52 protein-coding genes and 1 pseudogene (2 of these 53 running past the window's edge) are annotated in these 57,671 nt (G+C 30.8%); 35 read left to right on the top strand and 18 right to left on the bottom strand.

The annotated features are described in order from the left end of the window. The 5 genes from ACWJKE_RS06230 to ACWJKE_RS06210 form a co-directional block, all read left to right on the top strand. Positions 1–448, top strand: partial view of a sigma-70 family RNA polymerase sigma factor gene (locus ACWJKE_RS06230; RefSeq protein WP_220287519.1) — the 3' portion only. It extends 125 nt beyond the left edge of the window; the window shows 448 of its 573 coding nt (coding positions 126–573); the start codon falls outside the window, past its left edge; it ends in the stop codon at positions 446–448. Next, positions 438–1,415, top strand: a complete 978-nt coding sequence (locus ACWJKE_RS06225) for a DUF4367 domain-containing protein (protein WP_220287521.1) — start codon at positions 438–440, stop codon at positions 1,413–1,415. Before ACWJKE_RS06230 ends, ACWJKE_RS06225 begins: the two co-directional genes overlap by 11 nt. 406 nt (positions 1,416–1,821) lie before the next feature. Then, positions 1,822–2,082, top strand: coding sequence for an isochorismatase family protein (locus tag ACWJKE_RS06220; protein WP_220287523.1), 261 nt, complete (start codon positions 1,822–1,824; stop codon positions 2,080–2,082). Further along, the gene (locus tag ACWJKE_RS06215; protein ID WP_220287555.1) at positions 2,069–2,365 is read left to right on the top strand and encodes an isochorismatase family protein; all 297 of its coding nucleotides are present in this window, start codon (positions 2,069–2,071) and stop codon (positions 2,363–2,365) included. The genes ACWJKE_RS06220 and ACWJKE_RS06215 overlap by 14 nt, the downstream gene beginning before the upstream one ends. Positions 2,366–2,531: 166 nt before the next feature. Next, positions 2,532–3,185: a CatB-related O-acetyltransferase gene (locus tag ACWJKE_RS06210; RefSeq protein WP_220287526.1), complete on the top strand. Its 654-nt coding sequence runs from the start codon at positions 2,532–2,534 to the stop codon at positions 3,183–3,185. Between the two features lie 184 nt (positions 3,186–3,369). Here ACWJKE_RS06210 and ACWJKE_RS06205 read toward each other — a convergent pair whose 3' ends face one another. Next, the gene (locus tag ACWJKE_RS06205; protein ID WP_220287528.1) at positions 3,370–3,909 is read right to left on the bottom strand and encodes a nitroreductase family protein; all 540 of its coding nucleotides are present in this window, start codon (positions 3,907–3,909) and stop codon (positions 3,370–3,372) included. Between the two features lie 391 nt (positions 3,910–4,300). On the opposite strand from ACWJKE_RS06205, the gene ACWJKE_RS06200 reads away from it, so the two are divergent. From ACWJKE_RS06200 to ACWJKE_RS06180, 5 genes are all read left to right on the top strand, one after another. Continuing rightward, positions 4,301–5,035 carry a Fic family protein gene (locus ACWJKE_RS06200; protein WP_220287531.1) on the top strand — a complete coding sequence of 245 codons (735 nt, stop codon included), beginning with the start codon at positions 4,301–4,303 and terminating at the stop codon, positions 5,033–5,035. A 150-nt stretch (positions 5,036–5,185) separates the two neighbouring features. Further along, entirely contained in the window at positions 5,186–5,860 is a 675-nt protein-coding gene (locus ACWJKE_RS06195; RefSeq protein WP_220287533.1) for a response regulator transcription factor, read from the top strand. After that, positions 5,857–6,876 carry a sensor histidine kinase gene (locus ACWJKE_RS06190; protein ID WP_462959270.1) on the top strand — a complete coding sequence of 340 codons (1,020 nt, stop codon included), beginning with the start codon at positions 5,857–5,859 and terminating at the stop codon, positions 6,874–6,876. Before ACWJKE_RS06195 ends, ACWJKE_RS06190 begins: the two co-directional genes overlap by 4 nt. 242 nt (positions 6,877–7,118) lie before the next feature. Beyond that, on the top strand, positions 7,119–7,892 hold the full coding sequence (locus ACWJKE_RS06185; RefSeq protein WP_462959269.1) for an ABC transporter ATP-binding protein: 774 nt from the start codon (positions 7,119–7,121) through the stop codon (positions 7,890–7,892). Beyond that, entirely contained in the window at positions 7,879–9,786 is a 1,908-nt protein-coding gene (locus tag ACWJKE_RS06180) for an FtsX-like permease family protein (RefSeq protein WP_462959268.1), read from the top strand. The genes ACWJKE_RS06185 and ACWJKE_RS06180 overlap by 14 nt, the downstream gene beginning before the upstream one ends. Positions 9,787–9,975: 189 nt before the next feature. On the opposite strand, the gene ACWJKE_RS06175 is transcribed toward ACWJKE_RS06180, so the two are convergent. Beyond that, the gene (locus ACWJKE_RS06175) at positions 9,976–10,749 is read right to left on the bottom strand and encodes a DUF2178 domain-containing protein (RefSeq protein WP_462959267.1); all 774 of its coding nucleotides are present in this window, start codon (positions 10,747–10,749) and stop codon (positions 9,976–9,978) included. A gap of 3 nt (positions 10,750–10,752) precedes the next feature. Further along, positions 10,753–10,950, bottom strand: a complete 198-nt coding sequence (locus ACWJKE_RS06170) for a helix-turn-helix transcriptional regulator (RefSeq protein WP_220320057.1) — start codon at positions 10,948–10,950, stop codon at positions 10,753–10,755. Positions 10,951–11,242: 292 nt separating this feature from the next. On the opposite strand from ACWJKE_RS06170, the gene ACWJKE_RS06165 reads away from it, so the two are divergent. Continuing rightward, complete coding sequence (locus tag ACWJKE_RS06165; protein ID WP_462959266.1) at positions 11,243–11,896, top strand: hypothetical protein; 654 nt, start codon at positions 11,243–11,245, stop codon at positions 11,894–11,896. Positions 11,897–12,014: 118 nt separating this feature from the next. Here ACWJKE_RS06165 and ACWJKE_RS06160 read toward each other — a convergent pair. After that, a pseudogene (locus ACWJKE_RS06160) lies at positions 12,015–13,105 on the bottom strand (glycerol dehydrogenase). A 511-nt stretch (positions 13,106–13,616) separates the two neighbouring features. Here ACWJKE_RS06160 and ACWJKE_RS06155 point away from each other — a divergent pair. From ACWJKE_RS06155 to ACWJKE_RS06140, 4 genes are all read left to right on the top strand, one after another. Beyond that, positions 13,617–13,997: a hypothetical protein gene (locus ACWJKE_RS06155; protein WP_462959265.1), complete on the top strand. Its 381-nt coding sequence runs from the start codon at positions 13,617–13,619 to the stop codon at positions 13,995–13,997. 233 nt (positions 13,998–14,230) lie between these two features. Then, positions 14,231–14,851, top strand: a complete 621-nt coding sequence (locus ACWJKE_RS06150) for a YhbD family protein (RefSeq protein ID WP_220287547.1) — start codon at positions 14,231–14,233, stop codon at positions 14,849–14,851. Positions 14,852–14,907: 56 nt separating this feature from the next. Next, positions 14,908–15,642: a polymer-forming cytoskeletal protein gene (locus ACWJKE_RS06145; RefSeq protein ID WP_220287549.1), complete on the top strand. Its 735-nt coding sequence runs from the start codon at positions 14,908–14,910 to the stop codon at positions 15,640–15,642. 357 nt (positions 15,643–15,999) lie between these two features. Next, a complete protein-coding gene (locus ACWJKE_RS06140) occupies positions 16,000–16,653 on the top strand; it encodes a (Fe-S)-binding protein (protein ID WP_220287551.1) in 654 nt (217 codons plus the stop codon). A gap of 224 nt (positions 16,654–16,877) precedes the next feature. Here the strand turns inward: ACWJKE_RS06140 and ACWJKE_RS06135 are convergent, their stop codons facing one another. The 5 genes from ACWJKE_RS06135 to ACWJKE_RS06115 all read right to left on the bottom strand — a co-directional run bounded on the left by ACWJKE_RS06135 (position 16,878) and on the right by ACWJKE_RS06115 (position 24,232). Continuing rightward, on the bottom strand, positions 16,878–17,492 hold the full coding sequence (locus ACWJKE_RS06135; protein WP_220287553.1) for a manganese efflux pump: 615 nt from the start codon (positions 17,490–17,492) through the stop codon (positions 16,878–16,880). Positions 17,493–17,684: 192 nt separating this feature from the next. Beyond that, a complete protein-coding gene (locus ACWJKE_RS06130) occupies positions 17,685–19,751 on the bottom strand; it encodes an ABC transporter ATP-binding protein/permease (RefSeq protein ID WP_462959264.1) in 2,067 nt (688 codons plus the stop codon). A gap of 12 nt (positions 19,752–19,763) precedes the next feature. After that, on the bottom strand, positions 19,764–21,851 hold the full coding sequence (locus tag ACWJKE_RS06125) for an ABC transporter ATP-binding protein/permease (protein WP_462959263.1): 2,088 nt from the start codon (positions 21,849–21,851) through the stop codon (positions 19,764–19,766). A gap of 258 nt (positions 21,852–22,109) precedes the next feature. Further along, entirely contained in the window at positions 22,110–23,513 is a 1,404-nt protein-coding gene (locus ACWJKE_RS06120; RefSeq protein ID WP_216302998.1) for a sensor histidine kinase, read from the bottom strand. Then, on the bottom strand, positions 23,510–24,232 hold the full coding sequence (locus ACWJKE_RS06115; protein ID WP_462954318.1) for a response regulator transcription factor: 723 nt from the start codon (positions 24,230–24,232) through the stop codon (positions 23,510–23,512). Before ACWJKE_RS06115 ends, ACWJKE_RS06120 begins: the two co-directional genes overlap by 4 nt. 353 nt (positions 24,233–24,585) lie before the next feature. Between ACWJKE_RS06115 and ACWJKE_RS06110 the strand changes: the two genes are divergently transcribed. Then, positions 24,586–25,713 (top strand): aminopeptidase, encoded by a 1,128-nt coding sequence (locus tag ACWJKE_RS06110; protein ID WP_462959262.1) that lies wholly within the window; start codon positions 24,586–24,588, stop codon positions 25,711–25,713. A gap of 52 nt (positions 25,714–25,765) precedes the next feature. Here ACWJKE_RS06110 and ACWJKE_RS06105 read toward each other — a convergent pair whose 3' ends face one another. From ACWJKE_RS06105 to ACWJKE_RS06095, 3 genes are read right to left on the bottom strand one after another with little or no spacing between them, the layout of a single operon-like run. Continuing rightward, positions 25,766–26,755, bottom strand: coding sequence for a stage II sporulation protein P (locus ACWJKE_RS06105; protein ID WP_462953983.1), 990 nt, complete (start codon positions 26,753–26,755; stop codon positions 25,766–25,768). 28 nt (positions 26,756–26,783) lie between these two features. Next, the gene (locus ACWJKE_RS06100; RefSeq protein ID WP_462959261.1) at positions 26,784–28,553 is read right to left on the bottom strand and encodes a M56 family metallopeptidase; all 1,770 of its coding nucleotides are present in this window, start codon (positions 28,551–28,553) and stop codon (positions 26,784–26,786) included. Next, positions 28,553–28,936, bottom strand: coding sequence for a BlaI/MecI/CopY family transcriptional regulator (locus ACWJKE_RS06095; protein WP_462959260.1), 384 nt, complete (start codon positions 28,934–28,936; stop codon positions 28,553–28,555). The genes ACWJKE_RS06100 and ACWJKE_RS06095 overlap by 1 nt, the downstream gene beginning before the upstream one ends. Positions 28,937–29,129: 193 nt before the next feature. On the opposite strand from ACWJKE_RS06095, the gene ACWJKE_RS06090 reads away from it, so the two are divergent. Continuing rightward, positions 29,130–29,624 (top strand): GNAT family N-acetyltransferase, encoded by a 495-nt coding sequence (locus ACWJKE_RS06090; protein ID WP_462959259.1) that lies wholly within the window; start codon positions 29,130–29,132, stop codon positions 29,622–29,624. A gap of 198 nt (positions 29,625–29,822) precedes the next feature. Beyond that, positions 29,823–31,427: a S41 family peptidase gene (locus ACWJKE_RS06085; RefSeq protein ID WP_462959258.1), complete on the top strand. Its 1,605-nt coding sequence runs from the start codon at positions 29,823–29,825 to the stop codon at positions 31,425–31,427. 36 nt (positions 31,428–31,463) lie between these two features. On the opposite strand, the gene ACWJKE_RS06080 is transcribed toward ACWJKE_RS06085, so the two are convergent. After that, the gene (locus tag ACWJKE_RS06080; protein ID WP_216303005.1) at positions 31,464–32,225 is read right to left on the bottom strand and encodes a DeoR/GlpR family DNA-binding transcription regulator; all 762 of its coding nucleotides are present in this window, start codon (positions 32,223–32,225) and stop codon (positions 31,464–31,466) included. A 390-nt stretch (positions 32,226–32,615) separates the two neighbouring features. Here ACWJKE_RS06080 and ACWJKE_RS06075 point away from each other — a divergent pair, with 390 nt between their 5' ends. Beyond that, positions 32,616–34,076 (top strand): IS1182 family transposase, encoded by a 1,461-nt coding sequence (locus tag ACWJKE_RS06075; RefSeq protein WP_220287894.1) that lies wholly within the window; start codon positions 32,616–32,618, stop codon positions 34,074–34,076. A 277-nt stretch (positions 34,077–34,353) separates the two neighbouring features. On the opposite strand, the gene ACWJKE_RS06070 is transcribed toward ACWJKE_RS06075, so the two are convergent. From ACWJKE_RS06070 to ACWJKE_RS06060, 3 genes are read right to left on the bottom strand one after another with little or no spacing between them, the layout of a single operon-like run. Continuing rightward, on the bottom strand, positions 34,354–35,310 hold the full coding sequence (locus ACWJKE_RS06070) for an acyl-CoA dehydratase activase (RefSeq protein ID WP_216303006.1): 957 nt from the start codon (positions 35,308–35,310) through the stop codon (positions 34,354–34,356). After that, positions 35,291–36,388: an acyl-CoA dehydratase activase-related protein gene (locus ACWJKE_RS06065; RefSeq protein ID WP_462959257.1), complete on the bottom strand. Its 1,098-nt coding sequence runs from the start codon at positions 36,386–36,388 to the stop codon at positions 35,291–35,293. Before ACWJKE_RS06065 ends, ACWJKE_RS06070 begins: the two co-directional genes overlap by 20 nt. Beyond that, positions 36,342–37,280, bottom strand: coding sequence for an acyl-CoA dehydratase activase-related protein (locus ACWJKE_RS06060; RefSeq protein WP_220286956.1), 939 nt, complete (start codon positions 37,278–37,280; stop codon positions 36,342–36,344). The genes ACWJKE_RS06065 and ACWJKE_RS06060 overlap by 47 nt, the downstream gene beginning before the upstream one ends. A gap of 325 nt (positions 37,281–37,605) precedes the next feature. Between ACWJKE_RS06060 and ACWJKE_RS06055 the strand changes: the two genes are divergently transcribed. Continuing rightward, the gene (locus ACWJKE_RS06055) at positions 37,606–38,469 is read left to right on the top strand and encodes a LysM peptidoglycan-binding domain-containing protein (RefSeq protein WP_220286971.1); all 864 of its coding nucleotides are present in this window, start codon (positions 37,606–37,608) and stop codon (positions 38,467–38,469) included. A gap of 212 nt (positions 38,470–38,681) precedes the next feature. Here the strand turns inward: ACWJKE_RS06055 and ACWJKE_RS06050 are convergent, their stop codons facing one another. After that, positions 38,682–39,740: an AI-2E family transporter gene (locus ACWJKE_RS06050; RefSeq protein WP_462953040.1), complete on the bottom strand. Its 1,059-nt coding sequence runs from the start codon at positions 39,738–39,740 to the stop codon at positions 38,682–38,684. Positions 39,741–39,942: 202 nt separating this feature from the next. Here ACWJKE_RS06050 and tlp point away from each other — a divergent pair, with 202 nt between their 5' ends. The 15 genes from tlp to ACWJKE_RS05975 all read left to right on the top strand — a co-directional run bounded on the left by tlp (position 39,943) and on the right by ACWJKE_RS05975 (position 56,510). Further along, entirely contained in the window at positions 39,943–40,170 is a 228-nt protein-coding gene (tlp, locus tag ACWJKE_RS06045; protein ID WP_216303011.1) for a small acid-soluble spore protein Tlp, read from the top strand. Between the two features lie 233 nt (positions 40,171–40,403). After that, on the top strand, positions 40,404–41,573 hold the full coding sequence (locus tag ACWJKE_RS06040; protein ID WP_220320069.1) for an amidohydrolase: 1,170 nt from the start codon (positions 40,404–40,406) through the stop codon (positions 41,571–41,573). A gap of 210 nt (positions 41,574–41,783) precedes the next feature. Further along, a complete protein-coding gene (locus ACWJKE_RS06035) occupies positions 41,784–43,010 on the top strand; it encodes a D-alanyl-D-alanine carboxypeptidase family protein (protein ID WP_462959354.1) in 1,227 nt (408 codons plus the stop codon). Positions 43,011–43,221: 211 nt separating this feature from the next. After that, positions 43,222–43,929 carry a lantibiotic protection ABC transporter ATP-binding protein gene (locus tag ACWJKE_RS06030; RefSeq protein ID WP_462959256.1) on the top strand — a complete coding sequence of 236 codons (708 nt, stop codon included), beginning with the start codon at positions 43,222–43,224 and terminating at the stop codon, positions 43,927–43,929. Then, positions 43,929–44,654, top strand: coding sequence for a lantibiotic immunity ABC transporter MutE/EpiE family permease subunit (locus ACWJKE_RS06025; RefSeq protein WP_462959255.1), 726 nt, complete (start codon positions 43,929–43,931; stop codon positions 44,652–44,654). Before ACWJKE_RS06030 ends, ACWJKE_RS06025 begins: the two co-directional genes overlap by 1 nt. Position 44,655: 1 nt before the next feature. Next, entirely contained in the window at positions 44,656–45,399 is a 744-nt protein-coding gene (locus ACWJKE_RS06020) for a lantibiotic immunity ABC transporter MutG family permease subunit (protein WP_462959254.1), read from the top strand. Positions 45,400–45,411: 12 nt separating this feature from the next. Continuing rightward, the gene (locus tag ACWJKE_RS06015; protein ID WP_462959253.1) at positions 45,412–45,915 is read left to right on the top strand and encodes a NisI/SpaI family lantibiotic immunity lipoprotein; all 504 of its coding nucleotides are present in this window, start codon (positions 45,412–45,414) and stop codon (positions 45,913–45,915) included. A 117-nt stretch (positions 45,916–46,032) separates the two neighbouring features. Continuing rightward, positions 46,033–46,692: a response regulator transcription factor gene (locus ACWJKE_RS06010; protein WP_216303017.1), complete on the top strand. Its 660-nt coding sequence runs from the start codon at positions 46,033–46,035 to the stop codon at positions 46,690–46,692. Continuing rightward, positions 46,683–48,056, top strand: a complete 1,374-nt coding sequence (locus ACWJKE_RS06005) for a sensor histidine kinase (protein ID WP_462959252.1) — start codon at positions 46,683–46,685, stop codon at positions 48,054–48,056. Before ACWJKE_RS06010 ends, ACWJKE_RS06005 begins: the two co-directional genes overlap by 10 nt. A 740-nt stretch (positions 48,057–48,796) precedes the next feature. Then, on the top strand, positions 48,797–50,272 hold the full coding sequence (dltA, locus tag ACWJKE_RS06000) for a D-alanine--poly(phosphoribitol) ligase subunit DltA (protein WP_462959251.1): 1,476 nt from the start codon (positions 48,797–48,799) through the stop codon (positions 50,270–50,272). Next, positions 50,273–51,418, top strand: coding sequence for a D-alanyl-lipoteichoic acid biosynthesis protein DltB (dltB, locus tag ACWJKE_RS05995; protein ID WP_462959250.1), 1,146 nt, complete (start codon positions 50,273–50,275; stop codon positions 51,416–51,418). A gap of 14 nt (positions 51,419–51,432) precedes the next feature. After that, positions 51,433–51,672: a phosphopantetheine-binding protein gene (locus ACWJKE_RS05990; protein ID WP_220286951.1), complete on the top strand. Its 240-nt coding sequence runs from the start codon at positions 51,433–51,435 to the stop codon at positions 51,670–51,672. Further along, a complete protein-coding gene (gene dltD / locus ACWJKE_RS05985) occupies positions 51,672–52,865 on the top strand; it encodes a D-alanyl-lipoteichoic acid biosynthesis protein DltD (protein ID WP_216303022.1) in 1,194 nt (397 codons plus the stop codon). Before ACWJKE_RS05990 ends, dltD begins: the two co-directional genes overlap by 1 nt. A 322-nt stretch (positions 52,866–53,187) precedes the next feature. After that, a complete protein-coding gene (locus ACWJKE_RS05980; RefSeq protein ID WP_462952569.1) occupies positions 53,188–54,648 on the top strand; it encodes an IS1182 family transposase in 1,461 nt (486 codons plus the stop codon). Positions 54,649–55,097: 449 nt separating this feature from the next. Continuing rightward, on the top strand, positions 55,098–56,510 hold the full coding sequence (locus ACWJKE_RS05975) for an alanine/glycine:cation symporter family protein (protein ID WP_462959353.1): 1,413 nt from the start codon (positions 55,098–55,100) through the stop codon (positions 56,508–56,510). Between the two features lie 162 nt (positions 56,511–56,672). Here the strand turns inward: ACWJKE_RS05975 and ACWJKE_RS05970 are convergent, their stop codons facing one another. Continuing rightward, a protein-coding gene (locus ACWJKE_RS05970; RefSeq protein WP_462959249.1) for a L,D-transpeptidase family protein crosses the window boundary here: on the bottom strand, positions 56,673–57,671 show its 3' portion. It continues 381 nt past the right edge of the window; 999 of the gene's 1,380 nt are visible here — the last part of the coding sequence; its start codon lies beyond the right edge, outside the window; it ends in the stop codon at positions 56,673–56,675.

Genomic DNA, 57,671 nt, shown 5'->3' with positions numbered 1-57,671 from the left:
CGTTAATAGCATTGAAACGTCAGAAGACCTTACAAGTCAGGTTTTTGAAAAAATAATGTTTAAAATAGACATGTATTCTAAACATAAGTCACCTTTTGAGGTGTGGATGTTTGCTATAGCTAGAAACATAGTAAATGATTATTTTAGAAGCTTAAAAAAGCATAAATTATTCTCTATTGACACAATTAAGGACTTGGTATCAAAAGGAAAAACTCCAGAAGAGATAATATTATCAGCAGAAAGTAACAGTGAACTTTCAAAGGCTTTGAAGATGTTGAATGAAAGGGATCGAAATATTGTTTCTCTTAAGTTCGGTGCAAATCTTAAAAATCAGGAGATAGCACAAATATTAGATATTACAGAAGGCAATGTTGGAGTAATACTTTATAGAACAATGAAAAAGCTAAAAAAGAAAATTGAGGAAGAGAGGGAACAATATGAGCAATAAGAAAATTGAAGATAAGTTTTCTAGAGAAATAGATGCTTATTTTAATGGGATAGAGGATAAGAAAAAAATAGAACAAAGTGAATATAGCGAACTTTTAGAATTTAGCAAGAGTATGTCAAAAGAAGATTTCAGTAAAGATAGCGATAAAAAAGGGGTATTTAATAAAATTTTGAAAAGTATAAATGAAAATAAAGGAGAGAATATTATGAAGAAATCAAATAAATTTAAAAAAACTGCTATTGCAGTGGCAGCAATATGTATAATAAGCGTTTCTGTAATGCAAACATCCTTTGCTCAAGATATTGCTGAGAAAGTAATAAAAACTATATCTTTAGGACATATAAGTGTTATACAAACGGAACCATCAAAAATAAAAGAGATGAGACTTACGGATGAGTATAAAGGTAAAGTTTTTGATAAACAAGGAAAGCAAGTACAAGTAGTTACGAAGGACAATTGCAATGAATTATTCACAGCAAAAGGTGAAAAAATTGCTCATATGCAGAATGGAAAAATAATAACTGTAGCTGAGCAAGAAAAAATGGACAAAGAAAGGGAAGAAGGTGTAGTTGTTGAAGTAAAAGATTCTAGTAAATTAAATGAATATACTTGCTTTGATGTTAAGCTTCCAACGTTTTTGCCAGAAGGATATAAATTTGATAGAGCAGAATTTTATAAGGAGAAGAATGAAACAAAAGTTAAAAATAGTAAATATATTAGTTTATATTTTACTAATAAGGAGACTGGAAAGTTTATATTTATGCAACAAAGGTTTCCTGATGAAACCACTAAATCTGCATCTGGAACAGATGGTAAAATTGAAGAAACAAAAATTAATGGTGTAAATGCTGTAATAAGTGATGATAGATATATTGATTGGGAAACTAAAAATTGTATTTATAGTTTATCGGGTAGAGGAGAAATTACAAAGAATGAACTAATAAAGATTGCAGAATCTATTAAATAATCATTAAGGCATATGAAAATAAATCGCAAGTAAGGGATATTACCATACTTGTGATTTATTTATTTTTTTTAATATATGATCTTTATTTATGAAAAAAAATGTTCCAATGTGTGGTAAAAAATAATAATATTACATAAAGGGTTGCGAAACAGTTGTATTTTGTGACGAAGGTGTCATAAACAAATATAAAATAGATTGAAATATATAAAGGAAGCGTCTGTGTGAAAAAGTATGAATATAAATGCGTCTTTATAGCAGGGGCTGGTGAAAGAACAACAGGGATAATGAATGAATATGGAGAATAAGGGTGGGGGTTTGTTAGGCCTTCGTAGTGTTGGCATTATTATAAAAGATTAATTGAAAATCACTTTAGGGTCAAAATATGAATCAATTGAGGGAGACGGAATTGAATAATCAAAATGATAATATTAATAAAGCATTACTTGTGATAGATATACAGGAGGATGCTACAGGAAAAACAGCAAAACGACCATATAAAAATTCACAAGAACTTATTAGTAATGTGAATTTAGTTATTGAAAGTAGTGAAAAGAAAGGAATTACTGTTATATATATAAAGCATGAAATAAATAGTAATTTTTTAAATAAAATTGTAATGAGAAACAGATTTATGAAAGGAACGCAGGGAAGGAATAAAGATTGTTAATAATTATATTTATTCAAAAGATAAAGGAAATGCTTTTTCAAATCCTAAATTAGATAGTTTCCTTAAACAAAATCATATCAATGAAGTCTTTATTGTTGGATTAGATGCAACTGCATGTGTATACAGGACATCAATAGGAGCAATAGATAAAGGATATAAATCAATAGTTTTAGAGGATGCAATAGTAACCTCAAATATGAGGAAGATGCCAAAAATATTAGAAAAGTATGAGAACGAAGGGATACTCTTAACTACAATTCAAAAGTTTAAACAAAATAAATAATGAGTTCCTTAGAGTACAATTTTCTTTGAAGGGTACAAGTATAAAATTTATACTTAATAAGACTCATTTTTCATAAAGAGTAGATTAATCCTAAATATACGATTGATGAACAATCGGAAAAAAATGTGTCGTAAGAGTAAGACAATATAAATGAAGGGAGTTAAATATGGTTATTCCAAATTCAGGTAAAGTATATCCAAGAAGTAATGATTACCAAACAATATATCTTAAAAATGTAATTACAAGAGATAATATAAGAGTTGGAGATTATACAATATATAATGATTATTATAGTGATCCAAGGGATTTTGAAAAAAATAATGTATTATATCAGTATCCTGTTAACAATGATAAGTTAATAATTGGGAAGTTTTGTTCAATTGCATGTAAAGCGAAGTTTCTCATGACAAGTGGAAATCACACAATGAAATCAATATCTACTTATACATTTCCAATATTTTATGAGGAATGGGGTTTAGACGTCAGTAATGTAACAGATGCTTGGGATAATAAAGGAGATATTGTAATTGGCAATGATGTGTGGATAGGTTATGACGCTATAATTATGGCAGGTGTGAAAATTGGAGATGGTGCAATTATTGGAACTAGAGCAGTAGTTACTAAAGATGTTCCACCCTATACTATTGTTGGAGGCATACCTGCAAAAGTTATAAAGAAAAGGTTTAGTGATGATATAATTTTAAAATTATTGAAAATTAAGTGGTGGGATTGGACAGATGAAAAAATTCAAGCAAATATTAAATATATTCAATCAGGAAACATTGATAAGTTAAATAGAAGGAAACTTAAGGGAATGTAGAAAAATAAATGAACAATACTGGTCATTGCTTAACTTGAGCATCCTTGAGGCTGAATATAGAAATAGTACAATTTATGGGATGGTATACTTAATTTTAAGTTTATAATAGATAATAAGTCTCCATTTCTTTAAATTATTTTAAATCGTGGAGACTTATTATGTTGAATGATGTTCATATGTATTTTTACCAATTTTCATAATGTATTAGTTCTTTAAGTTTTTTTCGCGTACGAGCTTTTGGTGTTTCATTTGCATAACCAAGAGTAATAATGCCAACTACATATTTATCATCAGGTATATTTAAAATTGGTCTTATTTCTTCTTGGATAAACCATGCAACACAACAAGTACCTAATCCTAAGTTATCAGCTTCAAGCAGCATATGTCCTATACAAATTGAGGTATCTCTGATTATCTGCTTAAGTTCTTCTTGTGAACTATCTTCATTTAATAATACATTTACATCGTCTTTTATTCTGCAACGTATATCTGCTACACATACAATAAAAACTGGAGAAGAAATCATCCATTTTTGGTTATGAGAAACTTTAGCTAATTTTTGTCTACTTAATTCGGATTTTACTACAATGAAATGCCAAGGCTGCGTGTTACTACCAGATGGAGCGAGTCTTGCACTCTCAAGTAGCTGTATTATTTTTTCATTTTCAACTGGTTTATCAATATATTTCCTTATACTTCTACGCGCTGTAATTTCTTTTATCATAGTTTTAGATGCCTCCTTAATATATATAGTGTAGCACAGGCTACACTATAGCCCTGTTAATATAATATTTAAAATTGATACGTAATATTAGGCCTTTACGAGCACTTTTGTAATTAACTTATGCATTATCTAACCATATTAACATATACAAACATGCAGACCAACTCTTAAAACTTTTATTATACAATTTATACATAATTATGTTAACTGCTTGAATAACTATAGGGATATATCATATAATTGAATAAAGATATAATGTAAGGTTTTATTTGAATTGAAAGCGTACATTCATTTTTGTTTAAAGCATTGGCATCATCAATCGCAAATCAGTAATAATTGAACAAGTGGTGAAGGCGGTAAGTAATATACTATACGAATAGGAGTGGAAATTATGTTTGAAATCATAGATAATAAAAAGGAATCACTAGATGGCAAGAGACCCTTGAGTAGAATTGCTGTAGAAAATTTAAAAAAATATTTTGATGTGGAACTAACATATAATTCTAATGCGATAGAAGGAAATACTCTGACAATAACTGAAACTAAAGTAATCTTGGAGGATGGCTTAACTATAGGAAAAGGTAAGAGCTTAAAAGAACATTTAGAAGTAATTAACCACAAGGAAGCAATTGATTATGTAGAAGACATTGTAAGTGAAGATACGGATATATCAGAAAGAGTTATTAAAGACTTACATTACTTAATATTGAAAAGTATAGATAATAAGTATGCTGGAGAATATAGACAAAATAATGTAATTATCAGTGGTAGCAAGCATATACCTGTAGAACATTTTTTAGTGAAAGAAAAAATGACAGAACTAATAGAGTGGTATAATTGCAGCAAGAATAAAAAACATCCAATAGAATTGGCAGCAGAGTTTCACTTTAGGTATGTGTATATTCATCCTTTTACTGATGGAAATGGAAGAACTGCAAGGCTTCTTATGAATCTTATATTAATGAGAAATGGATACCCTATAACAGTGATAAGGACTGAAAATAGAGAGGAATATATGAAAGCATTAGAATTGGTTAGTTTTGAGGGGAAGTTAGAGGGATTTATAAAAATCATTTCAGGAGCTGTAGATAGAAGCTTAGATACGTATCTATATTTAACAAAATAATTTAGAAATAAAAAGCCATGGTTACTTCTGTTTTATGAAGTATTCATGGTTATTTTAATTTAGATTTAATTTCATCTATAGAATATGGTATATTATAGGTAGATTATAGGAGTATGAACGATAATTCGTAAAATCATTAAGGGGGATGCTATGTATAAAATATTGATAATTGAAGACGAAGAGAAAATTAGAGATATAATAAAAGAATCCCTTTGTAAATGGGGTTTTGAAGCCTATGCAGTTAATAACTTCAATAATGTATTTGAAGAATTTGTGAAGGTAAAGCCGCAACTTGTTCTAATGGATGTAAATCTGCCTGCTTTTGATGGATTTTATTGGTGTAATAAAATTAGAAATGTTTCTAAGGTGCCAGTAATATTTTTATCTTCAAGAAGTACAAATATGGATGTTATTATGGCAGTGAATACGGGTGCGGATGATTACATTACAAAACCTTTTTCTCTGGATATACTTATGGCAAAAATAAATGCAATTTTACGTAGGACCTATTCTTATGGAGATACAAGTTTGGATACTATTGATTATAAAGGCGCTGTGCTATCATTAAGGGATAACACCCTTTACGTAGGCGAAAAATCAATTGAACTAACCAAAAATGAATTTAAAATATTATATGTATTAATGAAAAAGCATGAAACCATAGTAAGCCGAGAGGATATAATGCAAGAACTTTGGCAAGATGAAAACTTCATCGATGACAATACACTAACAGTTAATATAAACAGACTAAGAAAAAAGCTAAAAGAAATTGGTCTTATAGATTTTATTAAGACCATTATAAATCAAGGATATGTTATTAAATGAGCTTTATTAAATATTTAAAGGAGAACCTTAAGCTTTTAGTATTTTACTTTCTTCTCATGGCTTTTATTTCATTAACTATATATTTTGACAGAAAAAATCGCGTACTTACTTCTAATTTACTTTACATAATATTTGTTTCTTTTTTCATGTTAATAATTTATATTAGTATAGATTATTATGAAAAATCCCAGCATATTAAAAAGCTTTTATTCGTTAAAAATTCAGAAGATAAAACTCCTATTTTACCGGGTCCAATAGATTATAAAGATGAAATATATGCTCAAATAATTCAGATGATTTATGAAGATTTCCTGAAAATTACAAGAAGCACGGGAACAGATTTCAAAGAAAATGCAGAGTTTATGACTGCGTGGGTTCATGAAATTAAAACTCCAATTACTACATCAAAGTTATTGATTGAGAGCACAGGCGCTACATCTTCATCCTTAAAAGAAGAACTTGAAAAGATTGAGGATTATGTTGAAAAGGTACTTTATTATTCAAGAAGTAATAATTTTTCTGAAGATTATATCCTTTCAGAAGTGAGTATCAACAAAGTAATTAAAGAAAGTATTAAAAAACATTCAATTATATTTATAAAAAAACATATTAAATTAATAAATAATGTACCTGAAACTCTTATTATAGATACCGATAAAAAGTGGTTGCTTTTCATAATTGATCAACTTGTTTCAAATTCATTAAAATATACCATCAATGGTGGAAGCATAATATTTAAACATATTAAAGCCACAAAAGAGGTTTTATTAATAGTAGAAGATACGGGAATAGGCATTAAAAGTGAAGATATAAATAGATTATTTAAAAAGTCTTTTACAGGTTTTAACGGAAGAAACGAAAACTTAAAAGCTAGTGGAATGGGTTTGTACCTTTCTCAAAAAATTGCTAAAAAACTTGGCCATTATATTACCCTAGAATCAGAATATGGTAAAGGCACCAAAGTAATTATTCATTTTCTAAAATGGGATAATTACTATGATGTTACAAAAATGTAAGGTGAAAGAGCAAAATGTAAGCCGAAGCAATGGCGGTATATTTTGCTTTTTTGTATACTAAGAGTGTAAAACATATTCAAAATAATTAACATTAACGACATTTCAGAAGGGAAGTCACCCACTTCTATAAGTGGGTGTTACATACTATAACAAAGAAAAAACTTCAGTGAAAGTATAAAACTCCTTCTGAAGTCGTTGATGCTATAGCTTCGCAGAAGATAATTTAACGGGGGGTATTTATAATGACAGAAGTATTAAAGATAGAAAATCTAAGAAAAGTTTACGGATCAAAATTTGGTGGTGTAAAATATACAGCACTTGATGATATAAATTTGAAAGTAGAAAATGGTGAATTTGTAGCAATAATGGGACCATCTGGTTCAGGAAAAACAACCTTTTTAAATGTAATATCAACTATTGATAAACCAACCTCAGGAAGTGTAATAATTCATGGTGATGACATAACCAAACTAAAGGAGCCCAATTTGTCTAAATTTAGAAGAGAAAAACTTGGATTTATATTCCAAGACTTTAATTTGCTTGATACTATGACTCTAAAGGAAAATATCGTACTACCTTTAGCTCTTGCAAAAACTCCTTATAAGATTATAAAGACAAAGTTACAAGACATAAGTATTAAGCTTGGCATTAGGGACATATTAAGCAAATATCCTTATGAGGTATCAGGAGGACAAAAGCAAAGAGCAGCGGCCGCAAGAGCAATGATTACTGAGCCTTCTATGGTGCTCGCTGATGAACCTACAGGTGCTTTAGATTCCAAATCTTCCAAAGAATTGCTCGGATGCCTTGAGAATTTAAATGAAAAAAATAAAGCTACAATTCTTATGGTTACTCATGATGCCTTTGTAGCATCTTATTGCACGCGAATTGTATTTATTAAAGATGGTAAACTATTTAATGAAATTTATAAAGGGGATAAAACAAGGAAGGATTTCTATCAAAATATATTAAAGATTCTTTCAGTCATAGGAGGTTCTACAGATGACCTTAATTAGTATGGCTGTAAACAATATAAGAAAAAACTTTAAAAATTACTGGACATTTTTTCTAAGTTCTACCTTCAGTGTTTTTGCATTATATCTTTTTATGTCTATTGTAAATAATGCAGATGTGAAAGTCCAACTAGGAAATATGAAAAGCTTTATGGTTTTATTTATCGTAGGTGCCTATATGATTGCAGGCTTTTCTGCATTTTTTATGTGGTATTCTAATACTTTCATTATAAAGTCAAGGAAGAAAGAATTTGCAACATATATGTTACTAGGTATGTCTAAAAAACAGACCGCAACATTGAACTTTATAGAAAATTTGATAACTATAGCTGGCGCCTTTTGCAGCGGAATTGCTTTAGGTCTGATTTTCAGTAAATTTTTTATAATGTTATTATATGCAATGATAGGAGCTACAGCTGATGTGTCATTTCAAATTAGTTTAGAAGCTTTAAAAGTTTGTTCTATAGTATTTGGAGCTATGTTTATAATAATTAGTATTCACAGTTCTTTGCTTATATACAGGGATAACCTTATAGATCTTTTCAATTCATCAAAAAAAGCTGAAAAAGGGTTAAAAGTATCCTTTTTAACCATGATAATTAGCATCCTTTCTATAGTTTTCTTAGGCTACGGATATTATATGGCTATTAGAAAGACTGCTGCTAATATTCTTCTGGCTCCTATAGTAGTATTGCTAGTGGTTATAGGCACTATATTATTTTTTACAAGCTTTACTTCTTTAATTATATATATTAGTAAAAAGAATGAAAAAAGTCTATTTAAAGGAACAAAGATTATATACATTTCACAGCTTTACTATAGATATAAAGGTAATGTAGGTACCCTAAGTGTAATAGCAGTTACAACTACTGTAGCACTTTGTGCCATGATTACTTGCTTTGGACTTTTTAATCAAGTCGAAGAAAACTCAAGAAACATGAGACCATTTTCTATAGAATACACAAATGGTACTAATAATACAGATACAATTTTTGAGGATACTATTAAGAATTACAAAGAGATTTCAGTTGTATATAAGGACAATATGGAGTTTCTTAAGGTGAAAACTAAAGATATCTTGCTTGGAAATGATACATTTTTAGTTTTAAACCAAAGTAAATTTAATAAGGTTAATAGTCATGAAAAATCTGATACAAGAGTAAATTTAAAAAATGATATGGATTGTGATTTTGTTCAAGTAGCCAACGCTGTTTCTGATAAAAGTGTAATTGGTAAAGAGGTTAAGTTAGCCGGCGGAGATAAAGAATATAAACTAAAAGTAACCGATACTTATACAAAATTCTTTATAGCACTCGATGGTGCTAGACCAACGTTTATTGTTAAGGATAGCGTCTATTCTCAAATTAAAAGTACAATCTCTAAAGAGAATACCTATAAAGTAACGGGATATATGCTTAATAATGATTTCCTTTCACAAAATTTTATTGTAGATTTGAAAAGTAAAATACCGCCAGAAAATAAGCTTTTAACCTTTTATGAACATTTTATGGATGGCATAAAGTTAATGGGTATGATGGGCTTCATTGGGGTATTTATTGGATTACTATTTCTTACAGCTACAGGAGGTATTATATATTTTAAAATGTCTATGGAAGCTGCGGAGGATAAAAACAAATTTATAATTCTTGAAAAAATAGGGGTTAGTAAAGTTGAAATAAGAAAGGCTGTTTCAAAGGAACTCATGATTTTATTTGGAGTACCCTTCGTTGTGGCAACACTAAATACTTTTGTCGCATCAATTACACTTGGAAAATTCCTGCGATTTAATATTACTAAAGAATTTATTATTGTAATTTTAGTTTATGCAGTGCTTTATAGTATATATTATTTAATAACCTTAAAATCCTATATTAAAACCGTAAGTAGCTCATATTAAAATAGAAGGGTAAATTATCTTCTGCGAAGCTATATTGACGACTTCAGAAGAAGAGTTAGACTCCTACTGAAGTTATCTCTTTATGATTAAATAATCATTTCATATAATAAATGGTATCCTGAGCCAAATCCTTATTATATGAAATGATTTTTCTTTTATTTATAAAAGAAATTATACAAGCATTACTGATTATTTAAACAATCCCATTCTTGTTAGAAAGGGGTTTATTAACAGTAGTATAATTAATAATAATGCCATTTTACCGAAAACACTTCTTAAAATTTTATTTAATTTAGGATAATTTGTTTTACTGCTATAATTTCCTACTGTAAGAAAAGCTAATGTAATAATGCTATCTGTAATTTTAAAATATAATGTATTTGTTATTCCAATTTGTTTCATAAAAAAGGAACCTAAATAAACATCTCCTATGGTTAATGCAAGTAATGTTCCAACAAATACAATACCGATACTAAATACAGATAAAAATTTCTTGATTGTAAAATTATTGCCAATATTAACAATAGACTGTTCTGAAGTTCCTTCTATATCCTCATACTTATGATTATAATAGGTGTAGCAAGAATGATTAGTAATAAACATTAGTAATATTATTATAGTACATAGTTTATACGCCTCTATTGGATATATATACGTAATTAATGCTAAGACTCCAATCAAAACAAAGAGGATATTAATTGCAAGTTCGGATGATTTTTGACTTATCTCAAAGAACCTTTCATCATAAGTTTGTTCAAAATGTTTTTTACCATTATTATTTTTATGGGTATTCCTATTTGGCAAATATGTTATTATCCCCGCTATAATAGATCCTGACCCTATAACAAACATTAAGTTATTATTAAAATAATATTTGCTTGAAAAAACAAAAGTTAAGCCTATAATAATCTCAAATATAGACAGATAATATCGTAGTGCATAGTTTTTTGCGAATTTTTCCACGACTCATTCCTCCTCAAAGATAAATACTTCTTCAATTACTGTACCAAAAAATTTAGCAATTTTATGAGCAAGTAATATTGACGGATTATATTTTCCATTCTCTAACGAATTTATTGTTTGTCTTGATACCACCATAATATTTGCTAATTCTTGTTGGGTTAATTGATTTTCTTCTCTTAACTTTTTAATTATATTCTTCAAAATTTTTCTCCTTTTATCAAGCTAGCTTTACATATATTATATAATTGCTTTTTTTACTTGTCAAGTTAGCTTGACAATAGATTTTAATAGGCCATTAAAGTCGAGGCACTTAATCATGTTCCTGTTTCACTAAATCCTGCTCAAAAAAATGTTATGTTATATTCGTTTATGTAAATTATATTAGAAAAAAATATTGACAACAGTATGATATTTACAGATAATATGGTTAGTGTACATGGAGCGTATGGTGTGTATTAAACACATTAACAGTTAGTTAGGAGATGTAATATTCATGCAAGATTTAAAAGCAAGATTAATTGAATCAATTATGCATTCTATTATTATAATGATAATCTCATTGTTCATAACATATCTAATCATTATAAATTTATCTAATATATTTTGGATGTCAATGATCTCTATAATTGGAGCTATATTTTTAATAATTTATATTAAAAAGCCATACGACAAAGAATGTTTAATCATTAATAGTTGGTTATGTATGATACTTGCAATTTTTATTGGAATCTTAATTGGAAAGATTGTTCCATTATCAAATTTAATTGGAGTAAGTATCGGAATACCAGTATTCGATATAATCAGTTTTATGAAAATCGGTTCAAAAACTACAAATGCTAAAGTTATGTCAAATAAAAATTTAATGTCAAAATTAATAGTATATGGGAAGTCATTTAAAAATAATAATCCAATACCAACAAAAGGGTTAGGGGATTTTTTATTTTATACAATACTACTTTCAGGCATATATAAAGTAAGTAATGATTCTAATTTTGTATTTTATGGGGCATGTTTAATATTTTTAGGATGTGCAATAAATTGGATTATAGTTTGTTTTATATATAATAAGAAATGGTATAAGGGGTTCCCAGCAACATTTATCCCTCTTATGTCACTATTACCATTATTTTTGAAGCTTGTAAATTGAATGTTTAGTTCATAAATATTGTTAACATAGCTTTATAATAATCAATAAAAAGTGCCTGTTTCATTGCCAACTATTGATATGGGACATATTATATATATAATATGCCCCATATCAATAGTTAATTATAAAGTCTTCCTAATGCGTCTGCTCCAAGTATAGCTGCATATACATCATCTGCAGTAACCGCAAATGGCATATTATGAATAGTTTCTCCCACTGCGCAGGAAGTTTCAGCGACCCTTCTTATATCTTCTTCTTTTATTTCTTTGATTCCCATTTCTTCTAAAGTAACAGGCAATCCTAAATCAATACAAATGCCTATAACATCATCGAGTTCTTCTTGTGGGCTATTTTCTAAAACTAATTGAGCTAGTAATCCAAAGGCTACTTTTTCTCCATGATATAAGTGATGACATTCCTCAAGAACTGTGAAACCATTATGAATTGCATGAGCAGCTGCTAGCCCACCACTCTCAAAGCCTATACCACTTAAGTATGTGTTAGCCTCTATTATATTTTCAACTGCTGGAGTACAAACTCCTATTTCTACCGCTACTTTGGCTTTAATACTATCTTCTAATAAAGTATTATAACAAAGCTCTGCTAAGGCATAAGCAGCTTTGGTAATTTTACCGCCACTCATATTTGATGCATTAGATTGCTTGCAAGCTCTTGCTTCAAAATATGTCGCTAATGCATCTCCTATGCCTGCTACTAATAATCGAGCTGGGGCCTTAGCTACTATTCCTGTATCAACTAAAACTACATTTGGACTATTTGGTAAAAATAAATATTTGCTGAAACTGCCTTCTTCTGTATATATAACGGAGAGTGAACTGCAAGGAGCATCTGTTGAAGCAATAGTTGGTACTATTACCACGGGTAAATTTTCATAGTAAGCTACAGCCTTAGCAGTATCAAATATTTTACCTCGCCTATTCCTATAACGACATCGCAGTTATTAGTTTTTACGTCTTCTCTTAATCTATCTATTTCGCTGTTGCAACATTCTCCATTAAATTTTTGAAATGTAAGTTTAACGTCTGTCCCTTTAAAGCTTTTATCTATAATTGGTTGGTTTCTCTTGATGCCATTAGAACTTGCAATTATATAAAATGATTTTCCTAAGTTTTTTGTATGTTCGTTTAAGTTTCTTAATTCTCCATTTCCTTGAATATATTTTCCAGGTGATATTATTGTCTTTAGCATTTTTCCAACTCCTATTGTTTAGTGGCATTATTGTTCATATATATTTTAACATCAAAATGCGGGCCTTTCTATGAAGTTGGTTAAAAAATTAACATAATGATGTAAAGAATTAGTATAAACTACCGATTTTTTAATGCAATATAGTATTGTTCATAAATTATTATCATATTTGTCATGTTACTGTCACATAATAGGACTAGTATTAATGAATAGGATCCCCCTATAAAATAGATATTTACAAATAACACCGGATAGATACCGGTGTTATTTTTTTGCATTAAATTTCAGGTTTATTGCTATAAAAATTAATGTAATTGCTGATTGTAATAAATAGCTAAAAATCTTATAATGATGAAAGGCGATTAGATATGAATATAAAAGCAAGAGAAAAGTTTTTGGAATTCCATTAGTTCATATTAATATTGGACTAGGAATTTATGAAGCAAAAGGAATTATTGCAATAGGAAATATTTCAAGGGGATTAATATCATTAGGAATACTTTCGCTAGGCGTGTTAAGTTTTGGGGTTGTAGCGATAGGGCTGATAAGTATAGCAAGTATAGCTATAGGTATTTTAGTCGCTCTAGGGGGAATTGCCATTGGCACTATTGCCATAGGGGGAGTAGCAATGGGAGTAATTACCCTTGGAGGGTTATCCATTGGAATGTATTCAGTAGGTGGTTGTTCAATTGCGTCAGAAATAGCAATAGGTAATTATGCAATGGGACATATAGCAATAGGAAGTAGTGCCAATGGGGTGAGAACTATTATTGATACATCATCTAATGGTAATTTTGCCAATATTACAGCTGCGCAGATAGAAAATTTAATCAAAGAAGAGTATCCAAAATTATGGGATCCTATTGTACATTTTATGACAATGTTTTTATAGGGAGGATACTCAGGAAGAAAATTTGTCTAACATAATGATAAGTAGATCTTTTCAACAATATTAATTAGCCTGTATTTGCAATATATATGTGAATACAGGTTAATTTTTTGAGTATCTGGAAACAAATAATTACTTCAATTATTATTTACAACGTAACAATGTTATGTTACACTAAATGTATAATAAAAAAACAATATTGTTAAATAACCTCAAAGCATAAAAGGAGTGGCAATATGGATAAAGAGTTAATAACGAAAAAAGAGTTGCTAGAAGTCACGAATGTTTCCTATGGGCAGTTGTATAGATGGAAAAGGAAAAATCTTATACCAGAAGAATGGTTTATAAAAAAATCTAGCTATACTGGTCAAGAAACCTATTTCCCAAGGGAGGAAATATTAGATAGAATAGAAAAAATTATTAATATGAAAGGGGATGCATCATTAGATGACCTGGCACAAATGTTTTCACCACAGTTAGCGGATGTGTTTTTAAATGAGAGCGAGTTATTAAAAAAGAAGATTGTTACGAAGCAGACATTAACAATGTATAAAAACATCTATGGAGAAATAAAAACATTTTCTTTTAAAAAAATCTTATATATTTCACTATTAGAAAAGAGCTTAGTATCTGGTAATGTATCTTTAGAAGAAAGTAAACTTATAATAGAGACTTTAGAAGGAAATTATAAGTCGTTAGAAGGTAAAAATTGCGAGATGATTTTTTTAAGAAAATTTGGGATGGCGCTATGTTTTTTAATAACTGTTCCTAATGAGGTTTATATAGAAAAAGATGCAAAAATAGTATTAAGGCTTAATATTTCACAGTGCATCGAGGATCTTAAAATTAAAATTTAACGACATTTAAGCTCCGCAGGAGATGATTTAATATAGAAAAATATGGGAGGTTTAATATGGAAAAGATGAATAATAATGATATAAAAATAAACGGCTCAGGAAGTTCAGGTGGTGGAAAATATAATAGTGTAATTATAAGTGGGTCAGGAAAAATTAACGGTGATTTAGAGTGCATAGACTTTAAAACTAGTGGTTCATCAAAAGTTGCAGGTAATTTAAAAGCAGAAAGTATAAAAATCAGCGGGTCTGCAAAAATTGAAGGTGATGTAGAAGTAGGAGATATAAAGATAAGTGGATCCTCTCATATCGTAGGAAATGTAAAAAGCAAAAGCATAAAAATAAGTGGATCAACTCATATAGAAGGAAGCCTATACGGAGAAGAAGTTAGTGTAGCGGGCTCAGTGAATATAGGGAAAAATTGTGAAACGGAATGTTTTAAGGCTAGTGGTGGTTTTAAAATACAAGGATCATTAAATGCAGGACAAGTAAATGTTAAACTAGGTGGGAAATGCATTGTAAAAGAAATTGGTGGCGAGCATATTGAAATAAAAATTAATTTTTTTGATAATTCTTTGGTTAGAAAAGTAATTGATAAAATGTTTAATTCAAGAAGTGAGTTAACCACAGAGCTAATAGAAGGGGATGATATATATATCCAAAACACCAATGTAAAAATAGTAAGAGGAGATAATATTACGGTAGGTGAAGGTTGTAATATAGGGCTTTTAGAATATAAGGGAGAGATTAATATTTCCGATGCGTCCATAGTCAAAGAGGTAAAGAAGCTATAAATGTAATTAAAGTAAAACTTAATTATCTATTGAAGGTGTTTAAAAGTATGTATTTATTGTATAATCATAGGATATTATCATAAAGTATAAAAGGAGAAATTATGAGTTTAGCTTTTCTAAATATGATTATATATATCATCAGAAATATATTATTAATTAAACAAAATATTTTTTGGTCGAGATTTCTTATAGTGAGGCTTTAAAATCTATTCCCAAAATAGTTATTATAAACCATAGATTAGAAAAATTATTAGTTGAACAATCTATTATTAGTAAGAAACAGTAGTAGGGTTAATCAATAGACGAGGATTAGAAAATTAGTTTTGAAAAAATTTAGAAGATTGGTAGGCGAGTGTTATGAAAAGAGTATTTGCACCGGGATGTGCATTAATGATTTATAAACCAGAGTTAGGGAGAAAAGTACTGGATTTTTTAAATAGTGAGTTAGGAGATATAGATGAATATTTAATTTGTTGTAATCATAAACCTAATTTGGAAAATGGAACACAAATAATAAATGTCTGTGCTGGTTGTGATAGACGGTATAGGGAACTTTATGAAGAAGTAACGACAATTTCACTTTGGGAGATATTAGCTGAGGTAAAAACATTCCCATTCCCAGATTATAAAGGAATGGAAATGACTATACTTGATCCATGTCCTACTCGAGATCAGGAAAGAGTGCATAATGCAGTAAGAGTGCTATTGAAAAAAATGAATATCAATTTGGTAGAACCAGAAAAGACGAGAACAATTGGTACTTGTTGTGGAGATAGCTTTTATGGTGTTCTTTCTGTGGAGCAGGTTAAGGAGCAAATGAAAAAACGTGCTCACGAGATGCCTGCTAGCGATGTTGTTGTTTATTGTGTTTCTTGTTCTAAATCAATGTATATAGGTGGTAAGAAACCGAGGTACTTAGTAGACCTTTTATTTGGAGAGGATACAATACCGGGGACATTTGAACCAGATGATTGGCACGGGCAACTTAATAATTTTATAAATGAACATTAAAAATTTTTTAGTTTCAACAGGTACTATTTTTAAAGTATACTCACGAGGGCAATTATATGCCTTCTTTTTTTATCTCCAATAAGTCCCAAAACAAGCCAAATGGAATATCTGCACGTTTTCTGAATTCGCTTTTATCAAAATTTTATTATACTAAACATATAAGTCATTTAAGCTTGATTGAAGTTAGTTTATTTGACAAAGTCATATTTGTAAATTTGTTAATGCTAATTAACGAATTCAATAATACCAAGTATTATTAGCAATATACCTGAAAATAAGGGTGCGTATTTGCCCAAAATTTCACCTAATACATGATTACCTACGGCCTCACCAAATATAATTGTAAGAATACTTAATATAAATGTAGATATGACTGTAAGTTGAATATTAACTCCGGTTATACTTGCAGCTACTCCGGTTCCTAAATTGTTAAAGGTTAATCCGAATGCTACAATGAGAGCTTCTTTCATATTTATATCGCCAGAGTTATCTAAATCTGATTCTTCAGCATAATCAATCATTTCACTAATGTTTTTCAAGGCAAGTGCCTTTGAATTAGTCTTATTTAAAAGATTTACTATACTTTGGATTATAAAATATACTCCCAATATAATAATAACTATAGCACCTAAACCATTAGCTATTGAGTGAGGTAAAAATTTTGATATATATGCTCCAACTAACATAGATAAAAGTGTTCCTACGGATGTTACAATGGCTATTATAAGATTTGCAATTATACCTATTTTTACTTTCTTTATTCCGTAAGCTATTCCTACAACAGCGTTATCTAGGTTAGAGGATAAGCTAAATGATAATGCTGATATAATTAATGACATATAGGTTCTCCCTTTTCATTATTTACATTTTAATATATGGGTTATAACCTTATAAGGTGAAGAATTATCTTCAATGGAAAAAGCGTATAACATCAAAAAGGGATATCTGATGAGAAAAACTAATGAGAGTAGTATTAATATATAAAAAAATTAGGATACTATTTATAGTATCCTAATCAATGAGTTTTTGTGTTATCTACTACGTAATGCGTCTATCGGATCCATTTTTGAAGCCTTTAAGGATGGATAAAAGCCTGAAATCATACTTAAAACTACGCAGAATAGTAAAATTAAACCAGCATCTGCAAGTGGCAATTTAGCTACTTCCATATAAGGAGCATTTGCAGAGATATTCTTTAAGAAACCATAAACTGCTGAATTGATGAGTTTAGATGCACCTAAAGTAAATAGTAATCCTATGCCTGCTGATAAGACGCCAATAATAAATGATTCTGCAACGAAAATATTCAAGATATCTTTTTTTCGTGCACCCACGGCGCGGAGAATACCTATTTCCTTAATTCTTTCAAGTACAGAAATATAAACAACTATTGATATCATTAGAGCTGCTACAAGAATTGATATTCCGGAAAATCCCATAAGTGCATAACGCACTTGTTTCATTGCTCCATCAACTTGCGAAGATATAGTTTTACCGGTTAATTCAAATTTGTATTTATCTTGTGAATCATTTAATTTTTGGAGGCTTGCATCTAAGTCTTTAGTATTACTAGAATATAAAACTAAGGAAGGGCTTTCCAAAGTTGTTTTATCTATTTTAAACTCTATTTCATAAAAATTAATTGCCCAATCACTCGTTGCGTAATAGGTATCAATTAAAGTTGTAGTATTGGCAATTCCGGCGATCTTCCAAGCTTTCACAATGGGTACTTCAGGAATACCACTTTGCTCACTATGTGGATTAGAACCTTGTTTTAAATAGCGAACGTACATATTTTTACCAATTAAGTCCTTGAGATCACCACCATTTTTTTCTAAATCCTTCGCGGTGGAAAGTGAGATAACAATTTCATTTGTGGAACCTGCTTCTGGAAGGCTGCCATATTGAATGTCATTTTTAACATCTTCTAGCACCCCTGGAGCCATCATCATAACCAATTTTTCTCTAGTGGATTGGTCGGACAGTTTAGTCATCAATTTTTCATCTTTAATTATGCTTTGATCTAAAGAATAAAATTGTGCAACAGGAATTCCTTTGCCTCCAATTTGAAAGTAATAGGCATATATATTTTTATCTAAGGACATAACTGAGTTTATATCACTATATTTTAGAGGCTTAATATTTTTTAGAGACTTATCAGTATTTTCTTTTAACCCTACAGTTATTGCATTTGTTGGAAATATGCCTTTAACTTGAGTATCAACTGCATTAGTTGTACCTGAAGTAATAGCTATAGCTAAGGCAATTCCACAAATACCTATAGAAGTACCAATGGCTGTTGCTAGGGTTCTACCTTTTTTAAGCCATGCGTTACGAAGTGATATTTTTAAGGATGATAAAAAGGACATTTTTGATTTTGTTTCTATTTTATCTATAATAGGCGCAGCGGTTGACACCGAGGCCATATTTTCTTCAATAGAAATTAACTTACCATCTTCCATTTTAACAATTAAATCTGCATAAGCCTTAGCAAGGTCCGGTGCATGGGTAACCATGAGTACTAGCTTATCTTTTGAAATTTCTTTTAATAATTCCATAACTTGCTCACCTGTTTTAACATCTAAGGCGCCAGTTGGTTCATCGGCTAAAATTATTTCTGGATCATTAGCAAGAGCACGGGCAATAGCAACACGTTGGCGCTGTCCACCTGACAGAAGGTTTACTTTCTTCTTCATTTGATTTGATAGTCCAACTTGCTCTAAGAGGCTACATGCTTTTTTCGTTTTATTTTGCTTAGATATTCCTGATAAATCTAAAGCGAGTTCCACATTTTGGATTGATGTTAGTGAATTAAGCAAGTTAAACTGTTGAAAAATAAAACCCACTGTATTTTTTCTATAAGTGTCTAAATCTTTTTCTCCGGCCTCTTTTAAAGATTTTCCGTTAACAATAACATCACCTTCAAAATCCTTATCCAAAGCTCCTATTAAGTTCATCATTGTTGTTTTTCCGCAACCAGAAGGTCCAACAATTGCCACGAGTTTTCCATTAGGTAAATCAAAAGAAACATCATCTAATGCTATAACCTGGTGCTTACCGATTTTATATGTTTTTCTTAAATTTTTAATTTGTAACATTTACTATTCCTCCTATTCATCACGCAATGCGTCGATAACTTGAATTTTAGTTGCTCTTTTAGATGGAAAGTGTCCCGCTAAAACTGCGACTAATATACTGATAACAATTAGTCCGGCAATAGTTACAAAGGGAATTTTAATATCTGTAAATGGGATACCGGTTAATGGGATATTTACGATATTATCGGAATGTATATTTAATACATTATTGATTATTCTATTTGCAATTGGTTGTATTATAAAAGCTACTAGAACTCCAGTGACCCCTGCAAAAAGACCAATTAAGGCAGACTCAGCTTGGAAAATACGAGCAATATCTTTATTTCTTGCTCCCACAGCTTTTAAAATACCTATTTCCTTTTTACGCTCAAGTACACTTGAGAAAATTACAATCCCTATTAAAATTGTTGAAACTACGAGTGCTAGTGATATAAATACAATCATAACCGCCTCGGCCAAATTAATTAAAGTTTTGATAGCAGTTTTAACCATAACAATTTGTGAGGTTGCGGAAAAGCCTTTTGTTTCCGTCATTTTATTTCCGCCAATACCGCCATTTTCCTTAGCATTAATGTAATTTAATACAGCTTCATTGTTATGAACGTCTTTTATAACCACTTCTGCATTTACTATGCGGTTTTCTTTTCCTATAAAATAGCCATCATTTTTTAGCCATGTATTAACTGCATCATAAGAATAATATGCAGAGGCTGAGCTTAAGGCTATTTCATCCACAACACCGACAACTTTAAAATCCTGTGTATATTTTTTACCTAGAATTTCATCTCCTGTGATTGGATTTGTGGTTTTCTCCTGAATTATTACCTTGAGTTTCTTACCAATGGCTTTTGTATAATCATCTTTATCTGGGTTCATGCCATACATTTCAATTACATTTTTAGCCATATCCTTATTTACTAATAATTCATTCTTATTGTCCTTTGGTACACTACCTTTTAGTGCATGCTCAATGTTTGTAAGATAATTTTCACCAGCTAAGGAGTTAAAGGGAATATCCTTTAATTCTTTATTATTTGCTTCAAAAGAAGTAATATCTTTAACATTTAGGTCTTCTCTAACATTTAATACGTCGGGATTTTTCTTAATGCTGTCATAGACATTTATATTCTTTGGGTAATCAGTTTTTTCAATCGCCGCATCTTTAAACTTCATAGATGCTTGTATTATGTTAGCACTAGCAAAAGAATTTGTTTGAATATCTATGTAATTAGTTGCCCCATTGCTAAGCCCGATAACTAATAAAATACCTGCTATTCCAATTGAACCAGCAATAGTGGTTACGACTATTCGTCCCATTTTCTCTTTAATATTTCTAAGGGATAGTTTTATGGCATTTCCAAAAGACATGCTACCATCTTTCTTTTTTAGCTCTGATTTTAAACTATTTTTTTCAGATTCATTAATTTTCTCGTCTTTTTGAATTTTACCATCTAGAATAGCTACAACGCGGGTAGAGTATTCATATGCCAGTTCTCGGTTGTGAGTAACCATAATAATTAACTTATCACGAGCAACATCTTTAATAAGCTGCATAATTTGAATCCCTGTTTTTTTATCAAGGGCTCCTGTTGGCTCATCTGCTAGTATTATGTCTGGATCATTTGCAAGGGCTCTTGCTATAGCTACACGTTGTTTTTGGCCTCCAGATAATTCACCTGGCTTATGATCCATATGTTTTTCCAGGCCTACCTGTTTAAGTAAGCTTTCTGCACGCTTTATACGATCCTTTTTTGATAGACCGATTAAATTCATAACAATTTCAACATTTTCAAGTGCTGATAAATGTTCAATTAAATTAAAGGATTGAAAAATAAAGCCTATATTGTTTTTACGATATAAATCCCAATTCTTTTTTTTGTATTTTTTAGTTGATTTTCCCTCAATAATTAAATCACCTGAAGTTGGCCTATCGAGGCCAGCGATTATATTTAAAAGTGTGGATTTTCCACAGCCTGACGGTCCGAGAATTGAAACCAATTCCCCTTTTTCAAAATTAAGATTTACAGAGCTAAGAGCGTTGAAACTCTTCTTTTTTTCAATAGTATATTCCTTTGAAAGATTGTTTAATGATAAAAGCATAAATAACTCCTTTCGAATCCATTAGTGTATTTCCAGTTTTGAGCTTATACATTTATAATAGCAATTGAATCTTAAATAAGCCCTGTGTTAATCTTAAATCTACCTTAAATCATCCCCTGGGTCGCTGCATTAACAACTTCTGACGGAGCTTTTGATTACCACTTATAGATGTGGAAGACTTCCTTCTGAAATGTCGTTAAATAACAAAGGAACTCCCTCAAGATAGAAACAAATTCTAAAGTGAGATAGTTCCTTTAGTTATTCTAATTTGATGATAAATTTACAGCCTTTTCCTATAGCAGTTTCAAGGCTTATTCGTCCATTATGTTTCTCGATTATAGTCTTAGTAATTGCAAGTCCGAGGCCCGTACCTCCAGTTTGGGAGTTCCTTGCGCTATCCACTCTTTTAAAGGGCTCAAATATTTCAGCGGATAGGTCCAGAGGAATTCCAATTCCATTATCCAGAATTTCTAGTACTACTTTGTTAAAAGAATTCTTTAATAAAATTTTTATTTCTGTACCTCGCTTATTATATTTTAAAGCGTTATTAAGAATGTTAATGAGGGCTCTATCCATTTGTTTCACATCAATAAGAACAACTTTTTTATCGAATGGTATCTCAAAAGAATATTTAAAACCAGCCTCTTCGATTTGAGGTATTAATGAGGCTATAAGCTCTCTTAAATATTCACAAATATCTACGCTTTTAAGATTAAGCTTAAAATCTGAGCTCCCCATTTTAGATAATTCAAATAAATCTCCTATTAAACTATTGGCTCTTGAACTATTATTTATTATAATGCCCAAAAACTTTTCTCTGTCACAGTCCGATATATCCTTGTTATTCATTAGTAAATCAGAGTATCCCATTATATTAGAGAGGGGAGTTTTTAAATCATGAGATATATCTAGTATTAGCTTTCTCCTATTATCTTGAGATTTTTCTTTTAGATTTTTCTCGCTTTCAATTTTTTCTGCCATTATGTTGAAAGCATCTTTAAGCTCCCCAAATTCGTTTGTCGATCTCAAATCAACCCTGGCAGAATAATCACCGCCTGCAATTGTTGTAACTCCACTTAATAATTTTTTTAAAGGTTTTACAAAATTATTAGAGGTTAACCGTGAGTAAATAATAAGCCCAAGGATAAAAGAAGTAATATTAATTAAACCACCTAAAATTAGAATAAATATAAAATTATCTATGGCTCTAGGAATTCCATTTTTATCGAAAAAAATGCCATTAACGAATTGAGTTTTAATAGGAATAACTATTTTTAACCAAAAATCACCGTTGTTATTATAGCGTACATTATAATAATATTCTTCTTGATGCTTGCCGCTATTAATTAAGAATTCACTAAACTCGCTCTTAGTATATTGTTCTATATTCTTCGGATTTATTCCCCTTGAAAAAACAACCTTATAATTTTTGTCAATTACCTGAACCCCACCTTTATATTTTAAAACCTGAGAAAAATCTATATTCTCATAGTCATCTCTCATAATTTGAGAAGCTGATAGTTCTGGTATTTCATCATGTTTTATTAATCCCTTAAAGCTTACTGAAATGATTAAGGACACTATAATGAAGATTATTGTAGAAAAAATAAATAGTAATAAATAATTTAACAAAAGCATGTTTGCAACTTTCTTTTTTTTCATACGTTATTCCTTAGCCCTAAGTTGTTTTCCAGCTTATAACCAATTCCTCTTATAGTTTTTAAATACTGAGGATACTTTGGGTTATCTTCAATCTTGTCTCTTAAATGGCTAATATGCACCATGATTGTATTATCATCGCCATCGCAAAAGTAAGCATCTTCCCATACCGCTTCATAAAGTTGCTTTTTTGTATATACTCTTCCTACGTTTTCCATAAAAATTTGAAGTAATTTTAGCTCCTTTGCATTACATTCTAATTGTTTATTATCTTTATATACACTGTAACTATTTTTATCAAAAGTTAAATCTCCTATTTGAATAATTAACTTATCGGGTATTTTTAGCGCCATTTTGTACTTGTAGGATCTTCTTAGTTGCGCATGGACCCTTGCGATTAGTTCAATGGGATTAAAGGGTTTGACCATATAGTCATCGGCACCTAGTCCCAGTCCTAATATTTTATCTGAATCTTCACCTCTTGCAGTTAAAAAAATTACAGGGATTTCACTTGTTTCTCTTATCTTTCTCAGTAAATTGAAACCATCAAGCCCCGGCATCATTACGTCAAGAATAGCTAAATTGATTTCGTTATTCTTAAATATCTCCAAAGCTTTTAACCCGTTTTCTGCATCATATACCGTAAAGGATTCTTTTATAAGGTGTAATTCCAATAGTTGCCTTAAATCCTGATTATCCTCTGCTATTAAAATATTTAAGATGTCCACCTCCATGTCTAAAATTTACTCTTTAACGACAGTCCAGAAGGAAAGTCACCCACTTCTATAAGCGAGAGTACCTACTATAAGTAGGAGTTACTTACCCTAACAAATAGAAAACTTCAGTGGGGGTATAAATCTCCTTCTGAAGTCGTTAATATTGCAGCACCGCAGGTGATGATTTAATTATGCCCTAGGGTGTAGAAATTATCAATTAATATTATTAAAATTAATTGTCTCAATCAGAAAGTCGTTGTGCAAACAATTTTAAATTATTAGTATAACAGTTTTAAATAACAATATATATGATAAAATAATAGGTATATATAATTTAGAAAGTTAAGGGGGAAGTATAAATGGCTGATCAAAGACTTAACAAACTTGCAAAGCTACTTGTGAATTATTCTACTAAGGTTAAACCAGGTGATTTTGTATTTGTATCTTGTGATGAGGTTGCAAGACCTTGGATGGTAGAGGTAGTAAAGGAAGCTGTGAAGGCAGGTGCTCATGTGGAAACTGTATTAACTTCACAGGAGGTATCAGAAATAAAACTTAAATATAGCAGTGAAGAACAGCTTCTTCAAGAAAATCTGATTTTTAAAACTATGCTTGAAAAAGCAGATGTGTGGATTTCCGCTTGGGGAAGTAGAAATACAAAGACAAATTCAAGAATTGATGCAAATAAATTTAAAATGTATTCCCAAGGGGAAGCGAGTTGGAGAAAAATATATTCTGAGAAGATGGGCAATGGGTCGTTAAGATGGTGTGGCACACAATTTCCTACTTATGCAGATGCTCAGGAAGCTTCAATGAGCTTTAGCGATTACGAGGACTTTGTTTATGGTGCAGGATTACTTGATGCGAAAGATCCAGTAGCAGAATGGAAAAGGATAAGTTCAGAGCAAGAAAGATGGGTTAGATACCTTGATACTAAAAAAGGATTACAGTTTATTTCTGAGGGAACAGATATCAAAGTAAATATATCGGGAAGAAAGTGGATAAACTGCGATGGAAAAGAAAATTTTCCAGACGGAGAGATATTTACTTCACCTGTTGAGGACGGAGTGGATGGAGTAATTACCTTTAGCTTTCCAGGAATATATATGGGTAAAGAAATTGAAGGGATAGTTCTAGAGGTTGAAAAAGGAAAGGTGGTTAAAGGATCAGCCACGAAAGGAGAGGACCTACTTAAGGCACTTCTTGAAACTGATGAAGGAGCGCGCAGCTTTGGTGAGGTAGCTATAGGCACAAACTATGGCATTGTGGATTTTACAAGAAACATGCTTTTTGATGAAAAAATTGGCGGAACGGTGCATATGGCTATTGGAGATTCAATGCCAGAAGCTGGTGGACTAAATAGATCTACTATTCACTGGGATATGCTTTGTAATATGAGAAATAGTGGGGAAATTTATGCGGACGGTGAATTATTCTATGAAAATGGAAAGTTTATTGAAGGCATACTAGAAAAGTATGGCTTATAAGATAAAAGATAGGATTTCCTATCTTTTTTAACTTGAAAATTGTAAAAATTATTTACTTTTTTCTATTTAATTGCTCTGCAATAATTATTGATAAATACTTACCAGTATTTTTTGCTTCCGAAGTAGTATTAGTATAGGAGCCTAGTTCAATTAATACTGCATTACCACTTCTATTTTGGTTATAAAAACCAATTCCGCGATTAACAACAGTAATTTCTAGCCCTCTTAAAAGATTAGGATATAATTTATTTGATATTCCTATCATGGAATCTATCAATTTTTTCTGTTGAGCATATTTGGGGTTTTGCTGTGCGATTACAAACATAAATTGGGCAACATTTTCCCCGTCTATTTTCGTCGTTACTGTATTCTTATCGTTTACACTATCTCTATGTAAATCAATAATTAAATCAAAATTTTCATATACTTTTAAATAATTATCTAGAGTAACACCAGATTTCTTGTAGGCTTTAGGATAATATGGCTTATCATTTACCGTTTTATCATGTATAACGGCGATTCCATATTTTTTTTCTAATTTCTCCTTTATTACATCCCCTACAGCACATACATTTCTTGTTTGATCTGTACTACTGTTAGTTTTAGAGGTATCATTATCCGAGGTCCGATAAGCTTCTGAGGTATGAGTATGATATATTAGGACTCGAGGCTTTTTTCTATTTAAGGGTTGTTTCAAATCTGGACCAGGGAGATTTGAAACAACATTTGGGTCTTCAGACTTATTTACCTGATTTTCAATTAATTTAAAGGGTATAACTGTTTTTATATTTTCGCCTTCATTGTTAGTGCTATTTTCATTTTTAATTTCATTATTAACATCCTGTTTTCCAGTGTTTGGGGAATTAATTGAAGCTAATGTAAGGTTAACAACCTTAATATAAAAGTGATTTTGAAATTTTCGTTCATTGCTTGCATTAACACTTTTAGTTAAAATTAAGCCTAATAAAATAATAATGAGAAACGTGGAAACACTTAAAAACATTCTTCCACTATCATCTTTTTTAACAACTTTACGCCTCATCTTGATCCCCCCACTACATTTTTATCTTTTATTTAGATGAAGTCTTTTGAGTATTTTTTAATGCTGAAACGAGTGCATTTACACAAACTTCAATATCGCTGTCGCTGGATATATTATTTCCAAGCTCAATAACTGTTGAATTGTTAGATAAATCTTCATTGAAATAAGATATTCCAAATTGATAAAAGTACATTTCGGATTTAACTTCTTTTGAATTTTTAATATTTCCTAATAGACTGTCAACAAATTTTTTATTTGCTTTATAACGCGGGTTTCTTTTAGTAAATTGAAATACCATTTTTCTCGCATTAGATTTTTCATTTTCTAATATATTGGAGTGTATGTCTATTAAAATAGTATTTGAATATTGCTTGACATTTTTTGTTATTAAAGCACGTGCAGCTTGATATGATTTATTATAGTCTGCCGGTGGGTCACACTTTATAAAATGGCTATTAAAACCTTCTTTTACAAGTTTATTGCTCAATAAAGCACCCACATCAGATACTTTCATTCCAGAGGGATAAGCTTCATCAGCGTGACTATTGTAAATTACTATGTCAGCTGAAAATGGTACTATAGAATCAGTATTATCACTTGTTGATTTTTTTATAATAGCTGCTGAGGCTGTATTTGGTGTGTTTTTAACTGTACTTTTAGAAGTTATTACTGGTGTTTTTACTTGCAATGTTGTAGCTTTAACAATATTTTTATCAGAGATTATGTTTGAAGTGTTTATGGCAATACCGAGTCCTCCTATAATAACGAAAACGACCGTCCCAAGTAATATACCTTTGAAATTTATCTTCCTATACTTTGAAATCATAATAATCCTCCGTTTTATTTCAAAACTATTTAAAACCATTGAAGTAGTTCCTATAAGTCTATTGCTTTTGCCAGCCAGCTCCAATACTTTTATTATTGTATTTCCATATTGCAGGTTTTCGCTAGCTCCTAAATAAGAAATAACCTGACCATCGCAGGAAATTTCACAGTCTTGTCTCATTTTATGAAAAGCATAGAGCAAGAGAGGATTAAACCAGTAAATTATGGACAATAAAGTAATAGCATAATTTATAAATATATCCTTGTTTTTCAAATGGGTTAATTCATGCATTATAATATATTTAAACTCTTCATCACCAATATTGGCGGCTACACTGACTGGAATTAATATCTTTGGTTTAATCAATCCACACAAAGAAGGGCTATTTATTTTTTGCGAATATGATAATTCTACCTCAGTTCTTATATTCATAGCTTTCTTGCATTTATTTAGAATTTCTCTATGTGTGCTGTTTATATTTTTTATAGACGTTCCAACAATATCCTTTAATTTTTTATATCCTGTAACTAATATCGCTATTGATAATGAGGTGCCCAATATCCATATAAAACAAAACACTTTTTCAATATTAACTTTGTGGTTTAAAGGAATACGGTTAGCCTTACTAATTACACTTTTATTTGAAGGGTGCATCGCATTTATTGATATTGGATCGCTTAAGGTTACATTTGTAAGTTCTTTTGAAGAATTACTTTGTGTTATTTGTGTAGCTTTATTTGTAGTACCCTGTACATGAAAATTTTCATATAAATTAGAAATGTTTAAAGGGTTTTGTGGCCCAAATGGAATTATTAATTTTATAATTAATATTAACCATATATAATAGTGGAAAGTAAAATTTAGTTTATTTCTAAATATTCCTTTGAAAATTAATATCATTAGTACAATTACGCTACCAATTAAAGATGAAAGTACAATCATCTCAAAAATATTTAAAAAATCCACACGCATCAACCTTCCCTTTTACTTGATTGGTTTAGTATATCTTTTAATTCCTCTATATCTGTTTCAGATATTTCTTCTGATTGGGCGAAAGTTAAGATCATAGATTTAATAGAGCCATTGAATACCCTATTAATAAAGGAGTGACTTTCAGATTTTATACATTCATCTTCTGATATCAAAGAAAAATATAAATATTCATAACCTAATTTATTAAATCCAATTGCATTTTTATTTAATAATCTGTTTATCAGACTTTTAACTGTAGCCGGTTTCCAATCGGATTTATCCTTTAATTCTTGTATAATATTGATTGATGAAATTTCGGAATTAATCCATATTATTTTCATTATTTCCCATTCAGCATTTGATATCTTGGGGATTTTATACATTACCAAATCACCTCATTTCAATTACAACTGTAATTTGTATTATTCTATACTATATTCCTTTAAGTGGTAATTATTACATTTCTATTTAAATAGAACTAAGGAGTAAACCAATAAAGAGTTATGATATTATTAATTATGCTTGAATGGAATTTTCTAAAAGTAATAATAAATTTAAAATGAGGAGAAATTTAAGATGAAGTTACGGATGTACCAATCAGAAGATTGCAAAGAAATTATTGAACTGTTTTACAACACCGTTCATTCTGTAAATGCAAGAGATTATAACGAAGCACAACTTGATGTGTGGGCGCCTAAAGACATTGATATTTCTGCATGGGATCAATCTCTTTCAGAACATTATTCTGTTGTAATTGAAGAAGATAGTATGATAATTGGATTTGGTGATTTAGATGATTCTGGGTATTTTGATAGACTATTTGTTCATAAGGATTATCAAGAAATGGGTGTTGCAACTATAATAGCAGATGAATTAGAGAAATATGCACAGAAAAACGATATGAAAATTGTTATAACCTACGCGTCTATAACTGCAAAACCTTTCTTTCAAAAGCGAGGGTATAAAGTGGTAAAAGAACAAGCAGTTGAACGAAAAGGACAAATTTTAACGAATTTTGTTATGGAGAAAAAGTGTTTGTTGGAAAATCTGCAAAATAACTATGAATTTTGAGCTGATAAGCATCTGTATAATTAGGTGCTTTTTTTATGTCTATTTTCATAACAAAGGGATTTAAGATAATATGTGGAATATTCTTAATAAGATAACAAATTAAAACTTACCAATTTTTTTTGCATACTATGATTGGAATATTGGTGGTTATGGAATACTATTTCATTGGTGGGATAGATAGTAAGGGGAGTGAATGTAATGCATAAAATGAAAAAAGTTTTTGTAAGCGCTAGTATACTAGTAATTATTATTGCTATAATTTTTAAATTGGATATACCCAATAAGGTATATGCAAAAAAAATCTTACACATTGATATTGGAAAAGCTAAGAACATAAAAAATAATATTCCGAAAGATATTTTGGTTAGTATTAATGAAAGTAGGGATGCAACGAATAAAAGAGATCAAAATATGAGGAAGGTTAATGACTTCAAAAAAGAGTTTCTTTATAAATATGAAAACTTAAAAAATGTACCGGATTATATAGAAGTAGATGAATCAAAAAGAGCGATTTCAGTGGAGGGAAAAAAGGCTGTAGAAGATGTAGAATATATCTTTAAAGAATTAAAATATGGATATGCTGGTTATAAATATTTTGGAGGAGATGAAAAGTTTCTAAAAGCAAAAGAAAATATCTTAATAGAATTTAAGAAGTTGCAGAAAAAGAATGGCAGAATTGAATGTAACGAATTAGAAAAAGTTATGTGTGAGAATTTAGATTTTATTCAAGATGGGCATTTTTCTATAGGGGGTGGCAGAACATGTAAGGAGTCTATTATGTACACTACTGAAAAATACGAAGTTATAAAAAAGGATAACTCTTATTTTTTGAAATTGAATAACGATATGAAAGGTATTGTTACTATAAATAAAGAGGAGCCTGAAAAATACATTAAGCCTTCTATAGATGAAAATGGAAATATTGTATATAGATTATGTAGATTATATAAGAGTAATGAAGATATGTTACCAATTGACCTAAAATTTAAAGATGGTAATAAGGACAATAATATAAGCATTAACTTAGAGAATACATCAAAAAATTACGTGCATAAAGGAAGTAATAATAGTTATAAATATGAAGAAGTTTATAAAATACCAGTAATTGATTTAAATTCTTTTGAACCATCTGAAAAACTTGAAAAATTTGTGGAAGATGGTAAAAAGATATCTAAGAAAGATTTAGTTATAATTGATTTAAGAGGGAATTACGGTGGGAATGAAATATATGCTTTCGATTGGATTAAAAATTTTACAAATCAAGAGTACAAATCACCGGGCTTTAGTTCAACGCTACTTACTAAAAATTCAAAAGATGCATTGCTTTACAACGGTAAAAAAATGGTGGGACCAAAGGATTATCCTAAATTTGAACAGCAACTTAATGATATGTATAAAAATAAGAAAAGTGATCTTAAATATATCGGTTGGTCAGAAGTAGGACATGATGATTCAACTCATATTAATAATGAAAAGATAATTTTTGTTTTAATGGATAAGAATACAGCTTCAGCAGGTGAAGGCTTTGTAAAGGCATTAAAAAGTTGTAGTAACACATTTTTTATAGGTACAAACACAAGTGGGATGTCAAATATAGGGAATGTGGGATATTATGTTCTACCAAATTCTAAGATCGATATTTTTTTTGGAAATACTCTTTTTGTAGATAATGATTTAGAATGGAGAGATGGATTAGGAGTTTTACCTGACTTCTGGGTTAATTCTAAAGATGAGGAATATAGATTACTTAAATTCATAAAGAATTACTCAGAAGGCAGTATCAAAAAGAATGTGCAGAAATAAGCGGAAATCAGGATAATGATATTAATATAAAACTGTCTAAATTAATTTTATAGTTGATTTAGACAGTTTTTCTCTAATCTCATCAGTAAGGTCCGAACTCGTAATTATAACATCTATATCATCTAAAGTAGCAAATTTATAGGTGCCATCAACATTAAATTTTTCTTTTTCTACAAGTAAAAATACTTCTTTACTATTAGAGACTATAATTTCTTTAACATTACCATCTTCTAATGTAACAGTACCTACGCTATTTGTAATTAAGTTTATTCCAGAACTCCCCACAAAACCTTTATTAAAGGTATATTTAGATATACTCTTAGTTGCCTCTGAACCAAAAACCCCACCAGATTTATTATTATATACTCCACCTATACATATTAGCTTAACGGTTTCATTATCATTAAAAAGGGGTGGTATTAGTGACATATTGGTTATTAAAGTTAAATTTTTAGTACTATTAGATATTAATTTAGCTAACAAAAAGTTGATACTTGAGGTATCTAAAAAAATCACATCTCCATTCTCTATAAGGGAAAAAGCTTTTTGAGATATTAACTCTTTGCTATTTAAGTTTACGTTCATTCTAGTAGTTATAGAGCTGTTTTTAGAAATCTTTCTATTTAGGATAGCTCCACCATAGGTCCTTTGAAGGGCCTCAGATTTTTCTAGTCTTTGTAGATCCTTTCTTATCATACCTTCTGAAACATTAAATCGTTCACTTAGTTCTTTAACTTTTATTCTACCGGTTTCATTAAGTATACTTAAGATTTGTTCTAGTCTTTCTTCAGTAAACATTTAAGCACCTCATCAATTATTATCATTTAGTGTTGTTGCTGATTAATATTATAACATTATTATCTAAACTTACAAAATATATTGAATAAAAACTTTAAATAGTATACAATGATAACAAACAATAGAAAACAACTTAAATTAATTAACAGAAATATTTAAAAGATGTTATAATTTAGCGTGATAAGGTAATGCTTAGCGTGATATTTTATATATTAAGACATTTGAAAAAAAGCTAGCCATGTTAATGAGGCCACTGAAAAACTATATAAAAAAATCGTCATCTAATTAAAGATGGCGATTTTTTTATATAAAAGACTAAAAAACAAAAAGGAATTTTAAAAGATATGTCGAATTAGTATAGTAGAATAAAATAAAAGGGGCTAAACTATTATGCTAAAAGGACAATTGGAAATAAAAATAAATACATACCATAGCTTATATTCGTTAATTATTCCGAAAGATAACATTTTAAAGCAAATTAATGACCTTGTTGACTTTTCATTTGTTTATGACGAATTGATGATTAACTATAGTTCATCTATGGGTAGAGGTGCTATTAACCCCATAATGCTATTTAAATATTTACTTTTGAAAGTAATATATGAATTGTCTGATGAAGATGTTGTTGAAAGAACTCTTTATGACATGTCCTTTAAATATTTTCTAAATTTAGCCCCAGAAGAAACAAATTTAATAAACTCAAGTACACTAACTAAATTTAGAAAGCTTCGCCTTAAAGACATGAATTTATTGGATTTATTAATAAACAAGACTGTAGAACTTGCTATAAAAGAGGGAGTTTTAAAAAGTAAAGCAATAATAGTTGATGCTACGCATACCAAGTCACGTTATAACCAAAAGTCAGCAAGCGAGGAATTATTGAAACGTGCAAAAAACTTAAGAAAAACATTGTACGGAGTACATCCTGGTATTAAAGAAGAGTTACCTAATAAAGTTACAACTGGAGTACTTGAAGATATTCTTGAGTACTGCAAATTATTAATTGATACCATAAACGAGAAGCCAGAAACTGCAGCAAATCCAGCTGTGAAAACTAAATTAAACTACTTAATGGAAGCTATTAATGATGACTTAGAAAATCTAAAAATATCAAAAGATGAGGATGCAAAAGTGGGGCATAAAACTGAGGATAGTTCTTTTTTTGGATATAAATCACACCTTGCTATGAGTGAAGAACGTTTAATTACAGCAGCTGTTATTACAACTGGCGAAAAAAGTGATGGAAAGGAGCTCATAACCTTAATAGAAAAAAGCCGTGAGGCTGGTATAGATGTAAATGAAGTAATTGGAGATACAGCTTATTCTGAAAAGAAAAACCTAGAATATACAAAAGAAAATAAAATTGCATTAATTTCAAGACTAAATCCTGTAATTTCACAAGGAATGCGAAAAAAAGAAGATGAATTTGAGTTTAATAAAGATGCTGGTTTATTTGTATGTCCGGCAGGTCATATGGCTATTAAAAAAGCAAAACAGGGAAAGAAGAATGTTGGTAAAAATCAAGTGCTAACCTACTATTTTAATGTAGAAAAGTGTAAAAATTGTGTTCATAAAGATGGGTGTTATAAAGAAGGCGCTAAATCTAAAACTTATTCAGTTTCAATAAAGTCAAATACTCACAAAGATCAAATAGAGTTCGAAAAAAGTGAATATTTTAAAAAACGAGCTAGGGAACGTTATATGATAGAGGCTAAAAACAGTGAACTTAAGCACCAACATAGCTATGATGTAGCAATATCGTCAGGCTTAATTAGCATGCAAATGCAAGGTGCATTATCAATCTTCACTGTGAATCTAAAGAGAATAATTAAGTTGAAAAGCATGAAATAGGGCTTTTAAAACTTAATTATAAAATAAAAAGCATGAGATATCCAAAATATGGACATCTCATGCTTTTTCTATTCAAGCTTGAAAACTCTACTAAATAAAGAGTGCTTTTTTCAGCGGCCTCATGTTAATGGTTAGCTTTTTTATGCATATAGTCACAATGCATAGGCAATATTATAGGATGCTCCGTAACTGTAGTTTTTGTAGCTCCTCTATACAATTTATAAATAGGAGAGCTGTTGAATTAATATATGAATATTTAAAAATTAAAACAAAAAAATCATATAACCATCTTACTGCTCCATTTACCACACCTATCTCCAAAACAGCCTACAGTTTTTTCACCATCTTTTATTTCAATTACTTCACAATTGTTACCACAACCATTGCACTCTATATTTCGAGGGGCAAAATCATTGAAAGCTACTTCAAACCCTTTGAAATTTGTTTTTCCTGTCTTCATAACTGCTTCATTTGCAAGTACTGCCGCTCCAATAGCACCCATTACATCGTAGTGCTCTGGAACATGAATCTCAGTGCCTAAGGCTTTTTCAAAAGCTACTTTAATGCCTATATTCGCTGCAACTCCACCTTGAAAAAATATTTTTGATCGAATTTGTTTTCCTTTCCCTACATTGCTTAGATAATTCCTAACCATTGCCTCACAAAGACCTCCTATTATATCGTCCTCATTATATCCAAGCTGTTGCTTATGTATCATGTCAGATTCCGCAAAAACAGCACATCTCCCAGCTATTCTTACAGGTGATTTTGACTTTAATGCATACTCTCCAAAATCTTCAATAGGTATCTCTAGCCTTTCCGCCTGCCTATCAATAAAAGAACCTGTGCCTGCTGCGCAAACCGTATTCATTGCAAAATCTGTCACTATGCCATTTTTTAATAGTATTATCTTTGAATCTTGACCTCCAATTTCTAATATAGTACTTACATCTTTATCAATTTCGAGTGCTGCCACTGCATGAGCAGTAATTTCATTTTTTACTATGTCAGCGCCTATTAAAAAAGAAGCCATATGTCTTCCGCTACCTGTAGTTCCAACTGAGCTTATTTGCTTACTATCGTATTTTTCACTTAGAATTTTAAGTCCATCTTGGATTGCTTTTATAGGTTTACCTTTTGTTCTTAAATATAATTTTTCAATAACTTTTAATGTATTATCTAATAGTACAATATTAGTACTTACAGATCCCACATCAACTCCCATATAGTACATTGTTTTTCCTCCTCTCTAACATATCTACAAATGCTTCTATTCTAGTAATATACCCTGCCTCTCCAGTCATTTCATCTACTATCAAAGTCATTATCGGAAAATCTTTATCATTTGAAATTGCAGTCAAAATTGATTTTGATACAATTTCTGGCATACATCCCATAGGAAAAATTTGAATGGCTCCATCAAAATTCTCTTTTTCAGCAAGGAGTACTTCTCCTATGCACTCTCTAGCGTGCCCACCGATATAATATGGGAGATATTCTCTAGAAGCTCTCCTTATGTCAATTGAGTTAAGCTTTAAAGGGCGAAGTGCTGTATCTTTAATCCACCAACTAGGAGTAAGCATTCGTTTAGTGGCGACCCCATAATCCATAAGTTTATCTTCTATATAAAGATTAGAAAAGGGTTCAATTATAGTATAAATTTCACCGATAATTGCAATTTTTACTGGGGACTTATGTTTATTAATAGGAATCTCGTTTATTTTATTTTTATATTTTTTTAGAATATTCACCATCTGTGATGGCGAACTTGCTTTCGAAGCATTAAGGGTACATTCTTTTAAAACGCCCTTAAATTCTCCTTTGGTTACCTCGAATCCTGTTAAATAATGTGCTTTACTTTCAATTTTTTCTATTAGCTCAATTACATTATAGGCTACCTTTAACGCTCTAATTTTTTGAGCTTTACCTAATGGGCTATTACCCGTGATATTGGATAGGCGATTTAAGAATTCTTCTTTACCTATGTCAAAAGGGCTATCAACTACGATAAAAGTCAAATCGTGTCCTAATTTCTTTAGCGCATTCATCTGTAATTCACAGTACTCGCCAAATCTACAGGGACCACAGCTTCCAGGGATAATTATGGTATCCGCTCCAAGATCTATACTCTGTAAATAATTGCCCATCATAATTTTATAAGGTAAGCACATTTCTTCTGGAGAAAACTTTGAACCGAGCTCTAACGCCTCGTTACTACTAAATGGTGGAACTATGCATTCTATACCCAGTCCATCAAATAGTGCTTTAGCTGCAAGATATGTGTTGCCTAAATGTGGAAATGTTATCTTCATTATTATTTTTCCTTTCAATCATATCAATAAAGGCCTCAAGCCTTGTGTCTAGGCCGCCTTCACCAGTATGTTCATCAACTTTTAAAACTAAAAGAGGGAAATCTCCAATTTTTTCTTTAATAAGTTCTAGTACAACAGAGTCTATTCCACAAGCAAAGGATGAAATGTATATTGCTCCATCTATTTCATTATTTTTAGCTATACTAGTTGTAAATCCATAAGAATTTGCAGCAAAAGTCCAAAAGGGCCTTTTAAAAAGAGTTTTTACTTCTGCCTTAATTTGTTCCTCCGCCATATATTCCTCTGTTATAACTCCTACACCTAGTTTGTTTAATTTTTTTACTATATTCATATTAATGAAAGTATCGTAAAGATTATATGGATGTCCTACTAAAGCAACATTTTTTTTAAAGCCTTCATCTTTAATCCCAAATTTAAAATTCCTCTGTGTTTCTAAGGCTTTGTTAAATGCAACGCTTACCTTGCTATTATCTTTCGTAATCATTCGAGCTAGTTTTTTACACCAACAATATAATTCTTTCTCATTAGTTGCATATATAGGTTCTGTCATTACCTTTGGCAAATTGGGTATGCTATACATTATCATTTCTGGAAGTCCACAAAACTTAGGGCATATAAATTCGCGTGCGCGGACCCTCATAATTCTAGGTATTATTAGTAAATCACATCTGTCCTTTATATCTAGTATGTGTCCATGAAATATCTTTATGGGCAAACAAGCCTCGTCTACACAGTATTTAACCCCTCCATTTAAAATGTTTTTGTTTGTATCAGCAGATGTAATTACTTCTGCACCTAATTCAATTAAAAACTTTTCTATAAAAGGAAAGTATTTATAATATAATAAGCCTTTAGGAATACCAACTTTCATAATTTCCTCCTTACATCCTTTTTTACTAGCACTTTTTAATTCTGAACTATTAAGCTGAAAAGTATTCGTAAAATATAAAAAAACTGGATTTAGTATCCATGATTTAGCGACATTTCAGCTTCGAGGGTGATGATTTAATATTATTTATATATGACATAAAATTCCGAAAAATGCATTGGATTTTTATCGTTGTCGTATTATGGTATAATAAAATAATACTCCAAAGGAAGTACGGGATTTAATTTTAGGGTGAAGCTTTATGTGAAATTAAGGTGCCTATACCCTAACCTGTCAACTAACCTGGGAGGAAAAAGGAGTGGAAATAATGACCAAATTTAAAAGTCTTAAATCTATTTTATTAACAACAACATTAACAATTGGTGTATCAATGCTTACATCACAAAATATATTTGCAGCTACATCAACAACTAAAACTTATACTGTTAAAAGTGGGGATTGCCTATCTTCAATAGCGATGAAGTACGGACAATCATTAAATAACTTAAGGAAAGCTAATAACAAATGGAACGATTCTATTTTTCCGGGTCAAGTTCTTAAGATTTCAGGAGGAGATAGTGCTACGGTGAAACAAACAACACAAACGAAGAGTGATTCACTTAAGACTTATACTGTTAAAAGTGGGGATTGCTTATCTTCAATAGCGAAAAAGTGTGGACAATCATTAAATGATTTAAGGAAAGATAATAACAAATGGAATGATTCCATTTTCCCAGGACAGGTTCTTAAGATTTCAGGAGGTACTAGTTCTACTGCAGCGCAAACATCGCAAACAAAATCTACGGCAATAAAATATACAGATAGCGATTTGAACTTGCTAGCTAGATTAATAACCGCTGAAGCAGGAGGAGAAAGTTATGAGGCTCAGGTTGCTGTAGGCGCAATAGTTGTAAATAGAGTTAAGAGCAGTTATTTCCCAAATTCAATCAAGGCTGTTATTAATGAAAATACAAATGGGCGTTATCAATTCACCCCGGTATTAAATGGTAACATTAATAGACCTGCAGAGGCAAGTGGAATGAAGGCTGCAATGGAATCACTTAATGGAAATGATCCAACAAATAAAGCTTTGTTTTTTTACAGTGGAGCTACTCCCAAAGGATTGACTGAGCCACAACCAGTTTCCAGAATAATAGGTAATATGACATTTGTACAATTGATAAAAAAGTAAAGTATTACTTTAGTGAAATGTGTAAAATAAAAGTATAATACGACAATACATAATAGTAATATAATTCATTGGCACTTGTAGAAAATTTACAGGTGCTTTTCTAATGGCTAATAATGGAGCTATTAATTCTTATGGATTACACAGTTATTAAAAGTCTATAAGTCAGTAATTATTAAATTTCAGAACTTAATTAAAATCTTTTTTAAGTGGAATTAGTTGTTGAATTTTTTGATTATGCCGCATTCATACAAGTTAGAAAATATTGTTTTAATAATGGCATAAATAGGGACAACAGCAAAGGCAGCCAAAGGTCCACCTACTGCAACTGCACCTATTACTAAGAAGATGTCAGTTAGAGGGTGAATTTTCATTGCATGAGACATAATTGCAGGCACAACAACCCTTCCTTTTAAAGTTTGTACAATGATGAATACAATAATAAGTTTTACTATCATGAGAAATCCCATGCTTAAAGCAATGATAGAGGGAATAATCATGGAAATAAAAAAACCTATAAAAGGAATAAAAGCCAAAATAAAAGTTATTGAGGAGAAAAGTAGAGCATTGGGAATGCCTATTATTTTGTAGGCAATAAATATCATAATGGATAAAGAAAGAGCTACTTTTGCTTGACCTGTAACATAAGCATCCAATACCTTATTGCTCTCAGAAAGAATTTTCAGAACAAGTTTTCCATACTTTTTAGGGGTTATGCACATGATTTTATCTTTAAATTTACAACCATCTTTAAGCAAAAAAAATAATATTATTAACACAAGAAATAGAGTTGAAAATGTGTGCATTGCATACTTTACTGCAAACATAAGGGTTTGACCCAAATTATGCGTATAAGTATTAGCTATATTGGCAAATGTTTTATATATCTCAGGGGGTATATAGTTATTAATTTTATTCATTATTTGATTAACAGGGTCTTGGCTTTTCATAAAATTGGTTAGTTCTTCTATTGTTCCATTAAACTGAATTGCAATATAATTACTAAAAAAGGTTATAGCACCTGTGCCAATAGATACTCCAAGGATTAATGTTAATAGAGCTGAGGTACTTGGTTTTAAACCATTTTTCATGAAAATTGTATTTAATGGGTTCATAATATAAAACAAAAACACAGAAAATATAAAAGGAGTTAAAAATGATTTAAAAAGTATAATTATAATTTTATGAACAAAGAACATCTTACTGAAAAGAAGTATGGCCAAAAAAATTAAATTAATAATCAGCAAATTTTTTAGTATGTTATTTTTAAGCATAGTCATACACTTCCTTTGATTTACTCCATATAATATAGTTTGAGCATGTAGCTATATACTTATTCATTGCTAACAAATAGATATATCTAAACATTAACGTCTTTGTCTTTCTTCTTTTAATGTTTTGTCGCATAATAAATATTTTTGTAGATATAATAATAAAAGATAGTTTATTAAATCAAACAAAAGGGGAGATGAAATTATGAAAAACAAACCAGATGACAGGAGAGATAATGTAGATAAAATTCAGGAGAATATTGATAATTCTATTGAAAATTTTAACCTTGCTGAAGAAGCTATTGAAAAAACAGATGATGAAAAAATTATAAATTCACTAGAGGAAAAGAATGAGAGAAGAAAAGAAGCTATTACAGGCATGAGAACAGAAATTAGAGAAGAGGCAATAGATAAAAAAAACGGATATAGATAGAGTAAGAATACAATAATCAGAAACGGTATAGCAATATTTAGCTATACCGTTTTTATGAATTTTGTATGTAAACATACTGGTATTTCATTTGCTTTCGCAGTATATATTAAGCATCTTTAATTTGATAATTATAATTATTATTATATTTTCATGTTATTATGGTAAGAAATTAGAAAAGATAGATAAAGCTCAATTTATACGTGTGTTTAAATAAATTTAAGGGGTATGATTTTATGAAGAATGAGATATTATTAAAAAGTGTTGATGATAATTTGGAAGAAAAACTTATAGAGATACGTCATAATTTTCATAAGCATCCAGAGTTATCTAAAGAGGAGTTTAAAACAACGCAGACTTTACGTAAGCTATTAAATGAAGCTCAAATTCGAGTACTTGATCTACCACTTGAAACAGGGTTAGTTGCAGAAATAAAAGGATTTAAGGAAGGGCCTATTATTGCAATTCGTTGCGATATTGATGCGTTGCCTATTATTGAAGAAACAGATTTAGATTATAAGTCAGAAGTTTTTGGAAAAATGCATGCTTGTGGACACGATTTTCATACAACTGTTATTTTAGGTGCAGCTTATTTATTAAAACAACAAGAATCAACATTATCTGGAACAGTACGGGTTATATTTCAACCAGCTGAAGAAATAGGGAAGGGTGCAGAAGACATTTTGGCAAGCGGAGTCCTATCAGGTGTTGATGCAATTTTTGGATTGCATAGCTCACCAGATTTAGAAGTAGGCAGTTTAGGAACAAATGTGGGAGCTTTGACTGCAGCAGTTGATCGTTTTGAAGTCGAAATTGCAGGCACTGGAACACATGCGTCATCACCGGAAAAGGGAACAGATCCGATTATTGTTGCAGCCCATATGATTACAGCATTACAAACAATTGTTAGTCGTAATGTTAGTGCATTTGATCAAGTACTCATTAGTGTTACTCACTTGGAAAGTGGTAATACATGGAACGTAATTCCCACTACAGCTTATTTTGAAGGAACTGTGAGGACGCTTAAGGCTGAAACACGTGAGTTCGTCCCTAAAAAAATGCTGCAAATAGTTAAAGGAATGGCTGACTCATTTGGTGCAACTGCCGAGCTAAAATGGTATTGCGGACCGCCAGCAACAAATAACACAGCGAAGTGGACGTCTGTTGCATTAGAAGTAGCAAAAGAACAGGGATATGTTATTAAGGAACTTCCTCAAACCCTAATTGGAGAAGACTTTGCTTATTATCAAGAGCAAATAGAGGGTGCATTTGTTAGTATAGGTACAGGTGTGTCATATTCACTTCATCATCCTAAATTTACAGTAGATGATGCGGCAATTCTACCAAGTTCAAATTATTTTGCGAAACTCGGTAGGCGCGCATTGCTTATTTTAACAGAAAAATAAAGTCGATTTATGAAACAAGATTAAAATGGTAATGTGCTAATAACCATATATGTGCTATAATATACCTTTATACAATCAAATATTATCTGTTGAAAAGTCTTATTTTCAATTGTATTTTATAATGAATGCAAATAAATTATAGTAATGGAGAGATGAAAGTTGAAATACAAAAAAAAATTTACTCTGATTGTTTTATTTCTAGTATTTTCTATGAACTTAAATGTTTTCGCAGTTAGTAGTAATGACACTGCTAGTTTACCAACAATATATGGGAAAGCAGCCATCACTGTAGATGTTGCAACTGGCGAAATAATTTACGCGAAAAATGTTGACAAGCTAACGTACCCAGCAAGTACAACAAAGTTAATGACCGCGCTATTGCTCGCTGAGAACAGGGAAAAAACTGATGAAATAAAATATACGCAAAGTGCAAAAATCCAGCCTGCGGATTCATTAAATGTTAATTTTCATCCAATTGGACTTGATGAAACTATGTCAGGTGCTGACGTAATGGATGGACTGTCACTGTTTTCAGCGAATGATCTGGCCTGTATGATTGCAGACGACGTCTCAGGAAATGGTACAAACTTTGAGAAAACGATGAATGATAAGGCAGCCCAATTGAACATGACAGGAACTCATTTTGTAACTCCTAATGGGCTTTCGCGTCCCAATCATTATACTACGCCTTATGATATGAGTATATTGGCTAGAGCTGCATTTTTAAACCCATGGGTAAAAGAATCAATGACTAAAAAGAAAAGTACCATATCAACATCAAAAGGAACAACATTTAAAATTGAAAATAGCAACAAGCTTCTTGGCGTAGATGGTTGTATTGGTGGGAAAACAGGATATACTTCACAAGCCGGAAGATGTCTTGTAGCCTTTTATGAAAGAAATGGTAGAGAAATTATGGGGGTTGTTATGGGATCAGTTATGGATGCCAAAGACACTTATGTTTTCAATGATATGGAAAACATAATTAACTATAGCTATAATTTACAGAAAGAAGTATTACATGCAAATAATTCTGTTATAAGAACTGAAACATTAAAATACAAACCGCTTGGATTCTTTGGTCCAGAGAAAACTATTAGTGTACCATTGGTAGCTAAAGAGGATGTTAGCTATTACAACAATGAAGCAAACAAAAAAGATTTGAAGGAAAATATAAACTTAAACAGTATGTCTGTTTCTAGTCTTAAAGGAAATAAGAGCGTTGGAACTTTGACATTAACTGAAAAAGGGAAGGTCAAAACTTACAAGCTGTATTCAACAGTTTCGAAAGGATCTTTATTAAAAAACAACATACATATATACATTATGGCTACTGGGATATTTATTTTATTTTTAATAGGAATAGCGGTTATAATAAGAATGATTAATTTAAATAAGAGAAAAATAAGGAACAATAGATTTAAAAGGAATTTTTAAAATGAAGTGAAGAAGGGGCTGTATTATGGATATTAAATCCATGATAGGGCCTTTTTTTACGTGGATGGCTGATGTATCTGTATTTCAGTAACAGCAAGGCGAAGTGTTCACTCTAAGAATTCAATTAATAGTAGGAAAAAATAAAAATCCTTATAGAATCCTTATAATTACTTAGTATTATAAAACTATAGTAAACGAAAGGGTGATGAATATGAATAATTACATTTTACAAACAAAAAATCTTTGCAAGACTTTTAAAAAACAGCGTGCAGTAAACAACATTTCGCTGTCCATTGAGAAAAATTCTGTCTATGGATTGCTAGGCCCGAATGGTGCCGGAAAATCAACTCTATTAAAAATGGTTACGGGAATGCTTCATCCAATATCAGGAGAAATAATTTTTGAGGATCATCAGTGGAGCAGGAAGGATCTTTCTAATATAGGAGTTTTGATTGAATCTCCACCTCTTTATGAAAATCTTACGGCCGTTGAAAACCTGAAAGTACGAACTATTCTTTTAGGACTTCCAGATTCCCGTATTAAAGAAGTACTGGAAATTGTGGATTTGACGAATACAGGAAAAAAGCAGGCAGGACAGTTTTCTATGGGAATGAAGCAAAGGCTTGGAATTGCAATTGCACTACTAAATAAACCCAAATTGCTAATTTTGGATGAGCCTACAAATGGCTTGGATCCTCTTGGAATACAAGATTTACGTGAGTTAATACGTTCTTTCCCGTCGCAGGGAATGACAGTGATCCTCTCCAGTCATATATTGTCTGAGGTTGAATTGATTGCAGACCACATCGGCATCATAAGCAATGGGGTACTCGGGTATAACGGCAAAATTAATCCTGGTGAAGATTTGGAGGTGCTTTTCACAGAGGTTGTGAAAAAGAACAGGAAGGAGGATTTATAATGCTTAAATATTTACAGGCTGAAAATTTAAAGTGTAAGAGAACATTTATAAAAAAACTGATTTTTATTGCACCTATGGTTACTTTGCTATTTGCATTTATGTCCGGAAACGGGTTTCAATTCAATAGCTTCAATTGGTGGTATATGCTGATACTACCGGGATATATTTCAATAATGGCAGTAATGACTAACGAAAAGGAGCAAAAAAAGTTACGCTATAGGGCTGTATTTGGTCTGCCGATTTCTTTAAAAAAGGTGTGGATTTCAAAAGTTTTGGCAAATGGGATTTATATGACTTTCTCATGTATGGTTTTGCTAGTTGGAATTCTTTTAGGAGGTTATCTAATTTCCAATACCGTACCGATTTTTCGCGCATTTGCCGGAGCTGGTTTGATTGCAGTTACATCTTTATGGCAGATTCCACTTTGTATGTTTTTAGCGAAGAAACTGGGAATGCTAGGGACAGTTTTGATAAACGCTGGAGTTGGAGCTGTATTAAATGTTATGGCTGTAAGTACATCAATGTGGTGGATTTGTCCTTATAGTTGGACGTCACGTATTATGTGTTCGGTTGTTGGGAGTTTGCCAAATGGAATGCTAGCGGAAATAGGAGATCCGCTACGAAATCCAGTCGTGATTCCAATTGGAATTATGCTGTCCATTATTCTGTTTGCTTTGCTAATGATTGTTACCGCTAATTGGTTTGAAAAACAGGAGGTTAATTAATATGATTGCTTTAATTAGGTGTATAAAATCGGATTTTTATAAATTAAGACATACTTCTATTCTGTGGATTCATCTACTTATTCCGCTAGCGGGAGCATTCATGTTTTTGGCATATTATAGTTCATCTTCATGGAGCGCATTAAAAAAAATAAGTGGGTATTTGGAGGTCCTAGCAATTGCATTTCCTTTGCTCATAGGAATAATCAGTGGGATAGTAATTGAGCAGGAAGAGCAAGCTGGAAATTTTCAAACACTATTGTGCATTACAAAATCAAAATGCACCACGTATTTGAGTAAGCTAATTATTTTGCTTTTATTGGGAAGTTTTTCCATGACGCTTGCTGTAGGAATCTTTGCACTTGGATTCCAAACAATGCCCAATATATTTTACTTAAAAGCAGGTGTAGCATTAGTTCTAGGAAATATATTCATCTATATCTTGCATGTGTTCATAAGTCTTCAATTTGGAAAGGGTGCCTCCGCAGGGCTTGGAGTTGCAGGAAGTCTGATTTCTGCTCTGATGCTTACTGGTCTTGGTGATTATATATGGTACTTTGTTCCATGGGCATGGAGCGTGAGGTTTTGCAATCGTATGTTTGAAAAGTTGAACGATCCTGCTTTCAGTGCTGAAATAGTACTTGATATGCAAAAGGGATTATTTGTCATGTTATTTGCCATATGTATAGCCTTTGTTGCAAGTTTATTTTGGTTCAAAAAATGGGAAGGAAGAAAGTCATATGAATAAGGAGGAATTGTTATGAAGATAAAAAGAAAGTTTGTAATTTTGTTCACAGTTTTGTTTTGTACATTAGTAATAGGGTATTTTGCAAAAGATACTATAATTAAAAAAGTAAGGACATATGCACTTAAAGATAAAATTGTTTGCAAGGTCAATGCTAAAAATGCTACGCAAATCAGTTATAAGGAAATAACTTATCAAATTTCAAATGTTTCATTGGATCGGTCTAAACTTGGGGGATGGAACGGAATTATTGACAAAGTGGCAGTTCTTGATAAAAATAATTGTATACTTAAACAAAAGGAAATTGATTTGTCTGCCCAATTAACAATAGAGGATGTAAAAAAGGATCTTCCCCAAAATGCAAAGTTTATTGTATCTTTTCAAAGTGTTTGTTCAATAAAAGGTATAGATAGTAAAGAAGCCATCGCCGTCCAAGTTGATAACAACTTTTACAAAACGATGCCTGTAGGAAGCGCGTCTACTGATAAAACAGCCATCAAATTATCTCCTGCGGAGTAAAAATAAAAGTGCTTATAATAAGCTTCGCTATGATTTGGAATTTGTGGATAATATAAGTTGATTTGATAATATTTTGACGTTATACTAGTTATAGACAACATACGAGGAGTGAGGAATATGGCAAAAATTCTGGTTATCGATGATGAACCTGATATTCTGGCTTTAATTAAAAATATTCTTCAGAAAGATAATCATTTGGTAACTACGGTTGTGAATCCTGAAAAAATTTTAACTAGTGAATTTTCAAACTTTGATTTGATTTTACTTGATGTCATGATGCCGGGTATGGATGGATTTACTTTTTGTAAGGAGATTCGTGGTATTGTAGACTGTCCTATTATTTTTCTTACAGCAAAAACTATGGAAATAGATATTATGTACGGGTTAGGGCTTGGCGCGGATGATTACATTACAAAACCATTTGGAGTGGGGGAACTAAGAGCCAGAGTAAATGCTTATCTTAGGCGGGAAAACCGTGAAAGGCGAATTACTCTTTGTGTATCCGGGGTGAAGTTTGATTTAGCTGGTAAGGACATTTTAGTGGATGATAAAAAAATTCCTTTTACCAAAAGTGAATATAACATATGCGAATTTCTTGCCAGAAATCAAGGCCAGGTTTTTTCAAAGGACAAAATATACGAAGGTGTTTATGGGTATGATGGAGAAAGTGACAGCTCAGCTATTACGGAGCACGTTAAAAACATACGGGCAAAGATAGCTGTGTTTGAACTGTCACCAATTGAGACGGTATGGGGGATAGGGTACAAATGGAAGTAAAGAAAAAAGCTTTTACGTTAAAGGCGGTCTTTTTTAAGTATCTATTAATTTTAGGAGTTACATTTATTGTTTTCGCAGGAGTATATATGGGAATTTTTAATCTAGGCGTAAGAAATGGTGTGATTCTTATACCGAGTTACTGCGAGGATTTGGCTAGGAGCGCTAAACCATTACTTGCATCTACACCGAAAATCACAGAAAACATGATACCCTATGGATGTAAATTTGCTGTTTTCGATAAAGAATATCAGGTTGTAAAAACAAATTTAGAGGGTCAGGACTTACTTACCGCAACAGAATATGCTAAGGGTACTTACCTTAAAAGTGTAAGCAAAAAGAACTACTATTTCATTGAAAGGGAAGATGGGTTTTGTGTTTTAGAGTACTATGTTCAAATGAGCTACCAATCTGAGTTTTTAAATAAGCATTTACCGGATCCCGAAAAAATCATGATTATAACTTTTGCCGCTTTATATTTTTTCATTATTTTAATCATTACTACTATTTATGCGAAAAACCTAAATAAGCATCTAAGGCCCCTCCTGCAAGCTACTGAAAAAATCAAGGAGCAGGATTTGGACTTTGACATAAAATGTTCAGGAATTAAAGAATTCAATGATGTACTTTTATCAATATCAGACATGAAAACAGAATTAAAAAAATCATTAGAACAGCAATGGAATATAGAACAAGCAAAGAAGGAGCAGATTTCCGCTCTTGCCCATGATCTTAAAACTCCACTAACAATTATCAAAGGAAATGCTGAATTGCTGTCTGATTCAACATTAGATAAGGAGCAACAGGAATATATTGATTATATTTCAACAAATACAAGGCAGATTGATCAGTATATCAAAACACTGATTGATATTTCAAATTCAGAAAAAACTCTTTTTCTACAACTGGAAAGGATAGATTTTGAAAATTTTATTGGCACAATTCAAGAGCAGCTTGAAGCCATTGCAAATACCAAGGGACTTAAAGTTGAGTTTACTAAAACTTATATTCCTAGGTCGATTATGATTGATAAGTTGCTACTTCAACGTGCCATTATGAATGTTATTTCAAATGCGGTGGATTACTCCCCAAGTAACGGAAAAATTTATTTTGAGGTAAAATCCATGGATAATAAAATAAGATTCATTACAACAGACGGTGGAAAGGGTTTTTCAAGCGAGGATATCAAATCAGCCACAAAACAATTTTATATGGGTGATTGTAGCCGCTCATCGAAAAGTCATTATGGGATAGGGATGTACATTACCCAAGCATTTGTAAATCTCCATGGGGGGACCCTCCATATGGATAATTCACTTGTAACTGGTGGCGCACAGGTAACAATAGAGATTCCAATTTGTGAATAGGGGATTGGTGATTTTTTTGACAGCAAGTTCAGAATATAATAATTAAAGCTACAGGTCTTTCTAAAGGGAAGGTCATACAGATAAAGAAAGTCCTCAAGCGATTGAAAACCAATCATTTGAGGGCTTTTTTAAATAAGCATAGAATTTTTTTTGTTTCTATTTTACTATAAAGTAGAAAGGGTCTACAAAATTGAACGATATTACAGAGTATTTTAGTTCTCTTTGGTAAGTTGTATACTCTAATCTTAAGAAATCTTAAGGTTTAATTACAATTTTCTTAAACTCCTTCTTGTAATATAAGAAAGCAAGGAATATGCATTTTACTTTGTTGAAAAATTTTAAACGGTTTATCTGCCAACATGATGGAGCAAAAACCATTACAATTTAATATTATATTTATCTTGAAATTTTCGGATATTTTATATTGCAATATACAATTTTATTTATTTTTTTACTTTTATGTATACATTTGTACCCAATATGCCTTATAATTACATGGGAAGTTTTACATAGAGTAGCGTTATACCATAAATTGTAAGAACGAATATAAATGGAGGCAAGGGAAAGTGGATAATTAAGCAAAACGAATGTATGTGTGTAAACAAAAACATTGAATTATGTTAAATAGAATGTTTAGAGTTATTAATATATTTAGATTATATAATGTACATAATTATTGCTTAGCGAATAGGAAATAAAAGAAAACATAGATTTTTGAAATATAGAGAGGAGGCACATTTATGGACTTTATTGATAAAATCGAAAGTTACAGTACTGGCGATAAAGTAGCTCATATGTATAGGAATAGTAACTTAACCTATAGGGAATTAAAAACAAAATCTGATTCACTTGCTGTAAATATTATAGATTTATTTGGAAAAGATAAAACTCCAATAATAGTTTTTGGACATAAAGATCATTTAATGCTTATCTGTTTTTTAGCTTGTGTAAAAAGTGGACATGCATATATTCCAGTGGATAGCTCAACACCAACTACAAGGCTTAAAGATATTGTATTTATTTCTGGTGCTAAACTAATTATAAACACATCAGATGATTTAATTGATATTCCAGCAGAAACAATATTGAATAAGAGTGAAATAGAAGAACATTTATTACAACATGGGAATAAAATACCAAATATAGGTTATAGAATTAAGGATGAAGAAGTTTATTATATTATATATACTTCAGGAAGTACTGGTAATCCAAAGGGAGTTCAGATAACTAAAAATTGTATTAAAAGCTTCATTGATTGGAGTATGGATTTAACTGATAAAAAAGATAAAATATTTATGAATCAAGCACCTTTTTCTTTTGATTTATCTGTTATGGATACTTATTTATCATTGGTTTCTGGTTCAATACTATATAGTATTGATAAAGAGATGATAGCTAATTTACCTGAGCTTTTTATTGATTTTAAGTCTTCGGGAATTACAACTTGGGTTTCCACTCCGTCCTTCGCAGAAATGTGTTTACAAAGTGAGCAATTTAATGAAAAGTTATTACCCAAATTGAGGCAGTTGTTATTCTGTGGAGAAACACTTTCTAAGGAATGCGTAAGAAAATTATTCGAAAGATTCCCTAAAATTAAAATAATAAATTTCTATGGGCCAACAGAGGCAACAGTAGCAGTAACTGCAATTGAAATAAAGAAAGAAATGCTTTTAAGTAAAGAAAAGCTTCCAGTTGGGTACGTAAAAAAAGACTGTGAAATAATCATAGAAGAAAATACAAATGAAATATTAATAGTAGGTGATAGTGTAAGTATAGGGTACTTTGCTGAGCCTATTTTAACAGAAAAAAATTTTTTTGAAAAAGAAATTTTAGATGTTAAAAAGAGGGGATACAGGACCGGAGATACGGGTTATATAGTTAATGGTCTATTATATTATGAGGGACGAATAGATAATCAAATTAAACTTCATGGTTATAGAGTGGAAATTGAAGATATTGAAAACAATATAAGAATACTTCCTTTCATTAAAAATGCAGTTGTAGTACCTATTAAAGAAAGAGGTAAAATTAAATATTTAGCAACAGCTGTAGTGCTAAATGATAAATATGAAGGAAACATAATTATCTTAGTTAAAAATTCCTTGAAGGATTTACTGCCTTCATATATGATACCTCGCAAAGTAAAGGTAGTAGAAGTTCTACCGATAAATGGAAATGGAAAAATCGACAGAAAAAAGATAATGGAGGAATTTTAAATGCTTCCTTATGGAGAATTTTTGTATTTCTATATAATGATTTTAGTGCTAATTCCAGCAATTGTTGTTGGTTTGCTTGGCAAAAGGATAAAATGGTATGGACTACCGGCTAGCTTATTTATGATGTATTTAATTTTTGGCAAATCAAAACAGCAAATTAAATATTTAATTATATTTTTTATAATGGAATTTTTGTTAATTATTATTTACAGCTTTATAGTGAAAAAGTTTAAACAAAGATGGTTACTTTGGATAATGATATTTATAGGCCTGTCACCTTTAATATACTCAAAGTTTAGCAATATACTTATACACAGAGAGCTTGGATTTCTAGGGATTTCTTATTTAACTTTCAAAGTTATTCAGATGTTAATACAAATTTTTGATGGGTATATTACCAAAATAAATATTTTTGATCTTGCTTATTTTATGTTATTTTTTCCAACATTAAGTTCTGGACCCATTGACCGCTCACTTAGATTTACTGAGGAAAGCAATAAGGTTATAAAGCCCAGACAATATGTTGAATATTTAGGTGATGGACTATTTAAGATTCTACAGGGAATAGGTTACAAATTCTTAATAGGATATTATATACAACAACATTTTATTAATGTAATATCATTAAGACCACACACTTTAATAAATGCAACTAAATATATGTATTCTTATAGCTTTTATTTGTTTTTCGATTTTGCCGGTTACAGTTTAATTGCAATAGGCGTAAGCTACATAATGGGAATAAAAACGCCTGAAAACTTTAATCTTCCATTTATAAGTAAAGATATAAAAGATTTTTGGAACAGATGGCACATGAGCTTATCTTTTTGGTTTAGAGATTTTATTTATAATAGATTCGTAATGACTGCCATTAAGAAAAAGTGGTTCAAGAGTAGATATACAGCTTCCTACATTGGTTTCATGATAAACATGATAACCATGGGGCTATGGCATGGGATTCAGTTGAATTATGTTGTTTACGGTGCCTTCCATGGGATTTTAATCATAGTTACAGATTATTTTCAGAGAAAAGTACTCTACAAAAAAATCAAAGGAAAGGGTTATTTTAAAATTGCTTCGACTTTTGTAACTTTTAATTTGATATGTTTTAGTTTTTTAATATTTTCAGGATATTTATTTAAATAGAAGGAGGAATTTATATGCAAGAATTAATTTATAGTATATTAGAAGAAATTACTGGTGAGGATTTACATAACGAAAGTGATGTGAATTTATTTGATAGCGGAAGATTGGATTCATTAGGAATTATTGAACTGATTGTAGAATTAGAGGATAAAGCTAAAATCAAACTTGATCCTGCAATTGTTGAAAGAGGAGATATAGAAACACCAAACAAAATTATTGAATACATTCAAACTCTCTCTGAATGTAGAATGTAATGAAAAAGGTCATAGCTTTCGCTTGTTCTATTATTATTAGTATTGGTTTTTTATTTTGTTATCAAAGCTATTATAAAGGTCTTATTTCAAAAAAATATTATGATAAATTCGGAGAAAATTTATCTGCATATAAATTTAAAAGCGTAGCACTTCAAAGCATGGGAGCAAGACAAGGTGATAATCTTTTTATGTTTGGTTCCTCTGAAGTTGTAAAGACTACTGCATATTCTACTCATCCAATTAAAGTTTTTAATGATAAAAAAAATGGTTTCCAAATCAATCTTATAGGACAAGGAGGTTATAAATCCTTAGTACATACTGCTAATTTTGGAGCAATTGGTAAGGAACTTAAGGGGGAAAAAGTGGTTTTCGTACTTTCTCCACAATGGTTTTTAAAGAACGGCATTAATGAAAATGAGTTCGAAGCCAATTCTTCTGAAGCACAGGTATATGGATTTTTGTTTAATAAGGATATTAGTTTAACTACAAAGCAAGAGTTTTCTAAAAGAATAATATCAATTACTGACAAAAAGGCCAATAAACACTTTGATATTATGAGAGACTACTGCTCTCTTTATAGTAATAATGACTTATTAAGTACATCTAAGAGATATTTGATGACTCCTTATTACAGGATAAGATACGAGCAATTAATGTTAAAGGACAATATAAATAGCATTAAATATCTTAAGCCTAAACTTGCAAAATATAATGCGACGCAGCATACAAATATTAACTGGAATGCGGAATTAAAAAAAGCTACGGAGATTGCCGAATCAAAGTCTAATAATAATAAATTTGGTATGGACAATAATGCGTATAAACACGCGATTAGAGGAAATCTTTATGAAATAAAGGGGTCTATGAAGAAGGACTCTTATAAAGTATCTCCAGAATATGAGGATTTTAAATTGTTGTTAGATGTTTGTAAAGAACAAGGAATTAAACCACTATTTCTAAATATTCCTGTAAACGGCAAGTGGTATGACTATGCTGGATTTAATAAAAATGATAGGCTAGCTTATTATAAAAAAATAAACACTATGGTTAATTCCTATGGATTTGAGGTTGCTGATTTTTCAAAATATGAAAATGAAAAGTACTTTCTAATGGATAGTTCCCACTTAGGCTGGAAAGGTTGGGTATATGTTAATGAAGCTATTGATAAATTTTATAACAAAAATGAAAACTAATATAATTTGTATGACAACTATTTATATTATTGTCATTTTAGGCTGTAGTTATGTATTTTTATTTCAGCCAGATGTTAAAATTTCTTATATATATAATCAGTTTTAAAGCTAGACAATTATGCATGCAGTACTATCTATATGTAACATTCTAAATAATACAAAAACCCCTCTGTAGCTACGAGGCCACTGAAAAACTATATGAAAAATCGTCATCTAATTAAAGATGGCGATTTTTTTATATAAAAGACTAAAAAACAAAAAGGAATTTTAAAAGATATGTCGAATTAGTATAGTAGAATAAAATAAAAGGGGCTAAACTATTATGCTAAAAGGACAATTGGAAATAAAAATAAATACATACCATAGCTTATATTCGTTAATTATTCCGAAAGATAACATTTTAAAGCAAATTAATGACCTTGTTGACTTTTCATTTGTTTATGACGAATTGATGATTAACTATAGTTCATCTATGGGTAGAGGTGCTATTAACCCCATAATGCTATTTAAATATTTACTTTTGAAAGTAATATATGAATTGTCTGATGAAGATGTTGTTGAAAGAACTCTTTATGACATGTCCTTTAAATATTTTCTAAATTTAGCCCCAGAAGAAACAAATTTAATAAACTCAAGTACACTAACTAAATTTAGAAAGCTTCGCCTTAAAGACATGAATTTATTGGATTTATTAATAAACAAGACTGTAGAACTTGCTATAAAAGAGGGAGTTTTAAAAAGTAAAGCAATAATAGTTGATGCTACGCATACCAAGTCACGTTATAACCAAAAGTCAGCAAGCGAGGAATTATTGAAACGTGCAAAAAACTTAAGAAAAACATTGTACGGAGTACATCCTGGTATTAAAGAAGAGTTACCTAATAAAGTTACAACTGGAGTACTTGAAGATATTCTTGAGTACTGCAAATTATTAATTGATACCATAAACGAGAAGCCAGAAACTGCAGCAAATCCAGCTGTGAAAACTAAATTAAACTACTTAATGGAAGCTATTAATGATGACTTAGAAAATCTAAAAATATCAAAAGATGAGGATGCAAAAGTGGGGCATAAAACTGAGGATAGTTCTTTTTTTGGATATAAATCACACCTTGCTATGAGTGAAGAACGTTTAATTACAGCAGCTGTTATTACAACTGGCGAAAAAAGTGATGGAAAGGAGCTCATAACCTTAATAGAAAAAAGCCGTGAGGCTGGTATAGATGTAAATGAAGTAATTGGAGATACAGCTTATTCTGAAAAGAAAAACCTAGAATATACAAAAGAAAATAAAATTGCATTAATTTCAAGACTAAATCCTGTAATTTCACAAGGAATGCGAAAAAAAGAAGATGAATTTGAGTTTAATAAAGATGCTGGTTTATTTGTATGTCCGGCAGGTCATATGGCTATTAAAAAAGCAAAACAGGGAAAGAAGAATGTTGGTAAAAATCAAGTGCTAACCTACTATTTTAATGTAGAAAAGTGTAAAAATTGTGTTCATAAAGATGGGTGTTATAAAGAAGGCGCTAAATCTAAAACTTATTCAGTTTCAATAAAGTCAAATACTCACAAAGATCAAATAGAGTTCGAAAAAAGTGAATATTTTAAAAAACGAGCTAGGGAACGTTATATGATAGAGGCTAAAAACAGTGAACTTAAGCACCAACATAGCTATGATGTAGCAATATCGTCAGGCTTAATTAGTATGCAAATTCAAGGTGCATTATCAATCTTCACTGTGAATCTAAAGAGAATAATTAAGTTGAAAAGCATGAAATAGGGCTTTTAAAACTTAATTATAAAATAAAAAGCATGAGATATCCAAAATATGAATATCTCATGCTTTTTCTATTCAAGCTTGAAAACTCTACTAAATAAAGAGTGCTTTTTTCAGCGGCCTCGTAGCTACAGAGAGGTTTTTTAAAAACATATGGCGTTTACTTTAGCGCGAATTGAAAATGGTGATAATATTAATAAGAATTTTGCATTTTGCATAAATAATATATTCATATTTTTGTTAATAAGAAAAAAGGTTTAAAGTTTTTTAAAAAAAATATTCATTGTATATAACCAATTTGAAGCTACATTATCTAACATAACTTTAAAAACATTACTTTCGGAATATTCTAATTTTTGGGTTTTACGTTTTTCTGTGGTACAATAACTTTGAATTTAACTCATACATATCTATAAAATATTAAATTTACAAAAGAAGGGGAGGATAAAATGATGAACTTTTTACAAGCAATTATCGGAAAGACAAATGATATTCTATGGTCCTATATACTTATTGCACTACTTATTTTTATGGGGCTATATTTTTCTTTTAAAACAAAATTTGTTCAATTTAGATATTTAAAAGAAATGATTTCTCTTTTAACTGAAGGTGTGGGGAAATCTATTTCTAAATCTGATAAAAAGAAAGGTACATCTTCATTTCAAGCATTTTGCATAAGTACTGCTTCTAGAGTTGGAACTGGAAATCTTGCTGGAGTTGCTATTGCTATAGCGCTTGGTGGTCCTGGTGCAATATTTTGGATGTGGCTAATTGCTTTAATAGGCGGTGCTTCTAGCTTTGTTGAAAGCACTCTAGCTCAAATTTATAAAGTTAAAGATAAGCATGGCTATAGGGGCGGGCCTGCATACTATATGGAAAAAGCACTTAATAAAAGATGGATGGGAATTGTTTTTTCTATATTAATTACAGTATGTTTTGGTCTTGTATTTAACTCTGTTCAATCAAACACTATATCACTTGCTTTTCAAGAAGCTTTTGGTGTTAAAACTGTAATTACTGGTTTAATTTTATCAATATCTACAGCAATTATAATTTTTGGTGGAGTTCAAAGAGTGGCTAAGGTTTCAGAGATTATTGTTCCTATAATGGCTGTTGCATACTTGTTAGTAGCTATATTTGTTATTCTTAAAAACATTTCTTCGCTACCATCAGTAATTTCACTTATATTTAGAAGTGCGTTTGGTTTTGAACAAGCTTTAGGCGGTGGTGTAGGTGCGGCAATGATGATGGGAATTAAACGAGGACTTTTCTCAAACGAAGCTGGAATGGGAAGTGCTCCTAATGCGGCAGCAACAGCAGAAGTAACTCACCCTGTAAAACAAGGACTGATTCAAACTTTAGGAGTATTTACAGACACAATGTTAATATGTAGTGCAACAGCATTTATAATATTATTATCTGGAACTTATACAACTAAAGGATTAACTGGAATACAGCTTACGCAAAATGCTTTAAGCTCACAAGTTGGGGCTTGGGGAAGTACCTTTATTGCTGTATGTATATTCTTATTTGCATTTAGCTCAATTGTAGGAAATTACTATTATGGCGAAACAAATATAGAATTTATTAACTCAAATAAAATATATGTTTTATTATATAGAATTACTGTTGTAGGTATGGTTTTTGTTGGCTCTGTAGTAAAGATTCAAATAGTTTGGGATTTAGCGGATTTATTTATGGGCTTAATGGCAATAATTAATTTAATCGCTATATTCCAACTTGGTAAAATTGCTTTTGCAGCATTAAAAGACTACACCTTCCAGAAAAAGCAGGGTAAGAATCCTGTATTCACAAAGAACTCTATTGAAGGATTAAAAAATGTGGAATGTTGGGATGAAGAATAATTTCTTTTAAAATCTATGATTTTAACGACATTTCAGCACCGCAGGTGATAATTTAATACCTCTAATCTAAAAGTAAATCAAAAAACGCAAGTTAACTAACTTGCGTTTTTTTGATTTGCTTTTATTTGGTAAACATATTATAATTAAGACTTTATTAAATCTCTAGTTATAACAAATAACCGGAGTATTAGTATCAATATTATTATATATCGTCATTGCAATATCGTCTGTTGCATTTATACAACCATGAGAACCATTTGTCAAATATCTACTTCCACCAAAGGAGGGTTGCCACGGTGCACCATGTATTCCAATGCCACCATTAAATGGCATAAAGCAATTGACAGGTGTATTGTAACCCGGTCCCTTTAAGCTTGTATTTTTTGCTTTCCATTTTAATGAATAAACACCTGGTGGTGTGGGGGTATTTATGCCCCCAGTAACAACATCTCCTTCTACAATAAGAGCACCGTGCTTATAAAACCACATATGTTGGTTTGTCAAATTGATTTCTACATAGGTATTTCCAATATCATTTACATCATGAGATACTGCGGTTTGGGCATACTTGGGCTGCTTTGTTATGGTTTGTCCACCTTTTATAGATACAATTAAAGCATTGACTTCGCCTGTGCGATCAACTTCCCATCCGTAATCTCCACCGCTGACCTTTGCAGTTGTTCCATATGATGTAGCAAAATTTCTTTCATTGCCACAGGTATTATAATGATTGGCCAGTTCGCTTACATAATCTTTCATTTTAATTTCATCAAATGAAATTGCAAGGTTGTCATTAACTACTAGCCAATTGTGTATTATAGAACCGTCTAAAACTTCCTTGCCTCCAGTAAAGGTATAAGTGATTTTTGAAGCTACATATTTATCAAGCAAAATTTTAGTGTTTTTAACTTCTTTGGAACTTGAATTATATTTTGGATTAATGTATTGATTTGTTGTCTCCAAATTTATTGTTGTTTCGCCTTTGAGAATTGCATTTACTACATTTGCATACAAATGCTTGCTATTGATTTTGTTTCCCATAATTTCTTTTACAATTACATAGCCGGCATCTGAATATTTAAAACTAGGATTTTTAGGTTTAATTGCTTTCTTGTTATCAAAACAAGAGAGTTTATCAAAATGTTTTTTTAATAGTTTTTC

The sequence above is a fragment of the Clostridium sp. CM036 genome, from assembly GCF_055081135.1.
The sequence above is the reverse complement of the archived record's forward strand: the minus strand, read 5'-3'. Positions and strand labels throughout refer to the sequence as shown.

Coding starts and splice junctions, on each gene's coding strand:
- ACWJKE_RS06225 (WP_220287521.1), top strand. CDS start 438: ATGAGCAATAAGAAAATTGAAGATAAGTTTTCTAGAGAAATAGATGCT.
- ACWJKE_RS06210 (WP_220287526.1), top strand. CDS start 2,532: ATGGTTATTCCAAATTCAGGTAAAGTATATCCAAGAAGTAATGATTAC.
- ACWJKE_RS06205 (WP_220287528.1), bottom strand. CDS start 3,909: ATGATAAAAGAAATTACAGCGCGTAGAAGTATAAGGAAATATATTGAT.
- ACWJKE_RS06200 (WP_220287531.1), top strand. CDS start 4,301: ATGTTTGAAATCATAGATAATAAAAAGGAATCACTAGATGGCAAGAGA.
- ACWJKE_RS06195 (WP_220287533.1), top strand. CDS start 5,186: ATGTATAAAATATTGATAATTGAAGACGAAGAGAAAATTAGAGATATA.
- ACWJKE_RS06190 (WP_462959270.1), top strand. CDS start 5,857: ATGAGCTTTATTAAATATTTAAAGGAGAACCTTAAGCTTTTAGTATTT.
- ACWJKE_RS06185 (WP_462959269.1), top strand. CDS start 7,119: ATGACAGAAGTATTAAAGATAGAAAATCTAAGAAAAGTTTACGGATCA.
- ACWJKE_RS06180 (WP_462959268.1), top strand. CDS start 7,879: ATGACCTTAATTAGTATGGCTGTAAACAATATAAGAAAAAACTTTAAA.
- ACWJKE_RS06165 (WP_462959266.1), top strand. CDS start 11,243: ATGCAAGATTTAAAAGCAAGATTAATTGAATCAATTATGCATTCTATT.
- ACWJKE_RS06150 (WP_220287547.1), top strand. CDS start 14,231: ATGGATAAAGAGTTAATAACGAAAAAAGAGTTGCTAGAAGTCACGAAT.
- ACWJKE_RS06145 (WP_220287549.1), top strand. CDS start 14,908: ATGGAAAAGATGAATAATAATGATATAAAAATAAACGGCTCAGGAAGT.
- ACWJKE_RS06140 (WP_220287551.1), top strand. CDS start 16,000: ATGAAAAGAGTATTTGCACCGGGATGTGCATTAATGATTTATAAACCA.
- ACWJKE_RS06135 (WP_220287553.1), bottom strand. CDS start 17,492: ATGTCATTAATTATATCAGCATTATCATTTAGCTTATCCTCTAACCTA.
- ACWJKE_RS06130 (WP_462959264.1), bottom strand. CDS start 19,751: ATGTTACAAATTAAAAATTTAAGAAAAACATATAAAATCGGTAAGCAC.
- ACWJKE_RS06125 (WP_462959263.1), bottom strand. CDS start 21,851: ATGCTTTTATCATTAAACAATCTTTCAAAGGAATATACTATTGAAAAA.
- ACWJKE_RS06120 (WP_216302998.1), bottom strand. CDS start 23,513: ATGAAAAAAAAGAAAGTTGCAAACATGCTTTTGTTAAATTATTTATTA.
- ACWJKE_RS06110 (WP_462959262.1), top strand. CDS start 24,586: ATGGCTGATCAAAGACTTAACAAACTTGCAAAGCTACTTGTGAATTAT.
- ACWJKE_RS06105 (WP_462953983.1), bottom strand. CDS start 26,755: ATGAGGCGTAAAGTTGTTAAAAAAGATGATAGTGGAAGAATGTTTTTA.
- ACWJKE_RS06100 (WP_462959261.1), bottom strand. CDS start 28,553: ATGCGTGTGGATTTTTTAAATATTTTTGAGATGATTGTACTTTCATCT.
- ACWJKE_RS06095 (WP_462959260.1), bottom strand. CDS start 28,936: ATGTATAAAATCCCCAAGATATCAAATGCTGAATGGGAAATAATGAAA.
- ACWJKE_RS06090 (WP_462959259.1), top strand. CDS start 29,130: ATGAAGTTACGGATGTACCAATCAGAAGATTGCAAAGAAATTATTGAA.
- ACWJKE_RS06085 (WP_462959258.1), top strand. CDS start 29,823: ATGCATAAAATGAAAAAAGTTTTTGTAAGCGCTAGTATACTAGTAATT.
- ACWJKE_RS06080 (WP_216303005.1), bottom strand. CDS start 32,225: ATGTTTACTGAAGAAAGACTAGAACAAATCTTAAGTATACTTAATGAA.
- ACWJKE_RS06075 (WP_220287894.1), top strand. CDS start 32,616: ATGCTAAAAGGACAATTGGAAATAAAAATAAATACATACCATAGCTTA.
- ACWJKE_RS06070 (WP_216303006.1), bottom strand. CDS start 35,310: ATGTACTATATGGGAGTTGATGTGGGATCTGTAAGTACTAATATTGTA.
- ACWJKE_RS06065 (WP_462959257.1), bottom strand. CDS start 36,388: ATGAAGATAACATTTCCACATTTAGGCAACACATATCTTGCAGCTAAA.
- ACWJKE_RS06060 (WP_220286956.1), bottom strand. CDS start 37,280: ATGAAAGTTGGTATTCCTAAAGGCTTATTATATTATAAATACTTTCCT.
- ACWJKE_RS06055 (WP_220286971.1), top strand. CDS start 37,606: ATGACCAAATTTAAAAGTCTTAAATCTATTTTATTAACAACAACATTA.
- ACWJKE_RS06050 (WP_462953040.1), bottom strand. CDS start 39,740: ATGCTTAAAAATAACATACTAAAAAATTTGCTGATTATTAATTTAATT.
- tlp (WP_216303011.1), top strand. CDS start 39,943: ATGAAAAACAAACCAGATGACAGGAGAGATAATGTAGATAAAATTCAG.
- ACWJKE_RS06040 (WP_220320069.1), top strand. CDS start 40,404: ATGAAGAATGAGATATTATTAAAAAGTGTTGATGATAATTTGGAAGAA.
- ACWJKE_RS06035 (WP_462959354.1), top strand. CDS start 41,784: ATGAACTTAAATGTTTTCGCAGTTAGTAGTAATGACACTGCTAGTTTA.
- ACWJKE_RS06030 (WP_462959256.1), top strand. CDS start 43,222: ATGAATAATTACATTTTACAAACAAAAAATCTTTGCAAGACTTTTAAA.
- ACWJKE_RS06025 (WP_462959255.1), top strand. CDS start 43,929: ATGCTTAAATATTTACAGGCTGAAAATTTAAAGTGTAAGAGAACATTT.
- ACWJKE_RS06020 (WP_462959254.1), top strand. CDS start 44,656: ATGATTGCTTTAATTAGGTGTATAAAATCGGATTTTTATAAATTAAGA.
- ACWJKE_RS06015 (WP_462959253.1), top strand. CDS start 45,412: ATGAAGATAAAAAGAAAGTTTGTAATTTTGTTCACAGTTTTGTTTTGT.
- ACWJKE_RS06010 (WP_216303017.1), top strand. CDS start 46,033: ATGGCAAAAATTCTGGTTATCGATGATGAACCTGATATTCTGGCTTTA.
- ACWJKE_RS06005 (WP_462959252.1), top strand. CDS start 46,683: ATGGAAGTAAAGAAAAAAGCTTTTACGTTAAAGGCGGTCTTTTTTAAG.
- dltA (WP_462959251.1), top strand. CDS start 48,797: ATGGACTTTATTGATAAAATCGAAAGTTACAGTACTGGCGATAAAGTA.
- dltB (WP_462959250.1), top strand. CDS start 50,273: ATGCTTCCTTATGGAGAATTTTTGTATTTCTATATAATGATTTTAGTG.
- ACWJKE_RS05990 (WP_220286951.1), top strand. CDS start 51,433: ATGCAAGAATTAATTTATAGTATATTAGAAGAAATTACTGGTGAGGAT.
- dltD (WP_216303022.1), top strand. CDS start 51,672: ATGAAAAAGGTCATAGCTTTCGCTTGTTCTATTATTATTAGTATTGGT.
- ACWJKE_RS05980 (WP_462952569.1), top strand. CDS start 53,188: ATGCTAAAAGGACAATTGGAAATAAAAATAAATACATACCATAGCTTA.
- ACWJKE_RS05975 (WP_462959353.1), top strand. CDS start 55,098: ATGAACTTTTTACAAGCAATTATCGGAAAGACAAATGATATTCTATGG.